The sequence below is a fragment of the Collimonas sp. OK242 genome, from assembly GCF_900107095.1.
Taxonomy (GTDB): domain Bacteria; phylum Pseudomonadota; class Gammaproteobacteria; order Burkholderiales; family Burkholderiaceae_D; genus Collimonas.
Window position 1 is genome coordinate 228,165 of the sequence record NZ_FNOR01000003.1, and the last position, 57,671, is coordinate 285,835.

The 57,671-nt window shown below is 58.3% G+C and carries 46 protein-coding genes (2 of these 46 cut by a window edge); 20 read left to right on the plus strand and 26 right to left on the minus strand.

All coding sequences use genetic code 11. The features are described from left to right. The 8 genes from BLV81_RS04160 to BLV81_RS04195 all read right to left on the minus strand — a co-directional run. A protein-coding gene (locus tag BLV81_RS04160) for an SDR family NAD(P)-dependent oxidoreductase (RefSeq protein WP_255364937.1) crosses the window boundary here: on the minus strand, nucleotides 1-30 show its start. 762 nt of this gene lie to the left of the window's left edge; the window shows 30 of its 792 coding nt (coding positions 1-30); the start codon lies at nucleotides 28-30; its stop codon lies off the left edge, out of view. A 66-nt stretch (nucleotides 31-96) separates the two neighbouring features. Continuing rightward, nucleotides 97-1,677 (minus strand): aldehyde dehydrogenase (NADP(+)), encoded by a 1,581-nt coding sequence (locus BLV81_RS04165; RefSeq protein ID WP_092352714.1) that lies wholly within the window; start codon nucleotides 1,675-1,677, stop codon nucleotides 97-99. Between the two features lie 43 nt (nucleotides 1,678-1,720). Continuing rightward, nucleotides 1,721-2,716 carry an AraD1 family protein gene (araD1, locus tag BLV81_RS04170; RefSeq protein WP_092352716.1) on the minus strand — a complete coding sequence of 332 codons (996 nt, stop codon included), beginning with the start codon at nucleotides 2,714-2,716 and terminating at the stop codon, nucleotides 1,721-1,723. 38 nt (nucleotides 2,717-2,754) lie between these two features. After that, complete coding sequence (locus BLV81_RS04175) at nucleotides 2,755-4,518, minus strand: IlvD/Edd family dehydratase (protein ID WP_092352718.1); 1,764 nt, start codon at nucleotides 4,516-4,518, stop codon at nucleotides 2,755-2,757. Between the two features lie 125 nt (nucleotides 4,519-4,643). Then, nucleotides 4,644-5,861: a multiple monosaccharide ABC transporter permease gene (mmsB, locus tag BLV81_RS04180; protein ID WP_092352720.1), complete on the minus strand. Its 1,218-nt coding sequence runs from the start codon at nucleotides 5,859-5,861 to the stop codon at nucleotides 4,644-4,646. 1 nt (nucleotide 5,862) lies between these two features. Further along, entirely contained in the window at nucleotides 5,863-7,401 is a 1,539-nt protein-coding gene (gene mmsA / locus BLV81_RS04185) for a multiple monosaccharide ABC transporter ATP-binding protein (protein ID WP_092352722.1), read from the minus strand. Nucleotides 7,402-7,531: 130 nt separating this feature from the next. Further along, nucleotides 7,532-8,590, minus strand: a complete 1,059-nt coding sequence (chvE, locus tag BLV81_RS04190) for a multiple monosaccharide ABC transporter substrate-binding protein (protein WP_092352724.1) — start codon at nucleotides 8,588-8,590, stop codon at nucleotides 7,532-7,534. Between the two features lie 437 nt (nucleotides 8,591-9,027). Next, nucleotides 9,028-9,918 carry a LysR family transcriptional regulator gene (locus BLV81_RS04195; protein ID WP_092352726.1) on the minus strand — a complete coding sequence of 297 codons (891 nt, stop codon included), beginning with the start codon at nucleotides 9,916-9,918 and terminating at the stop codon, nucleotides 9,028-9,030. 198 nt (nucleotides 9,919-10,116) lie between these two features. Here BLV81_RS04195 and BLV81_RS04200 point away from each other — a divergent pair, with 198 nt between their 5' ends. After that, on the plus strand, nucleotides 10,117-11,229 hold the full coding sequence (locus tag BLV81_RS04200) for a YeiH family protein (protein ID WP_092352728.1): 1,113 nt from the start codon (nucleotides 10,117-10,119) through the stop codon (nucleotides 11,227-11,229). A gap of 382 nt (nucleotides 11,230-11,611) precedes the next feature. Next, complete coding sequence (locus tag BLV81_RS04205; protein ID WP_092352730.1) at nucleotides 11,612-13,606, plus strand: methyl-accepting chemotaxis protein; 1,995 nt, start codon at nucleotides 11,612-11,614, stop codon at nucleotides 13,604-13,606. A gap of 86 nt (nucleotides 13,607-13,692) precedes the next feature. On the opposite strand, the gene rpiA is transcribed toward BLV81_RS04205, so the two are convergent. From rpiA to smc, 7 genes are all read right to left on the minus strand, one after another. Further along, the gene (gene rpiA, locus BLV81_RS04210) at nucleotides 13,693-14,364 is read right to left on the minus strand and encodes a ribose-5-phosphate isomerase RpiA (protein WP_092352909.1); all 672 of its coding nucleotides are present in this window, start codon (nucleotides 14,362-14,364) and stop codon (nucleotides 13,693-13,695) included. Between the two features lie 94 nt (nucleotides 14,365-14,458). Continuing rightward, entirely contained in the window at nucleotides 14,459-16,225 is a 1,767-nt protein-coding gene (locus tag BLV81_RS04215) for a cation:proton antiporter (RefSeq protein ID WP_092352732.1), read from the minus strand. A 199-nt stretch (nucleotides 16,226-16,424) separates the two neighbouring features. Continuing rightward, entirely contained in the window at nucleotides 16,425-16,961 is a 537-nt protein-coding gene (def, locus tag BLV81_RS04220) for a peptide deformylase (protein ID WP_092352736.1), read from the minus strand. Between the two features lie 19 nt (nucleotides 16,962-16,980). Next, nucleotides 16,981-17,856, minus strand: a complete 876-nt coding sequence (galU, locus tag BLV81_RS04225) for a UTP--glucose-1-phosphate uridylyltransferase GalU (RefSeq protein WP_092352738.1) — start codon at nucleotides 17,854-17,856, stop codon at nucleotides 16,981-16,983. Next, nucleotides 17,843-19,924, minus strand: coding sequence for an NAD-dependent DNA ligase LigA (ligA, locus tag BLV81_RS04230; protein WP_092352740.1), 2,082 nt, complete (start codon nucleotides 19,922-19,924; stop codon nucleotides 17,843-17,845). Before ligA ends, galU begins: the two co-directional genes overlap by 14 nt. A gap of 2 nt (nucleotides 19,925-19,926) precedes the next feature. Further along, on the minus strand, nucleotides 19,927-21,072 hold the full coding sequence (locus BLV81_RS04235) for a cell division protein ZipA C-terminal FtsZ-binding domain-containing protein (RefSeq protein ID WP_092352742.1): 1,146 nt from the start codon (nucleotides 21,070-21,072) through the stop codon (nucleotides 19,927-19,929). 294 nt (nucleotides 21,073-21,366) lie between these two features. Further along, nucleotides 21,367-24,897: a chromosome segregation protein SMC gene (smc, locus tag BLV81_RS04240; RefSeq protein ID WP_092352744.1), complete on the minus strand. Its 3,531-nt coding sequence runs from the start codon at nucleotides 24,895-24,897 to the stop codon at nucleotides 21,367-21,369. Between the two features lie 146 nt (nucleotides 24,898-25,043). On the opposite strand from smc, the gene BLV81_RS23490 reads away from it, so the two are divergent. The 11 genes from BLV81_RS23490 (at nucleotide 25,044) to BLV81_RS04295 (ending at nucleotide 36,324) form a co-directional block, all read left to right on the plus strand. Continuing rightward, entirely contained in the window at nucleotides 25,044-25,355 is a 312-nt protein-coding gene (locus BLV81_RS23490; protein ID WP_143036272.1) for a hypothetical protein, read from the plus strand. Further along, entirely contained in the window at nucleotides 25,352-26,566 is a 1,215-nt protein-coding gene (gene dapC / locus BLV81_RS04250) for a succinyldiaminopimelate transaminase (protein ID WP_092352748.1), read from the plus strand. Before BLV81_RS23490 ends, dapC begins: the two co-directional genes overlap by 4 nt. A 176-nt stretch (nucleotides 26,567-26,742) precedes the next feature. After that, nucleotides 26,743-27,570 carry a 2,3,4,5-tetrahydropyridine-2,6-dicarboxylate N-succinyltransferase gene (dapD, locus tag BLV81_RS04255; protein ID WP_092352911.1) on the plus strand — a complete coding sequence of 276 codons (828 nt, stop codon included), beginning with the start codon at nucleotides 26,743-26,745 and terminating at the stop codon, nucleotides 27,568-27,570. A gap of 119 nt (nucleotides 27,571-27,689) precedes the next feature. Next, nucleotides 27,690-28,835: a PilT/PilU family type 4a pilus ATPase gene (locus tag BLV81_RS04260; RefSeq protein WP_092352750.1), complete on the plus strand. Its 1,146-nt coding sequence runs from the start codon at nucleotides 27,690-27,692 to the stop codon at nucleotides 28,833-28,835. A gap of 44 nt (nucleotides 28,836-28,879) precedes the next feature. Then, on the plus strand, nucleotides 28,880-29,233 hold the full coding sequence (locus tag BLV81_RS04265; protein WP_092352752.1) for an ArsC family reductase: 354 nt from the start codon (nucleotides 28,880-28,882) through the stop codon (nucleotides 29,231-29,233). 86 nt (nucleotides 29,234-29,319) lie between these two features. Then, the gene (gene dapE, locus BLV81_RS04270) at nucleotides 29,320-30,474 is read left to right on the plus strand and encodes a succinyl-diaminopimelate desuccinylase (protein ID WP_092352754.1); all 1,155 of its coding nucleotides are present in this window, start codon (nucleotides 29,320-29,322) and stop codon (nucleotides 30,472-30,474) included. Nucleotides 30,475-30,700: 226 nt separating this feature from the next. Then, nucleotides 30,701-31,585: a 50S ribosomal protein L3 N(5)-glutamine methyltransferase gene (prmB, locus tag BLV81_RS04275; protein ID WP_092352756.1), complete on the plus strand. Its 885-nt coding sequence runs from the start codon at nucleotides 30,701-30,703 to the stop codon at nucleotides 31,583-31,585. A gap of 143 nt (nucleotides 31,586-31,728) precedes the next feature. Further along, nucleotides 31,729-33,732, plus strand: a complete 2,004-nt coding sequence (locus BLV81_RS04280) for an ATP-binding cassette domain-containing protein (protein ID WP_092352758.1) — start codon at nucleotides 31,729-31,731, stop codon at nucleotides 33,730-33,732. 5 nt (nucleotides 33,733-33,737) lie between these two features. Next, nucleotides 33,738-34,595, plus strand: coding sequence for a Rossmann-like and DUF2520 domain-containing protein (locus tag BLV81_RS04285; protein WP_255364941.1), 858 nt, complete (start codon nucleotides 33,738-33,740; stop codon nucleotides 34,593-34,595). Nucleotides 34,596-34,752: 157 nt separating this feature from the next. Beyond that, on the plus strand, nucleotides 34,753-35,556 hold the full coding sequence (locus tag BLV81_RS04290; RefSeq protein ID WP_092352762.1) for a transporter substrate-binding domain-containing protein: 804 nt from the start codon (nucleotides 34,753-34,755) through the stop codon (nucleotides 35,554-35,556). A gap of 105 nt (nucleotides 35,557-35,661) precedes the next feature. Continuing rightward, the gene (locus BLV81_RS04295) at nucleotides 35,662-36,324 is read left to right on the plus strand and encodes an amino acid ABC transporter permease (RefSeq protein WP_092352764.1); all 663 of its coding nucleotides are present in this window, start codon (nucleotides 35,662-35,664) and stop codon (nucleotides 36,322-36,324) included. Between the two features lie 9 nt (nucleotides 36,325-36,333). Here BLV81_RS04295 and ppk1 read toward each other — a convergent pair whose 3' ends face one another. The 3 genes from ppk1 to BLV81_RS04310 all read right to left on the minus strand — a co-directional run bounded on the left by ppk1 (nucleotide 36,334) and on the right by BLV81_RS04310 (nucleotide 40,662). Then, entirely contained in the window at nucleotides 36,334-38,388 is a 2,055-nt protein-coding gene (gene ppk1 / locus BLV81_RS04300) for a polyphosphate kinase 1 (protein WP_092352765.1), read from the minus strand. 177 nt (nucleotides 38,389-38,565) lie between these two features. Continuing rightward, the gene (locus tag BLV81_RS04305; protein WP_092352767.1) at nucleotides 38,566-39,252 is read right to left on the minus strand and encodes a VIT1/CCC1 transporter family protein; all 687 of its coding nucleotides are present in this window, start codon (nucleotides 39,250-39,252) and stop codon (nucleotides 38,566-38,568) included. 126 nt (nucleotides 39,253-39,378) lie between these two features. Then, nucleotides 39,379-40,662, minus strand: coding sequence for an NRAMP family divalent metal transporter (locus BLV81_RS04310; RefSeq protein ID WP_092352913.1), 1,284 nt, complete (start codon nucleotides 40,660-40,662; stop codon nucleotides 39,379-39,381). Nucleotides 40,663-41,075: 413 nt separating this feature from the next. On the opposite strand from BLV81_RS04310, the gene BLV81_RS04315 reads away from it, so the two are divergent. Beyond that, nucleotides 41,076-41,435, plus strand: coding sequence for a phasin family protein (locus BLV81_RS04315; RefSeq protein ID WP_092352769.1), 360 nt, complete (start codon nucleotides 41,076-41,078; stop codon nucleotides 41,433-41,435). A 193-nt stretch (nucleotides 41,436-41,628) separates the two neighbouring features. Here BLV81_RS04315 and BLV81_RS04320 read toward each other — a convergent pair whose 3' ends face one another. The 3 genes from BLV81_RS04320 to BLV81_RS04330 all read right to left on the minus strand — a co-directional run bounded on the left by BLV81_RS04320 (nucleotide 41,629) and on the right by BLV81_RS04330 (nucleotide 43,955). Continuing rightward, on the minus strand, nucleotides 41,629-41,934 hold the full coding sequence (locus BLV81_RS04320; protein WP_092352771.1) for a high-potential iron-sulfur protein: 306 nt from the start codon (nucleotides 41,932-41,934) through the stop codon (nucleotides 41,629-41,631). 62 nt (nucleotides 41,935-41,996) lie between these two features. After that, entirely contained in the window at nucleotides 41,997-42,710 is a 714-nt protein-coding gene (locus tag BLV81_RS04325; protein ID WP_092352773.1) for a c-type cytochrome, read from the minus strand. After that, nucleotides 42,711-43,955, minus strand: coding sequence for a cytochrome c family protein (locus BLV81_RS04330; RefSeq protein ID WP_255364944.1), 1,245 nt, complete (start codon nucleotides 43,953-43,955; stop codon nucleotides 42,711-42,713). A gap of 467 nt (nucleotides 43,956-44,422) precedes the next feature. Here BLV81_RS04330 and BLV81_RS04335 point away from each other — a divergent pair, with 467 nt between their 5' ends. Both BLV81_RS04335 and BLV81_RS04340 read left to right on the plus strand, forming a co-directional pair. Further along, the gene (locus BLV81_RS04335) at nucleotides 44,423-45,865 is read left to right on the plus strand and encodes a bifunctional enoyl-CoA hydratase/phosphate acetyltransferase (protein WP_092352775.1); all 1,443 of its coding nucleotides are present in this window, start codon (nucleotides 44,423-44,425) and stop codon (nucleotides 45,863-45,865) included. Beyond that, a complete protein-coding gene (locus BLV81_RS04340) occupies nucleotides 45,862-47,103 on the plus strand; it encodes an acetate/propionate family kinase (RefSeq protein WP_369823803.1) in 1,242 nt (413 codons plus the stop codon). The genes BLV81_RS04335 and BLV81_RS04340 overlap by 4 nt, the downstream gene beginning before the upstream one ends. Here BLV81_RS04340 and BLV81_RS04345 read toward each other — a convergent pair. Beyond that, on the minus strand, nucleotides 47,100-48,974 hold the full coding sequence (locus tag BLV81_RS04345; RefSeq protein ID WP_092352777.1) for an AMP-dependent synthetase/ligase: 1,875 nt from the start codon (nucleotides 48,972-48,974) through the stop codon (nucleotides 47,100-47,102). The two genes, BLV81_RS04340 and BLV81_RS04345, sit on opposite strands and share 4 nt — an antisense overlap. Nucleotides 48,975-49,148: 174 nt before the next feature. Between BLV81_RS04345 and BLV81_RS24405 the strand changes: the two genes are divergently transcribed. The 4 genes from BLV81_RS24405 to fnr all read left to right on the plus strand — a co-directional run bounded on the left by BLV81_RS24405 (nucleotide 49,149) and on the right by fnr (nucleotide 51,874). Then, nucleotides 49,149-49,535, plus strand: a complete 387-nt coding sequence (locus BLV81_RS24405) for a TraR/DksA family transcriptional regulator (RefSeq protein WP_176992739.1) — start codon at nucleotides 49,149-49,151, stop codon at nucleotides 49,533-49,535. Next, the gene (locus BLV81_RS04355) at nucleotides 49,418-49,951 is read left to right on the plus strand and encodes a translational machinery protein (RefSeq protein ID WP_255364945.1); all 534 of its coding nucleotides are present in this window, start codon (nucleotides 49,418-49,420) and stop codon (nucleotides 49,949-49,951) included. Before BLV81_RS24405 ends, BLV81_RS04355 begins: the two co-directional genes overlap by 118 nt. A gap of 19 nt (nucleotides 49,952-49,970) precedes the next feature. Continuing rightward, entirely contained in the window at nucleotides 49,971-50,819 is an 849-nt protein-coding gene (locus BLV81_RS04360; protein WP_092352783.1) for a universal stress protein, read from the plus strand. Nucleotides 50,820-51,064: 245 nt separating this feature from the next. Beyond that, on the plus strand, nucleotides 51,065-51,874 hold the full coding sequence (gene fnr, locus BLV81_RS04370) for a fumarate/nitrate reduction transcriptional regulator Fnr (protein WP_092352787.1): 810 nt from the start codon (nucleotides 51,065-51,067) through the stop codon (nucleotides 51,872-51,874). A gap of 10 nt (nucleotides 51,875-51,884) precedes the next feature. Here the strand turns inward: fnr and BLV81_RS04375 are convergent, their stop codons facing one another. The 4 genes from BLV81_RS04375 to BLV81_RS04390 form a co-directional block, all read right to left on the minus strand. Beyond that, nucleotides 51,885-54,314 (minus strand): bifunctional acetate--CoA ligase family protein/GNAT family N-acetyltransferase, encoded by a 2,430-nt coding sequence (locus BLV81_RS04375; protein ID WP_092352789.1) that lies wholly within the window; start codon nucleotides 54,312-54,314, stop codon nucleotides 51,885-51,887. A 33-nt stretch (nucleotides 54,315-54,347) separates the two neighbouring features. After that, nucleotides 54,348-55,244, minus strand: coding sequence for a ribose-phosphate pyrophosphokinase (locus BLV81_RS04380; protein ID WP_092352791.1), 897 nt, complete (start codon nucleotides 55,242-55,244; stop codon nucleotides 54,348-54,350). Next, nucleotides 55,244-56,725 carry a thymidine phosphorylase family protein gene (locus BLV81_RS04385; protein WP_255364956.1) on the minus strand — a complete coding sequence of 494 codons (1,482 nt, stop codon included), beginning with the start codon at nucleotides 56,723-56,725 and terminating at the stop codon, nucleotides 55,244-55,246. The genes BLV81_RS04380 and BLV81_RS04385 overlap by 1 nt, the downstream gene beginning before the upstream one ends. A gap of 98 nt (nucleotides 56,726-56,823) precedes the next feature. Next, on the minus strand, nucleotides 56,824-57,671 hold the 3' portion of the coding sequence (locus BLV81_RS04390; RefSeq protein ID WP_092352795.1) for an MBL fold metallo-hydrolase RNA specificity domain-containing protein. It continues 514 nt past the right edge of the window; only the last 848 of its 1,362 coding nucleotides appear in the window; its start codon lies beyond the right edge, outside the window; it ends in the stop codon at nucleotides 56,824-56,826.

Here is a 57,671-nt window from a genome sequence, read left to right on the forward strand (position 1 = left end):
TGCTTCTGCCATATCGTTTACTGCCGGCATATCAACTCCTGTTCAATGTGCTACGTAGAAAACTCGCTTACCTTACTTACAACCTTACTTACAACCTTATTTGCTGCCGAGCCGGCCATTGATACGCTGCGTGATCGCCAGCGGATTGCTGTCCTGAATCGCTGCCGGCAACAGGTCCTGCGGTATGTTTTGATACGAAACAGGCCGTAAAAAGCGCTGGATGGCAGCCGTGCCCACCGACGTCGCGCGGCTGTCCGATGTGGCCGGGAACGGTCCGCCGTGAACCATGGAATATGACACCTCGACCCCGGTCGGAAAGCCGTTCGCCAAAATCCGCCCGACCTTGCGCTCCAGGATAGGCAGCAGTCCGCGCACGGCCCGGTGATCGCCATCGGCCATCTGCAAAGTTGCGGTCAGCTGCCCTTCCAGCCGCTCCGCCACCGCGAGCATCTCGGCCATATCGCGGCATGCGACCAGCAGCGACGCCGGTCCGAATATTTCTTCCGACAACTGCGGATCGCTCAGGAAATCCTGGGCGCTGGTGCTGAACAATGCCGGCACGCCGCTGCCTGCCGCACCGCTGGCGACGCCCTGGCTGAGTTGGCGCACTCGGGAGTTGGCGGCAAGCCGGCCGACGCCTTTTTGATACGCATGATGAATGCCAGCCGTCAGCATGGTCGCGGCATTGCGCTGCGCCAGTTGCGCGGCGGCGCCGGCACTGAAACGCTCCAGATCCGGACCTTGCAACGCCAGCACCAGCCCAGGATTGGTGCAGAACTGGCCGACGCCCAGCACCAGCGAATCGACGAAAGCGGCGGCCAGCGTATCGGCCTGGTCGGCCAGCGCCTGCGGCATCAGGAATACCGGATTGATGCTGCTCATTTCGGCATACACCGGGATCGGCTGAGGACGCGCGGCAGCCGCCGCCATCAATGCCAGCCCACCCTGGCGCGAGCCGGTGAAGCCGACTGCCTGTATCGCCGGATGTTGCACCAGTTCGATGCCGAGATCGTTGCCGATACCGGTCAACAGCGAAAATACGCCTTCCGGCAAACCTGCTGCCGATACTGCTTTCTGCAGCGCCCGCCCGACCAGCTCGGAGGTGCCGGGATGGGCTGGATGGGCTTTCACCACCACCGGGCATCCCGCCGCCAGCGCTGCTGCGGTATCACCGCCAGCCACTGAAAACGCCAAGGGAAAATTGCTGGCGCCGAACACCGCAACCGGCCCCAAGGCGATCATGCGCAGGCGCAAATCGACGCGCGGCAAAGGCTTGCGGTCCGGCAGCGCCGGGTCGATCCGCGCATCCTGCCATGAACCTTCGCGCAGCACTTCAGCAAATAACTTGAGCTGGCCCACGGTGCGGCCGCGTTCGCCTTCCAGCCTGGCGCGCGGCAAGCCGCTTTCACTCATCGCACGCTCTATCAGCTGATCGCCGAGAGCCAGGATATTTTCAGCGATGCTTTCCAGGAAGCGGGCGCGCGTCTCCGGATCGGTATTCCGGTATGGATCAAAAGCGATCCGGGCCAACTCGCAAGCGATGTCGACCTCGGCTTTGCCGGCGGTATGGAATGCCGGTTGAAGTTCGCTGTTTGTGGCGGGATTGAAGGCAAAAAAAGCAGTTCCTCCGCCTTTGATATGAGAAGCGCCGATCAGCGATTCGCCTGTAATGTCCATGCTTTTCCTAACAATAAAATAGCGGTAACGCGGAGCGGCCGAGTTACAGCTGGCGTATCTGCGGCGGCGCCAAAGTCTCGACCGCCAGCCGATTGCGCAACGGCGGTCCGAAGGCAGCCACGTCGATCTCGAATGTTTCCCCGGGCGCGACCTGGATGCCGTCCGAGCAACTCAAGGTCGCCGTGCCGAAGAAATGGATATGCACGTCGCCGGGGCGGCGGAACAAGGGGTACTTGAAATGGTGGTGCTCCAGGTTGGCAACCGTATGCGACATATTCTGTTCGCCGCTGACAAACGGTTTTTCCCAACGCACCTGGCCGTTGACGCCGCGAATACGCGACATGCCTTCTACATGCGGCGGCAAATCGCCTAGCAGCAGGGCCGGGCCGACAGCACAGACCCGCAACTTGGAATGTGCCAGATACAGGTAGTTCTGACGTTCGGTGACATGATCGGAAAACTCATTGCCGATCGCAAAGCCGAGCCGGCATGGCGTACCGTCCGCAGCAATCACATACAGCGCCGCAATCTCGGGTTCTTCACCGCCGTCCAGCGCAAATTGCGGCATCGTCAACGGCTGCTCGCCGGCGCAGACGATGCTGCCGTCGCCTTTGTAAAACCATTCCGGCTGCACTCCGGTCTGGCCGGGCAGCGGCTTGCCGCCTTCCAGCCCCATGCGGAACATTTTCATGCTGTCGGTCAGGGTATCGACATCGCTGATTTTCTTGTGCATGGCGTCGCGGCCGTCGGCGCTGCCCAGATGGGTAAGGCCGGTACCGGTGACGTAGCAATGGGCGCTGTCGCTGTGATCCAGCGGCGGCAGCAGGCGGCCGGCCTGTGCGACTTCAGCGTAATCCAGAACGACAGCTCCCAGCCCGGCGCTGGCCAGGCTTTGCAAGGAACTGTTGCCGGCGATCGCTGCTTGCGCCAGCTCATAGCTTGAGGCATAGCCTTCCACCACATGGATTTTCCGGCCTTCATCTTCCAGTACTCCGATCCGACGCTGGCCGTCGGCTTGCTTGAATTGAACCAACAACATGTGCTTCTCCAGTTTACCGGCTTGCTTACAGAAGCAGCCTAGTGGGAATGTTTAGGTACGGCCGACCCGCGGCAGCCGACCAGGAAATCGAAATCGCAGCCTTCGTCGGCTTGCAATACCCGGTCGATATACAAGCGCTGGTAACCGCTGTGTGCAGTCACGGTTTCTGCGTTCACTATTGCTCTTGCAGTCTGGCGCTGCGCCATTTCGGCATCGCTGATGTCCAGGTGCAAACGCCCTGCTTCGCAATCCAGTTCTATCCAGTCGCCATCTTGCACAATTCCCAGCGGTCCGCCGGCAGCCGCTTCCGGCGCCACGTGCAGGACCACGGTGCCGTAAGCCGTGCCGCTCATGCGGGCATCGGAAATCCGCACCATGTCTTTGATGCCTTGTGCCAGCAACTTCGGCGGCAAGCCCATGTTGCCGACTTCGGCCATGCCGGGATAGCCTTTCGGTCCGCAATTCTTCATCACCAGCACCGAGCTGGCATCGACATCCAGTTCCGGATCGTTGATGCGCGCCTTGTAATGTGCAAAATCTTCGAACACCACCGCCTTGCCGCGATGTTTCATCAGTTCCGGCGAGGCAGCGGATGGTTTGAGCACCGCACCGCGCGGCGCCAGGTTGCCGCGCAAGATGCAGATGCCGCCGTCGGCGATCAGGGGCTTGTCGATGACACGGATCACTTCGTCGTTGTAGATAGGTGCGTCCTGGTTGTTCTCCCAAAGCGACTTGCCGTTCACCGTCAAGGCGTCCTTGTGCGGCAACAACCCGGCTTCGCCCAGGCGGCGCAGTACGCCGGGCAAACCGCCGGCATAGTAAAATTCTTCCATCAGGAAACGGCCGGACGGCTGCAAATCAACCAGCGTCGGCGTGCCGCGGCCAATTTTTGTCCAGTCTTCCAATTCAAGCGGCACGCCGATACGGGCGGCGATCGCCTTCAAATGAATCACGGCATTGGTCGACCCCCCGATCGCGGCATTGACCCGGATCGCATTTTCGAATGCAGCACGGGTCAGGATTTTCGACAGCCGCAAGTCTTCCCACACCATGTCGACAATCCGCATGCCCGACATGTGCGCCAATACATAGCGACGCGCATCGACTGCCGGGATCGCGGCATTGTGCGGCAGGGAAGTTCCCAGCGCCTCCGCCATGCAAGCCATGGTCGAGGCCGTGCCCATGGTGTTGCAGGTGCCGGCCGAGCGCGACATGCCGGATTCAGCCGCCAGGAATTGATGCATGCTGATCTGGCCGCCCTTGACGGCCTCGCTCAGTTGCCAGACCGCGGTGCCGGAACCGAGATCCTTGCCTTCGTGCTTGCCGTTCAGCATAGGTCCGCCGGTGACCACAATCGCCGGGATATCGCAGCTGGCGGCGCCCATCAGCAAGGCCGGCGTGGTCTTGTCGCAGCCGACCAGCAGCACTACCGCGTCCATCGGATTGCCGCGTATCGATTCTTCCACATCCATGCTGGCCAGATTGCGGGTCAGCATGGCGGTCGGGCGCAGATTCGACTCGCCGTTGGAGAACACCGGGAACTCCACCGGGAATCCGCCCGCTTCCGAAATGCCGCGTTTGACATGCTCGGCGATCTTGCGGAAATGCGCATTGCATGGCGTCAGTTCGGACCAGGTATTGCAGATGCCGATGATAGGTTTGCCCTGGAACTCATGATCGGGAATCCCCTGGTTCTTCATCCAGCTGCGGTACATCATGCCGTTCTTGTCGTTGCTGCCAAACCATTCGGCCGAGCGCAGCGGACGGTTATTTTGCAGCGGGCCTTTTTTATCGACAGTCATCTTTGGCTTCCTTTTGAAATGATCAGGGCGGCATCCCTCCGCACCGGGACGGATGCCAGCTATAAAACGGAATCTGGAACGTCGCCAGCTGCGTATCAATCATCCGCAGCGGCATTGCAGTTGTTCTATTTGTTCTTGTTGTAGACGTCGACAAATACGGCGGCCAGCAATACCAGGCCCTTGATCACCTGTTGATAATCGATGCCGATACCCATGATCGACATGCCGTTGTTCATCACGCCCATCACGAAAGCGCCGATCACAGCTCCCATGACCTTGCCGACGCCGCCGGACGCCGAGGCGCCGCCGATGAAGCAGGCTGCAATCACGTCCAGTTCAAAACCGGTGCCGGCTTTAGGCGTGGCTGTGTTGAGGCGGGCTGCAAAAATCAAACCCGCCAGCGCCGCCAGCATGCCCATGTTGATGAAGGTGTAAAACGATACGCGCGCGGTCTTGATACCGGACAGCTTGGCGGCCTTCTCATTACCGCCGACTGCATAAATGCGGCGTCCGATGGTGGTGCGGTTGGCGATAAAGGTGTACACCACCATCAGCAGGAACATGATGATCAGTACATTCGGCATGCCTTTATAAGAAGCCAGCAGGTAACTGAAGAAAATGATGACGGCCGCAAACACGGCATTCTTCAAGATGAAGAACACATAAGGTTCGTCCTCCATCCCATGCTTGGCCTGCTTGTTGCGGGCGCGGACTTTGACGAAAATCATGATGGCGGCGACCACGACGCCCACCAGCAAGGAAGTAATGCGCAAATCTGCAGCGCTGAAGAGATCGGGGATGAAGCCCGAACTCAGCATCTGGAAATCGTCAGGGAAGGGCCCTATCGATTGACCTTGCAGCAGCGCCAGCGTCAGCCCCTTGAACACCAGCATGCCGGCCAGGGTGACGATGAATGAAGGAATCTTGAAAAACGCCACCCAATAACCCTGGGCCGCGCCGATCACGCCGCCGGCCAGGATGCAAAGGATACTGGCCAGTACAAAGTTCATGTGCAGGTTGACGATCAGCACTGCCGCCAGCGCACCGATGAAACCGACCACCGACCCCACCGACAAGTCGATATGGCCGGCCACGATGACCATCAGCATGCCCAGCGCCATGATGACGATGTAGCTGTTCTGCAGCACCAGGTTGGTCAGGTTCAGCGGCTGCATCAGGGTGCCGTTGGTCATGTACTGGAAAAACGCCATGATCGCGATCAAGGACATGAGCATGCCGTACTCACGCATGTTGTGCTTCAGGAAGCCGCTGTATTCCTTCTTTTCGGCTGCGGGCTGGGGCCGGTTTTCACTGGCTGCCGGCGTCAGAATATCTTGGTTCATTTCAATTGTCTCCGTTCTTCACATTCCGCACTATCGCGCGCATGATTTTTTCCTGGGATGCTTCCGCCGCCGTCAGTTCGCCGACAAATTTCCCCTCGTTCATGACATAGATGCGGTCGCACATGCCCAGCAGCTCCGGCATTTCCGATGAAATCATGATGATGCATTTTCCTTCCCTGGCCAGCTGGTCGATGATGGTATAGATCTCGTACTTGGCGCCGACGTCGATGCCGCGCGTCGGTTCGTCCAGGATCAGCACATCGGGGTTGGAAAACAGCCATTTGCTGAGCACCACTTTCTGCTGGTTGCCGCCGGACAGGTTCAACACTTTCTGGAACACGTTCGAGCAGCGTATCTTCAGCTGGCGCCGGTAATCGGCGGCGACCGAATACTCGCGCCCTTCGTCGATCACGGTCTTGTCGGCCACGCCGTCGAGGTTGGCCAGCGTAATATTCTTCTTGATGTCCTGGTCCAGGATCAGGCCGTAGCCTTTCCGGTCTTCGGTGACATAGGCGATGCCGTTGTCAATGGCTTTTTGCACCGTGCTGACGTCGATTTCCTTGCCGCGCAAAAACACCTTGCCGCTGATGCGCTGGCCGTAGGCGCGGCCGAAAATGCTCATCGCCAGTTCGGTGCGGCCGGCGCCCATCAAGCCGGCGATGCCGACGATCTCGCCTTTCCTGACATGGAAATCAACGCCCTTGATGACCTGCCGTTCCGGATGGATCGGGTGATGCACCTGCCATTGCCTGACTTCGAAAATGGTTTCGCCGATGTCCGGGCTGCGCTTGGGATAACGGTCCGCCATTTCGCGTCCGACCATGTTCTGGATGATGCGGTCTTCGCTGATCACTTCCTTGTGGCAGTCCAGGGTATCGACCGTGGAGCCGTCGCGCAGGATCGTGATCGAATCCGCGACTTTGGAAATTTCATTGAGCTTGTGCGAAATCAGGATAGAGGAAATGCCCTGAGCCTTAAGCTCCAGCAGCAAATCCAGCAAGGCGTCGCTGTCGCTTTCATTCAGGCTGGCGGTGGGTTCGTCGAGGATCAGCAGCTTGACCTGTTTCGACAGCGCCTTGGCGATTTCAATCAGCTGCTGCTTGCCGACGCCCAGGTTGGTGATCAGCGTGCTGGGCGATTCCTTGAGGCCGACCTTGGCCAGCAGCTCCTTGGTCTTGGCATACGAAACTTCCCAGTCGATCACGCCGTTCACGGCTTGCTCGTTGCCGAGGAAAATATTCTCTGTAATCGACAGCAGCGGCACCAGCGCAAGTTCCTGGTGGATGATGATGATGCCGATTTCTTCACTGTCGGCGATGCCGTCGAACTGCCGCTCCTGCCCTTCGAAATGGATCTCGCCGGTGTAGGAACCGTGCGGATAGACCCCGCTCAGCACTTTCATCAAGGTGGATTTTCCGGCGCCGTTTTCGCCGACCACGGCGTGGATTTCGCCGTTACGGACCGCCAGGTTGACATTGTCCAATGCTTTGACTCCCGGGAATGTCTTCCCGATCCCGCGCATTTCCAGGATGGTTTCCATCTGTTATTACCTCGCTTACCTCAAACCTTCGCCAGCGCCTGACTCCGGGACCTTGCAGCGCGCGTGCGCATGCAAGGTCCGGCCAAACAAGACTCTTTATCGCTACGTATTGCTACGTCTTAGCCGACGCTTATTTGATCTGGGCTTCGGTGTAGTAGTTGCTGCCGACCAGCACTTGCTTCCAGTTGGCGGCATCGACGCTGACTGGCTTCAACAGATAGGAAGGCACCACCTTGACGCCGTTGTTATACGTCTTGGTATCGTTGATGGCAGGCGTTTTTCCGCTCAGCATGGCGTCGACCATGCCCACCGTCACCTTGGCCAGTTCGCGCGTGTCCTTGAATACCGTCTGGCGCTGTTCGCCGCGCACGATGGATTTCACTGAAGGGACTTCGGCGTCCTGGCCGGTCACCACCGGCATCGGCGACTTGGGTGTGCCGTAGCCTACTCCTTTGAGCGACGACAGGATGCCGATGCTGATGCCGTCATACGGCGACAGCACCGCATCCACATGGGCGTTGCCGTAGTAGGCGCTGAGCAGGTTATCCATGCGCGCCTGGGCTACCGCGCCGTCCCAGCGCAAGGTCGAAACCTTGTCCATGCCAGTCTGTTTGCTGCGTACCACCAGCTTGCCTTTATCGATATACGGCTGCAGTACCGACATCGCGCCGTTGTAGAAGAAGAAGGCATTGTTATCGTCAGCCGAACCGCCGAACAGTTCGATATTGAACGGACCCTTGCCGCCCTTCAGGTCCAGTGCTTTTTCGATATAGCTGGCTTGCAGGACGCCGACCTGGAAATTGTCGAAGGTAGCGTAGTAATCGACGTTCTTGGAGCCGCGGATCAGGCGATCGTAGGCAATGACCTTGACGCCTTTGTCGGCGGCTTTTTGCAGAGCGTTGGACAATGTCGTGCCGTCAATCGCGGCGATCACCAGCACCTTGACGCCTTTGGTAATCATGTTTTCGATCTGCGCCAGCTGATTCGGGATATCGTCTTCGGCATATTGCAGATCGGTCTTGTAACCTTTTTCCTTGAATACCTTGACCATGTTGTCGCCGTCGGCAATCCAGCGCGCGGACGATTTAGTCGGCATCGAAATGCCGATCGGCCCCTTCTCCTGCGCACCAGCCTGCGTCACCAGGCCGAACACGCCAATCATCAATCCAACAATCGTCGATTTAATCATTTTCACAGCTTGTCTCCTTTAGTTATTTTGATCTTGCGCCAGAACATTGTGAAACGCCTGCCTTAGTTAACTGATTAACTAACTACTACTCATGTGGCCCGTTGCCGGATGGCTGGTGACTGCAGATTTTTCATATTGCAGACGCGCAACCATCAATATAGACCTTTCCTGCTGAATCTCCTCGCCATCTTACGAACATAAGTGATATCAAACAAATGAATTTTTTCATAGTTTCGATATCTTTTTCAATATCAACATAGTGAAAGGAAAAATTCTACGAAAGGCTTTCCGCTATCCATCACAAGAGAATAAATACCGAAGCCAGTGTAAAAACACTTGGCTGGTCTTACTAATCACTTTTTTATCACGATTGATATCCATTTTGATATCAGTCGTATTGATGCGAGCGGCCGTTCAGGTTGAACATGGCGGATATTTCAGGTCCAGCTGCGGCAGTAAGCGAGAAACTGCATTAGCCGCAGCGACAGGATCTTGTGCTTGCTGTGGATCAGGTAGAAGTGCCTATGCAATCTCGGCAGCGATGTTCTCAGCTCAACCAGCCTGCCGCTTTGCAGGAAATCCGCCACCACCGCATGCGACAGGCAACTGACGCCAAGACCGGCGGCGGTGGCGTGTTTGATGGCTTCCGAATTGCCGAATTCATAGCTTTGCCGTAAATGGTGCAGATGGGGCAACAAAACCTGCTCGACCGCTTCCCGCGTGCCGGAGCCCGGTTCGCGCAGCAGCCATTCGGCCTCGCGCAACTGCGCCACGCCGACTTTCTTTTCGGCGCCGGCCAAAGGATGCTGCGGCGAGGCGACAATCAGCAACTCGTCGACCATCCATGGCTCCACTTGCAGATCCGCGGCATGGGTGGGGCCTTCGATCAGGCCGACATCGACTTCAAAATTGACCACCGCGGCGACGATGTCGGCCGTGTTGGCAATTGTCACCCGCACTTGCAGTTCACTGTGCTGCTGCCGGTAAGCGGCGATCATCGATGGCAGCAGATAACTGCCGATGGTGGTGCTGGAGCCGATTTGCAAGCCGCCGCCCTGCGCCATGCCCGGGCTCAGGAACTGCTGTTCTATGGTCTTGGCGGCATCCACCACCTGCCCCGCCTGCGGCAATAACAGGCGGCCGTTATCGTTGAGGATCAGGCGCTTGCCGACGCGATCGAATAAGCGGCAATCCAGCAGGTTTTCAAGCTCGTTCAAGGCGGCGCTGGTGGCCGATTGCGAGAGTGCGACTTGCTCTGCAGCGGCTGTCGTGCTGCCGGAATGGGCGACAGCCAGGAATATCTGCAATTGTCTGATGGTGAGACGCATCGTGGACCGGCCTCCGTATAGGATAGTAACAACAGCAACAACTACTGCGGACGGAAACGCATCTGGCCGCAGATTTATTTACAAATCTACCTGCATAATAGGTAGATTATACAAAATTAATCCGTTTTTCTTTTAGATATCAAATCGTTATAGTGACTTCCATAGCGGCATCGCGCCGCATCATGATGGGAAGTCTTTGTGAATACCTCGACGCTAACAAGCACAACAACCGCAGTTCGCCCCGCCACAGCCCGCCTGCCACGACTGGCTGGACTGGCCTTGAGCGCGCTGATTGCCGCCGCAGCAATTGCCGCCGCCAGGATAGACTGGCTGCAGGCGCACGGCTTCAGCGCGTTGACGCTGGCTATCGTGATCGGCATGCTGGTCGGTAACCTGGGTTATCAGCGGATCGCCCCTGCCTGTGCGCCCGGCGTCAATTTCTCCAAACAAAGCCTGCTTCGGCTGGGGATAATCTTGTACGGCTTCCGGCTGACATTCCAGGATATCGGCCATGTCGGACTGAGCGGCGTATTGATCGACGCCCTGGTCTTGTGCTCCACCTTTGGCATGGCGCTGCTGCTCGGCACGCGCGTATTCAAGCTGGATCGCGACACCGCCATGCTGATCGGCGCCGGCAGCTCCATCTGCGGCGCCGCCGCGGTGATGGCCACCGAACCGGTGCTGCGGGCGCAGCCGGCGCAAGTCACGGTAGCGGTGGCGACCGTAGTGGTATTCGGTTCGCTGGCGATATTTCTCTATCCGCTGCTGTACCAGCTCAATCTGCACTGGCATTTCCTGGCGGCCTCGCCGCTGGCCTTTGGCATCTATACCGGATCCACCGTGCATGAAGTCGCGCAAGTGGTGGCGGCAGCCCGCGCCATCAGTCCCGAAGCAGCCGATACCGCAGTGATTGCCAAGATGGTGAGAGTGATGATGCTGGCGCCATTCCTGATGCTTTTGTCGGCCTGTATCGCGAACAAGACAGCCGCTGCCAAGCATCAGAATAAGAAAGCAGACAGCACTGCCAAGCGCGGCGCCGGCGGCCTGGCCATTCCATGGTTTGCATTTGGTTTTGTCGCCGTGGTGGCGTTCAATTCGATGAAGCTGCTGCCCGGCACGCTGGTGTCGCATGTCAACGATGCCGACAATGTGCTGCTGGCAATGGCGATGGCGGCGCTAGGCATCTCCACCCATTTCTCTTCGCTGCGCACTGCAGGGATCAAACCATTGATGTTTGCGGCAGTATTGTTCGGCTGGCTGATCGTCGGCGGCGCCTTGATCAATACGCTGGTGTTGCGCCTGTTCGCCTGATAGCCGTCACCGGCATGGTGACTGACGGGGCGGGAAAACCCGACCGCCCCCAAGATTACGCTCTGAAATCCAGCTCGCTAGGCGACGCTGGATTTTTTTCATTGCGTCGAGAACCTGTGTAGCAAGACGCAATTCAAGACGCACCGGGTGGAATAAGGTGGCTAACGGGCTCACCGATAGCCCAATGAACGATCAAAAAACGGGCCTCTTCCCGCGATCGTCCGCATCCGATGTCGATATCCTGAGAACAAAAAATAATTGGCCGTTAGACCAGCCAGGGGCAGACATGTCCACCAGATGTTCAACCCTGAGATGACTGACGTTAATCCTTTCTCCTTCCTTGCTGCTAGCAGGCATATATTCCAAACAGGATTTTCCTATAATGTTTTCATCTCTTCGTACACGGCTTGTCGTCATTTGCGTCTCCATTGTGGTTCTCGCGCTGGTGATCCTGGCTTCAGCCAACTTCATCACAACCCGCAGCCACACGCTTGCATCGCTCAACGAGCAAATGCTGCAACTGGCCGGCGACCACTCATCCGGCATCGCGGAATGGGTGCACTCCAAGGCTGCCATCGTTTCCTCGATAAATATGGCGGCCGACCTTGCCGATCCTATCCCGTTTATCAAGGCAGCACAAAAGGCGGGGGAATTTGACGATGCCTATACGGCCTACCCGGACAAACGGATGCTGGCGCCCCATCCGATGCCGCCCGGTTACGATCCCACAGGCCGGCCCTGGTATCTCAAGGCGTCGCAAGCGGCAGCGCCGGTACTTACCGCCCCCTATGTGGATGCGAGCACCGGCAAGCTGGTGGTTACATTCGCCGAACCGGTGATCAGCAAAGGGCATGTCAAGGCAATCTCCGCCGCCGACGTGGTGCTGGATTCGGTGATCCGCAACGTCAACGCCATCAAGCCGACGCCCAACAGTTTTGCTTTCCTGACGGACAGCAGCGGCACCATCATCGCTCATCCCAATGCGGCGCTGGCCCTGAAGCCCGTATCGGCGCTTGAGAGCACCTTGTCTGCGCAAAAACTGGCGGCTCTCGACCATGCCAAGGACGGCAGCAGCATCCGTCTCAACGATCGCGACGACAGATTGTATGTGAGCAAAATCGCCGGCACGGACTGGATGCTGGTAGTGGTAATGGACTATGCCGAAGCGACTCAGGCGGTAAGCTCGATGCTGATCACATCGACCGTCACGGCGCTGTTGATCATTGCGCTGGCGGCCCTGGCGCTGACCTTGCTGGTGGTGCAGGCGCTCAAGCGCTTGGAACTGATCCGCGATGCGATGCAGGAAATCGCTTCCGGCGACGGCGACCTGACGCGACGTCTTGACGCTGCAGGCAAAGACGAGCTGGCGCAGATCGCCGGCGCGTTCAACCTGTTCGTCGACAAGATCGCCGAGGTTCTAGGGCAAATCCGCCGCAGCAGCGAATCGGTCAAGGTCGCGTCACACCAGATCGCCGCAGGCAATCTCGACCTGTCGTCGCGCACCGAACAGCAGGCCAGCTCGCTGGAACAGACCGCCGCATCGATGGAAGAAATTACCGGCACGGTCAAGCAGAGCGCCGACAATGCGCGCCAGGCAAATCAGCTCGCCGTATCCGCCTCCAGCGTGGCAGTCAAGGGCGGCACGGTAGTGTCGCAAGTGGTCGAAACCATGGACTCGATCAATGCCTCGTCCAAGAAAATCGTCGACATTATCGGCGTGATCGACGGCATTGCTTTCCAGACCAATATCCTGGCCTTGAATGCGGCGGTCGAAGCGGCGCGCGCCGGCGAACAGGGCAGAGGTTTTGCGGTGGTGGCAAGCGAGGTGCGCAATCTGGCCCAGCGCAGCGCCACAGCGGCCAAGGAAATCAAAGGCCTGATCGGCGATTCGGTGGACAAAGTGGGAATCGGCAGCAAGCTGGTGGCCGAAGCCGGGGTGACCATGGAGCAGATCGTCGACAGCGTGCAACGGGTTACCGACATCATGGCCGAGATTACCGCAGCCAGCCAGGAACAGAGCAGCGGCATCGAGCAGATCAACCAGGCGATCGGCCAGATGGATCAGGTCACTCAGCAAAACGCCGCACTGGTGGAAGAAGCCGCCGCTGCCGCCGCATCGCTGCAAGAGCACGCCGCCAATTTATCGCAGGTCGTCAGCATGTTCAAGCTCGATGCATCTCATGACGTGCCTGCCTTTAAAGCGGCAACCACTGCCAACAGCCCGCATATGCAAGCCGCCGCACAGCCCAAGAACGCCAAGGTCATGTTCTTGAGCAAAAAAGCGGGCACGGCCAGAACCATCGCCAACGCCCCGATGCAGAACAAACAAGCCGGCGGCGGCCAAACCGGCGCCGCGGAGGATTGGGAGCAGTTCTGATTTTCAGCGTAAAAAAATAGGCCCGGGGTTCAATTCAAACCCCGGGCCTATTTTCAATGCGGAAGCAACTACAGCCTTTGAGACAATCAGAAGGTCAGGGTCTTCACGCCGTCTGGCGTTCCCAGCAGACAAACGTCAGCGCCCTGAGCCGCAAACAACCCGACCGTCACCACGCCGGTGATCTGGTTGATTTGCCGTTCCAGCTCGACCGGATCGGTGATTCTCAGATCGAACATATCGATAATCACGCAACCGTTGTCGGTAATCAGCGGCTTGCCATCCTTGAATCGCAAACGCGGCTCGCCGCCCAGTTTGATCAGCTTGCGCGCCACCACCGCCTGCGCCATCGGGATCACTTCGACCGGCAACGGAAACTTGCCGAGTACCTTGACCAGCTTGGAGCCGTCGGCGATGCAGATGAATTTCTCGGCTACCGAAGCGACGATCTTTTCGCGCGTCAGGGCGGCGCCGCCGCCTTTGATCATCGCGCCCTGTTCCGTGATTTCGTCGGCGCCGTCGATGTAGACCGGCATGGTCGCGACCTGGTTCAGGTCGTAGACTTCGATGTCATGCGCCCGCAGGCGCGCGGCAGTCGCTTCCGATGAAGCCACGGCGCCCTTGATACGATGCTTGATCTTGGCTAGTTCATCGATGAAGAAATTGGCGGTAGAGCCGGTGCCGACGCCGACAATCTGGCCATCCACCACGTATTTAATTGCTTCGCGGGCAACAGCTTGTTTGAGTTCGTCCTGGGTCATGGCAGTCATGGCTTTGTCTTGAAAAAGAGGTAAAGACGCTATTTTAACCAAACCGCGAGGTGAATTTGAAAAACAAGGCCCTCGCCCGCTCATCTTAATGATTTTCGTCAGCTTGCTGTTCCATCGTTTCACGCAGCGCGATTTGCAATTTCGAATGCAATTTCACAAAACGTTGCCACAACACCAACACCAGTGCCGCCGCGCCAACCAGCACCAGGACCAGCAGATTGGTCGGCGGCAGAATCCGGCTGCTGAGCGCGGCGAGCATCAACATGATGCCGATGATGGAGACCACCGGAATCACCTCGGCGATCACGCGCCGCACCGCATGGCTGTAGGAACCAGCCCATTCCGGCTTGACGCCGATCTCTGCCAGCAACATGCTTAGCGCGTGCAGTTTGCGATAAGTTGCAATCAGGAAAGGCAATGAAAGCAGCAACGCCCCACCCCACACTACCGCATTCTGAATCTGCGCATCCGCCACCCACGCCGACATGCTGCCGCCAAGCGCCTGGGCAAAATAGCCGCCGATGATGAAAATCGCCGCCACCAGCGCCAGATTCACCACCACCTGCATCAGGATGCGGCGAATAATGCGCGACAACTGAGCGCGGTCGCCCTGCGGTTGCAAGCTGTCGAGCCAGGTGGAATACATGCCGAATAGCGCCGCCAGTTTCTCCGGCATGGCCTGCGCCAGGCGGGTTGAGAGCGGATCGGCCAGCTTGATCAGGTATGGCGTCAACAGGGTAGTCACGGCAGATACCGCCACCACGGTCGGGTACAGGAAATCGCTGGTGACGTTCAGGCTGAGACCGAGCGCTGCGATGATGAAGGAAAATTCACCGATCTGCGACAGCCCCATGCCGACCCGCATTGAAGTGCGGCCGTCATGGCCGGACAGAAAAGTCGCCAGGCCGCAGCTGACGACCTTGCCCAGCACCACCGCCAGCGTAATCACGGCAATCGGCAACCAGTATTGGGCCAGGATGGACGGATTGAACAACAGGCCGACGGCCACGAAAAAGATGGCGCTGAACATGTCGCGCACCGGTTCTATCAGGCGTTCGATCTGATGCAGGTGACGCGACTCGGCCATCACGGCGCCGATAATGAAGGCGCCCAATGCGACGCTGTACTGCATTTTCATGACCAGCAAACAGAAGCCGAAGCACAGGCCAAGCACCGTCACCAGCAGCATTTCCTTGCTCTTGAATTTGGCAACATAATCGAGCAGGCGCGGTATGATCAGGATACCCGCCACCAGCGAGACAATCATGAACAGCACCAGCTTGCCGATGGTAACCGCGGCATCGCCGGCATCCACCGAACCGCTGGTCGCCACGCCTGACAGCAAAGCGATCATGCCGATCGCCAGCACATCCTCGACAATCAGGATGCCGAAAATCAGTTGCGCGAATTTCTCGCGCTTCATGCCCAACTCGTTGAGCGCCTTGACGATGATAGTGGTGGACGATACCGACAGCATGGCGCCGAGGAATACCGCATCCATCTGCTTCCAGCCGAAATAAATGCCGATCTCGTAGCCGACCCACAGCATCAGCGTAATCTCCGCCAGGGCCGCCACAAGGGCAGTGGCGCCAACCTTGCCGAGTTTCTTCAGGCTGAATTCCAGGCCCAGCGAAAACAACAGGAAGATCACGCCCAGTTCCGCCAGGATCTGAATCGTGCGTGCATCCGTGATCAGCGAAAACGGCGGCGTATGCGGTCCGATGATGACCCCGGCGACAATATAACCAAGCACCACCGGCTGTTTGAAACGGTTGAACAGCACCGTGACGACACCGGCGATCAACATGATCACGGCCAGATCCTGGATAAACATTTCTACCGCATGGTGCATTGGCAAGTTTCCGAAGTAAGCAAATGGGAGAGACGACGCGCAGGAGCGGCGAACGGCGCGCCGCCATGCAAGGCAGCGATGCGCCAGGCATGGCTGGCAATCAAGCTGCCGCGCTTGGCTTTTTTACAATTATATATTGCCGGCGTATGCTGACTTCTTAATCAGCCCGTGGCGCGGGCACGATGGGCCCACCCTACATTCAATCGTCGTGATCGGGATCCAGCTCGGGGAACAGCACTTCGGTGTAACCAAAGCGGGTGAAATCCTTGATCCGCATCGGATACAGGATGCCATTCAGGTGATCGGTTTCATGCTGCACCACGCGCGCATGGAAATCATCGACGTCGCGGCTGATGCGCGCGCCAAACTGGTCGAAGCCCTCGTAATGCACACGGCTCCAGCGCGGCACCACGCCACGCATGCCGGGCACCGACAGGCAACCTTCCCAGCCATCTTCAATTTCTTCCGATAACGGCGTCAACACCGGATTGATCAGCACGGTCTCCGGCACCGCCGGCGCATCCGGGTAGCGCACGTTATCCTTGAAACCGAAGATCACCACCTGCAGGTTGACGCCGATCTGCGGCGCCGCCAGACCGGCGCCGTTGGCTGCATGCATCGTATCGAACATGTCAGCGATCAGCGCCTCCAGTTCCGGCGCGTTGAACGCGGTGACAGCTTCTGCTTGTCGCAACAGGCGGGGGTCGCCCATTTTCAGGATTTCACGAACGGTCATGGCGTCGGCTTTAGTGTGATTATTTAAATTGTTTCAGATACTCGGCAAATTCCGCACCGGTTTCCGGGTGTTTCAGGCCCATCGCCAGCGTCGCTTTCAGATAACCCAGCTTGGAACCGCAATCATAGCGCTGTCCGGCGTAACGATAGGCTAGCACGCGCTCGCTTTTCATCAAGGCGGCGATCCCGTCGGTCAGCTGGATTTCGCCGCCGGCGCCCTTGCCCAGGCCTTCCAGGCAGTCGAAAATACCGTTGGTCAATACATAACGTCCGACTACTGCGAGAGTTGAAGGCGCCTCGTCCGGATGCGGCTTTTCGACAATGCTGTTGACCTTTTCCAGATCGGTCTTGTACGGTTCGATGCTGACGATCCCGTATTGCTTGGTGTCGGCACGCGGTACATCATGCACTGCCAGCATGCTGGATTGCTCGGTGGCGAAGATATCGGTCATCTGCGCCAGCACCGGCTTGTGTCCGGCCGCAACATCCATGAAATCGTCGGCCAGCAGGACCGCAAAAGGATCATCGCCGACCACTGGACGCGCGCACAACACGGCATGTCCGAGACCGAGCATTTCGGATTGGCGGATAAAAATGCAGTTGATATGCTTCGGAATGACGTTTTGCACCAGCTCCAGCAAGCGATCCTTGCCGGCCGCCTCCAATTCGGTTTCCAGCTCATAGGCCTTGTCGAAGTGATCTTCAATCGCCCTCTTGTTGCGGCCGGTAATGAACACCATGTCGGTGATGCCGGCGGCGACCGCCTCTTCCACCGCATACTGGATCAACGGCTTGTCGACGATAGGCAGCATCTCTTTTGGCTGCGCCTTGGTGGCAGGTAAAAATCGGCTGCCCAGGCCGGCAACGGGGAATACGGCTTTTCTAATTTTGCTCATGTTCGCTTTCTAAAAGTGCGCGAAGTGCATCTTCATCCAGGATCGGGATGTTCAACTCTTCCGCTTTAATGAGTTTGCTGCCGGCCTCGGCGCCCGCGACCACATAGCTGGTCTTCTTGGAAACCGAGCCCGTCACTTTGCCGCCGGCCGCCTCAATCATGGCAGCGGCGGCATCGCGGGTCAGGGTCGGCAGGCTGCCGGTCAGCACGAAGGTCTTACCTGACAAGAACTTTGACGCCGTTTCGGCCGGCAAGTTCTCCGGCCAGTGAATCCCGGCTGCCCGCAATTGTTCAACCAGTTCTCGATTCAGCGGATCGGCAAAGAAATCCAGCAACGATCGTGCCACCACCGGGCCGATATCGGCGACTTCCAGCAGTTGCTCTTCAGAAGCCTGCATCAAGCCATCTATGCTGCCGAAATGCGTCGCCAGCTCTTTTGCTGTTGCCTCGCCGACATGGCGGATACCGAGCGCATAAATGAAACGGCCCAAGGTGGTCGATTTGGATTTTTCGAGCGCCGACAATACATTTTGGGCGGATTTGTCGGCCATGCGTTCCAGCGCGGCCAGTTTCACCAATCCCAATTTATACAGATCGGCCGCGGTGTAAATCAGTTGGCGATCGACCAGCTGTTCGATCAATTGATCGCCCAGGCCTTCAATGTCCATCGCCCGCCGCGATGCAAAATGCTGCAAGCCGCCCTTGCGTTGCGCAGCACACTTCACCCAGCCGCCAGAGCAGCGCGCGATAGCTTCGTCTTCCAGCTTGACGATGGCAGAGCCGCATATGGGACACTCGCCAGGCATGACAAACGGCTGCGCGTTCGCCGGCCGCAGTTCCGGCACAAACGAAACCACTTCCGGAATCACATCGCCGGCACGCCGCACTATCACCGTATCGCCGATATGTATATCCTTGCGCCGCACCTCATCCTCGTTGTGCAAGGTGGCATTGGTCACCGTAACCCCGCCGACAAACACCGGCGCCAGGCGCGCCACCGGAGTGACGGCGCCGGTGCGGCCGATTTGCACTTCGATATCCAGCACCTGGGTGGTGGCTTCTTCTGCCGGGAATTTATGCGCCAGCGCAAAGCGCGGCGCACGCGATACGAATCCCAAGGTCTGCTGTTGCAGCAGACGATTCACCTTATACACCACGCCATCGATTTCGTAAGGCAGTTGCGCGCGCTTGCCGCCGACGCCGCGGAAGAATTCCAGCAGGCCGGCAGCGCCTTTGACTACGCCGCGTTCCTTGCACACCGGCAGTCCGAGCTGGCGATACCAATCCAGCAGGGTCGAGTGCGATGGCGGCATGTCGGCGCCTTCCAGCGCACCGATGCCGTAGGCGAAAAAGCGCAAGCTGCGTTGTGCCGTAATCCGTGAATCGAGTTGCCGCAAACTGCCGGCCGCGGCATTGCGCGGATTGGCGAATTCCTTCATTTCCGCCTCGCGCTGGCGGGCGTTGAGCCTGGCGAAATCTTCCTTGAACATCAGCACTTCGCCACGTACGTCCAGCACCTTCGGCGGCCGGTCGGCATGCAGCCGCAACGGAATTGCGCGCACGGTGCGGATGTTGCTGGTCACGTTTTCGCCGGTAGTGCCGTCGCCACGCGTGGCGGCCTGCACCAGCACGCCATCCTCGTAGCGCAGATTGATGGCCAGCCCGTCAAACTTCAACTCGGCGGCGTATTCAATTTCAGTGTCGGTCTGGGTGTCGAGGCCATCCCTGACGCGGCGGTCGAACTCGACGATATCGTTGTCTTCAAAGCCGTTACCCAAGGACAGCATCGGTATCGAATGTGTAACCTGTTCAAATACCGGCAGCGGCGCGGCGCCGACCCGCTGGGTCGGCGAATCCGGCGTATTGAGTTCTGGATGCGCTTGTTCCAGCGCTTGCAATTCACGGAACAGCTGATCGTATTCAGCATCTGGAATCGACGGATTATCGAGTACGTAATAAGAATGGTTGTGGCGATTTAATTCAGCCGCCAGCCAGGCAGCGCGCAAGCGCCATTCGGCGGCATCGGGAGCAGCTCCCGGACCGCCTGCTTGAGATAAGGAAGAAGGCATAATTAACTGAATAGACGCAAAGCCCGAATCGAACCTGCTGGAATTTCAGCGGCATCCATTTCACGGTAAAAGGCATCGACCTGACCGGCGATCTCGGCCAGCTGCACATCGGCCAGAGGCTGGTTGCTGTCATCGACCAGCACCCCGCCAAGGCGCGCAGCCAGCGAGCGCGCGCAAGCCACCATCGCGCCATAACCGTCGCGCTCGGGAGCGACCCGCGGCACGTCGAGCAGCAAGGTCAGGCGGCTGGTGGTTTCCGCCACCGCGCTGGCATTCGTGGAGAGCGAGAACAGCAAACCGCCCTCGCCATCCGACATCACCATGCGGCCTTCCGGCCGGGCATCGAAACCTTGGCGGGTCAGCGCCGCCAGCAAGGTGCTGATCGCCCAAGGCGCGCCGTTGGACTGGATATTCACGCCCAGTTGCGCGTCATGCTCGATCACGAACTGATGCAGGCCGCGCGCCGTGTGCATGACTTCCGACATATCCGGCAGATCCGGTTCGGCGCCCAGGTCATCGGCGATCTGGCGCAAACGGGCTACCAGTTCGGAATATTCGATTTCATTCAGCGGGTTGCTGCGATTTGCCAGCTGCACGCCGGCCAGCAAGGTGGTATAGATGCCGCCATGCGCCACCGGCTCCCATTCGCCGTTGGCATCTGCGCCGATAAAGTGGATAGGCTTGTTGCCGACATGACGCAAGGTTTGCAGTGCCGGCAAGGCCTTGTCGCCGCGCACCGACGCTTCCAGCGCCAGCGCAATGGCGCAATCGATCAGCTCGTCGACCGGCAGATCCTTGCGCGCGGCCGGCGCTGCGGCAGATGCGGGCGCAGGATTGCCGAGTTGCGGTTCGATTGCCTGCTGTTCTGCGCTTTGCTCCAGATCGTCATGCGGCAACGCTGACATATCGTCCGCATCAAGCTCGGCCTCAAACAGCCTGGGCTCATGACGCATCGGCGCTTCGCCGCTGTCTTTGCCAGCTGCCTTGCCGGGAGCCTTACCGGGAGCCATCAAGACATCGTCATGCGATCCGGAAAACGCCCGCTCAACACTCTTCTTGGCTTTGTATTCCTGCCATTTGTTGTAGGAAATGACGCCGACAAGAAACGCGCCTCCAATGATAAACAGGCTGGTTTGTAGATCTGTCATTCTGCTGATGCCTTAATAAGGAAAAAACACTTCTGAATTTGCGTAGGGTGAGCAGCTGTGCCTCCCTACAACTGCACTTCCAAGTAATGCAGTTCTTTTTATAAAAACAATACCGATATCAGTATTACTGCACATGCGGCCAACGTAAAATTATTGAGACATTTTTTTACAATATATTGCATTAAAGCCGGAAATTCAGCTTAGTGTCAGCACAAAAAGTTGTCAAGCTGTCCAAGCTGCAATTGCTGCCGATTCCGCTACCGACCCTGCTGCCGCTTTGGCGCGGTGTTCACCTTAAGCCGGCACAGCGTCGGCGGCAAAACTTCTGGCCGCTTCCATATCGACCGCAACAATCCGCGATACGCCCTGCTCCTGCATCGTCACCCCGATCAACTGCTGCGCCATTTCCATCGCAATCTTGTTATGCGAAATGAACAGGAACTGGGTATGGGCCGACATCCGCTTCACCATATTGCAGAAACGTTCGGTATTGGCATCGTCGAGCGGCGCATCAACCTCGTCCAGCAAACAGAACGGCGCCGGATTCAGCTGGAACATCGAAAACACCAGGGCGGTCGCAGTGAGTGCTTTTTCGCCGCCCGACAGCAGGTGAATCGTGGCATTCTTCTTGCCCGGCGGTTGCGCCATGACTTGCACGCCGGAGTCGAGGATTTCGTCGCCGGTCATGATCAGTTTGGCCTGGCCGCCGCCGAACAGGATAGGGAACAGTTCGGCAAAATGCAGGTTGACCTTGTCGAAAGTGTCTTGCAACAGGTCGCGGGTTTCCTTGTCGATCTTGTGAATCGCATCCTGCAAGGTATTGATGGCCTCGGTCAGGTCGGCGTTTTGCGCATCCAGGAAATTCTTGCGTTCGGACGCTTGCGCCAGTTCATCCAGCGCCGCCAGATTGACTGCGCCCAGCGCGCCGATAGCGTTGGTCAGGCGCGTCACTTCGCCTTGCAGATAAGATGGCCGCATATCGGCGGTCAGCTTCTCGCTCAAGGCGGCCTCATCGGCCTGCGCTTCAAGCAGCTGCTGCACGTATTGTTCCTGGTTCAGGCGCGCCGCCTGCTCTTTCAGTTGCAACTCCATGATGCGGTCGCGCTGCGGTTGCAGGCTGCGTTCCGCTTGCAGGCGGGTTTCTTCGTGCTGGCGCAAATTCTGCGATACCTGGTCCAGTTCGTGACGGGTATCGGCCAGCGCACGCTCCTGCTCGCTGCGCTTGTCCAGCAAGTCCTGCAAACCGGCTTGCGCAGCCTGATCGTCCAGGCTCTCCAGTTCGAGATGGCCCTGCTGCATATTGGCGAACAGCTGTGCCGCCTGCTCCAGCGCGGTGGCGATGCTGCGCTTGAGTTCTTCTATCTTGTTGCGATGGGATTTCTCGGCAAATTCTGCTTCTTGCGCAGCGCGCTCCATCTCCCGCAGACGCTGGCGGGCATCGTTGAGCTGCTGTTCCTTGCCCAGGTAATCGGTTTGTCCGTCTTCGTGCTTCTCTTGCAGTTCGGCCAACTCCATGTCGAGTTGTTCGAACTTGGCTTCCGATTCCATCTTGACTTGCTGCTGCTCGCTTTCCTGCGCGGCGATTTCAGCCAGGTCGGAAGAAATTTGCGAACTGCGCTGATTGAAACGTTCCTGCAGCTCGGACAATTTCATGACGTCGATCTGCAAGCCATGCACCGCCTGCGTCAGGCCGGTGTGGCGCTGGCGCATCTCCTGCAGGCGCTGGGTTGCCTGCGACAGCGCCGCTTCGGCACGCACCGAACGCGAACGCGCTTCATCAGCCAGCATCTGCTGGGCGCGCAACTGCTTGGTGATGTTTTCGATTTCCTGCTGGCGCGCCAGCATGCCGTCCTGCTCCGAATCGGAAGCATAGAAACGTACGCCGCTCTTGCTGATCACATGGCCCTGGCGCGTGACAAAGCTGGCGCCCAGCGGCAGTTTGCTGCGCTCGGCAAATGCGGTCACGGTGTCATCGGCGGCATAGAAATTGTGCAGCCAATCCTGCATCAGCACGCGCAGACCAGGATCGTTCAGTTGCAATAAATTCAGGAACGGTTTGAGGCCGGCGGGCGTTTCACTGTTATCGACAGCTGCCGTGCCGCTAGGTGAAAACAGGGCCAGCTTGGCCGGCGGCGCATCGTTGAAGAAGGCCTTGGCCCAATCCAGGTTCGACATTTCCAAGGCCGACGTACGCTCGCGCAGCACTGATTCCAGCGCCGTTTCCCAGCCGCCGTCGATGTGCAGTTTCTGCCACAAGCGCGGCAATCCTGCCAGCTCGTGTTTTTGCAGCCAGGGCTGCACCTTGCCCTCGGTCTGTACGCTTTCCTGCAATTGCTTGAGCGCCGTCAGGCGGGCTTCCAGCTGGGTGTTGCTGGCGCTTTCGGTATTGACTTGCTGCTGCGCGTTACGCCGTTCTTCTTCCAGGCGCGGCTGTTGTTCCTGCGCCTCTTCCAATTGCATGCCGATCTCTTCCAGGCTGGCCTGCTTCTCTTCCAGTTGCATGCGCAAATTGGTGAGATGGGCGTTGTCCGGCAGGTTCAAGCCGTTCTTTTCCTGCGCCAGCCGTTCGCGCCGGCTGCTCAAGCCGTTCAGGATGTTCGAGGCATTGCGCTGGTGAGTCGATTCCAGTTCGATCTGCTGCTGGATCTGCATGATCTTGCCGCGCGACTCGGTGCTCTTCAACTGCGCTTCGCGCCAGCTCTGCTCGAGCGCCGGCAATTGGTCGTTGTGCTGTTGCGAGGCTACTTGCGATTGCTCGACCCGCGCCGCCAGTTCTTCCAGATGCATCTCGGCCTCGACCAGATCGTCCTGGAACTGAGTGCCCTGGCGTTGCCATTGATCGCGCTGCGCGGTCAATGAATTGAGTTGCGATTGCAGCCGGTTGCGCGATTCGATGACAAATTTGATTTGCGCTTCCAGGCTGCCGATTTCGGAATTGGTCTGGTACAGATGCCCTTGCGCCTGATGCATGCGGTCGCCGGCGGCATAATGCGCCTGGCGCATATGCTCCAACTCGGTCTCGACATGGCGCAGCTTGGCGGTTTGCTCTTCCAGATCGGTTTGCGCTTTTTCAATCTCGCGGAAATACTTTTCCTGTTCAGTCTTGGCTTCGTTCTTGCGCAACAGCCACAGCAGCTTCTGCTTTTCTTCCTGGTCGCCTTGCAATTCATGGAATTTTTGGGCGACCGCCGCCTGCGACTGCAGTTTTGCCAGGTTGGCGTTAAGTTCTCGCAAGATATCTTCAACCCGCACCAGGTTTTCGCGGGTGTCGTTCAGGCGATTCTCGGTTTCGCGGCGGCGCTCCTTGTACTTGGAAACGCCGGCGGCCTCTTCCAGGAAAACCCGCAGCTCCTCGGGACGCGCCTCGATGATGCGCGAAATCATGCCCTGGCCGATGATCGCGTAAGCGCGTGGACCAAGGCCGGTGCCCATGAAAATATCCTGGATGTCGCGCCGCCGTACTGCCTGGTTATTGATGTAATAAGTCGAGGTGCCGTCGCGCGTCAAAGTGCGCTTGACGGCGATTTCAGCATACTGGCTCCACTGCCCGGCAGCTTTGCCGAGACCGTTGTCGAACACCAGCTCGACCGATGAACGGCCGGCCGGCTTGCGATTGGAGGAGCCGTTGAAAATGACGTCCTGCATCGATTCTCCGCGCAGCTCGGAGGCCTTGGATTCACCCAAAACCCAGCGCACGGCGTCGATGATGTTGGATTTGCCGCAACCATTAGGCCCGACCACGCCGACCAGCTGGCCCGGGACCTGGAAATTGGTGGGATCAACGAAAGACTTGAATCCTGATAATTTAATGGAGGTTAAACGCACGTTATCGACAGTTCTTATCAAAGTCGGCGAAAAAGCGGCCGTCACACTTAACACTATAAAAACGAGGAAAAACCTCGCAGGAGGTCGACATCATAACATTCCGCCCTGCCATATATACGATCTGATGACCGTTACGAGCGGGAAATATGATTGTTACTTTCACGACCAAGCAGATGCCGATTAACATGGCACATATCTGTACCCGTACCAGAAAGATTGCCTTCCGGTTTGGGGCCAAAGCGTCAAGAAAGTTCAAGAAGACAGTGGAAAGCTGCAAAAATCACATCGAATCGGCATTTTTCACTCTCATTCGCCCTCACTCGCTCTCAAAACCGAGCATTGCCAGCGATCAAAGCCACGCTTCTGTATATAATGCAAACAGCGCAATCCGGGCTTTTACAGCCGCTTTTTCTTATTTCATCTTGTTATTCATTCGTCATCTATTATTAACCACGTGAATCCATTACTAGACCGGCTGCAGCCGTATCCGTTTGAAAAACTGCGCGCGTTATTCGCCGACGTCACACCCAACCCGGCATACAAGCCGATCAGCCTGGGAATCGGCGAGCCTAAGCATCCGACCCCGAAGTTTATCCAGCAAGCGCTGAGCGACAATCTGAGCGGCCTGGCCAGCTACCCCAGCACCATAGGCGCAGAAGCTCTGCGGGCAGCGATTGCCGGCTGGCTGGAGCGCCGCTACGGTTTGCCGCCGCTCGATCCGGCGACCCAGATCCTGCCGGTCAACGGCTCGCGCGAAGCGTTGTTTGCGCTGGCGCAGACGGTGGTCGATCCGGGCCAGGCGGATGCGCTGGTGATGTGTCCCAATCCGTTTTACCAAATTTATGAAGGCGCCGCCTATCTGGCCGGCGCCCAGCCATACTTCGTCAATTCCGACCCTGCCCGCAACTTCGCCCCGGATTACCGCAGCGTGCCGGACGATGTCTGGCCGCGCGTCAAGCTGCTATATCTGTGCTCGCCCGGCAATCCGACCGGCGCCGTATTGTCGCTGGAAGACTGGAAAGAATTGTTTGCACTGTCGGATCGCCACGGTTTCGTGATTGCGGCCGACGAATGCTATTCCGAGATTTACTTCAAGCCGGAAGCGCCTTTGGGCGGACTGCAAGCTGCACATATTCTGGGCCGTAGCGCGGGTTGTGGTGGTTACCCGCGCCTGATCGCCTTCTCCAGCTTGTCGAAGCGCTCCAATGTGCCGGGCATGCGCTCCGGTTTTGTGGCCGGCGATGCCGCCATCCTGAAGAAATTCCTGCTGTATCGTACCTATCACGGCGGCGCCATGAGCCCGCCTGTGCAAGCGGCTTCGGTCGCCGCCTGGAACGACGAAACCCACGTCGTCGAAAACCGCGCCAAATACATGGCTAAATTTCAACAGGTCACACCGGTGCTGCAAACCGTGCTGGATGTCGCGCTACCGGATGCCGGTTTTTATCTCTGGGCCAAGGTAGACAAACTGGCAAACATCTCCGATACCGACTTCGCCAAGCGGCTGTATGCCGAATATAATGTAACGGTACTGCCCGGCAGCTATCTGGCGCGCGACGCCCATGGCAGCAACCCGGGCCGGCAGCGCATACGGATGGCGCTGGTGGCAGAGGTGGGAGAGTGCCTCGAAGCAGCGCAACGAATTGCCGCTTTCTGCCGCGCATTGTAACTATTTGCGGGACAGAGTTTAAGAGTCGCCGAAGCGCGACGAATTACTCTGTCCCCAACTGACTAGATAAAACGGTTGGTTCCAAAGGAAAATATTCCGGGAAATTTTTAAGCCAACGCAGCATGGCGAGTTACTCCGCCCCATTGATTATTTTTAAACTTCAAACAAAGAAAATCATGACTCAATCTCTGCAAGCATTTATCGACCAGGCCTGGGAACAGCGCGCCGAATTCTCACCTAAGACCGCACCGGCCGATGTCCGCGAAGCGGTGGCCAAGGTCATCGCCGAACTCAACCAGGGCACCTTGCGCGTCGCCGAAAAAACCGACGGCAACTGGGTAGTCAATCAGTGGATCAAGAAGGCCGTGCTGCTGTCGTTCCGCCTGGAAGACAACCTGCCTATGCCGGCCGGCGACAACATGCAGTTCTACGACAAAGTTCCGACCAAGTTCGCCAACTACACCGCGGAAGATTTCGCCAAGGGCGGTTTCCGCGTGGTGCCGCCGGCAGTTGCCCGTCACGGCAGCTTCATCGGCAAGAACGTGGTCTTGATGCCGTCCTACGTCAACATCGGCGCCTATGTCGATGAAGGCAGCATGGTCGACACCTGGGCTACCGTCGGTTCCTGCGCGCAGATCGGCAAGAACGTTCACTTGTCCGGCGGCGTCGGCATCGGCGGCGTACTGGAACCGATGCAAGCCAACCCGACCATCATCGAAGACAATTGCTTCATCGGCGCCCGTTCGGAAATCGTCGAAGGCGTGATCGTTGAAGAAAACTCGGTGATTTCGATGGGCGTCTACATCGGCCAGTCGACCAAGATTTACGACCGCGCTACCGGCGAAGTAACTTACGGCCGCATCCCTTCGGGTTCGGTGGTGGTTTCCGGCAGCCTTCCTTCAGCCGATGGCAAATACAGCTTGTATTGCGCGGTCATCGTCAAGCGTGTCGATGCCAAGACCCGCGCCAAGACCGGCATCAACGAACTGCTGCGCGAAGCCTGATTGTTGCCTTGCCTTGCTTTGTGCCCGACACGCAGGGCCGGCAAGTTGTTTGCCCGTCCTGCGCCTGATCAGATAAAACAGTCAGACTGCAAAGAAAAATAATATTTAAGGAGTTTTTGATGGCAATGGATCGCTTGTTTCATCTGATGCAGGAAAAAAGTGCGTCGGACATGTTCCTGGCGCCTGGCTCGCCGATTCATCTGAAGATCAAGGGCCAGATGGTCCCGGTCAATCAGCAGAACATGGATGAACATACTATCCAGATGCTGTTGAATGAAGTGCTGTCTGCCGAGCGCTTGCAGGAACTGGAACGCAACAATGAATTGAATCTCGGTTTGCCGGTAGCCGGCGTCGGCAGCTTCCGGCTGTCGGCGTTCCGCCAGCGCGGCTGCATTTCCGCCGTGATCCGTTATATTCCCTACCAGATTCCGGCATTTGAAGAACTGCGCCTGCCGCCGGCGCTGGTCGAACTGATCGGCCGCAAGCGCGGTTTGCTGTTAGTGGTGGGCGCCACCGGCTCCGGCAAATCGACGACGATCGCCTCGATGCTGGACTATCGCAACAAAACCCAGGCAGGCCATATCCTGACCCTGGAAGATCCTATCGAATTCCTGTTCCATAATCACCGTTCCATCGTCAACCAGCGCGAAATCGGCAGCGACACCACCGATCTCGGCGGCGCCTTGAAGAACGCGTTGCGGCAAGCGCCGGATTGCATCCTGATCGGCGAAATCCGCGACAAGGAAACCATGTCGGCCGCGCTCGCCTACGCCCAGTCCGGCCATCTGGTGGTATCGACGCTGCACGCCAACAATACCTACCGCGCACTGAACCGCATCATCAGTTTTTATCCCATGGAAAATCGGCCGGCACTGCTGGAAGACCTGGCCTCGACCCTGGCGGCGATTGTTTCGCAGCGACTGGTCACCACGGTCGCTGGCGAACGCACCCCGGCGGTCGAAATCATGCTCAACACCCGCCACGTCTCTGAACTGATTGAAGAAGACAATATCAGCCAGATCAAGGAAGCGATGGAGAAGAGCCTGGCGCCCGGCTCGCAAACCTTCGAGCAGGCGCTGATGCAATTGATCGACGATGGCGTCATCACCCAGGACGAAGCGCTGGCGCATGCCGATTCCCCAAGCAATCTGTACTGGCTGATCAACAACCACACGCCGGGTTCCAAGAAGAATTCGACACCGGTGGCGCCGGAACCGGAACGCGTCGAAGGCGCGACCTTCACCGAATTCACATTGGATTTATAAGTCTTTACATATAAGCCACATCCACACAAGACCGCATTCAATCTATGGCAATTACTCTTTACGGCATCCCCAATTGCGACACAGTCAAGAAAGCCCGCAGCTGGCTTGAAGACCAGGAGATCGCATACACCTTCCACAATTTCAAGAAAGACGGCGTCACGGCGCAACTGATCACGACCTGGCTGGCGGATGTGCCCTGGGATACGCTGGTGAACCGCAAGGGCACTACCTGGCGCGGCTTGTCGGAACAACGCCGCAACGGCGTCACCGACGGCATCAGCGCTACGCCATTGATGATGGAGCTGCCATCCATCATCAAGCGCCCGGTGCTATTCACCGGCAAGAATACGTATGTCGGCTTTTCGGACGCACTGTACCAAGAGATATTCAGCCAATAAGTTTGGCTAATAAGCTGGCGAATAAGCTGGCGAATAAGCCGGCCAGCAATTCAACAAACCAATTTAACGAATAAGCAGCAAAGTTCATGACAAACCCAACCGAGAGCAAGACCCTGGCGCTGGCCGAAGAGTTGATTGCACTATCCTCCGTCACGCCGCAAGACAAAGGCTGCCAGGCGCTCCTGATCGAATTGCTGGCGCCGCTCGGCTTTGCCTGCGAAACCATCCAGTCCGGCGACGTCACCAATTTATGGGCGCGCAAGGGAACAACGCGGCCGCTGCTGGTGTTCGCCGGCCACACCGATGTGGTGCCGACCGGTCCGCGCGAACAATGGCAATCCGATCCATTCCTGCCCAGCCACCGCGACGGCAAGCTCTACGGCCGTGGCGCGGCAGACATGAAAACCTCGATTGCCGCGATGGTGGTGGCAGTAGAAGAATTCACACAAGCCCGTCCGGACCATTCCGGCTCTATCGGTTTCCTGATTACCAGCGATGAAGAAGGCCCGGCTACCGACGGCACCGTGGTGGTCTGCGAAAAACTGAAGACGCGCGGCGAGCAACTCGATTACTGCATCGTCGGCGAACCGACTTCCAGCTCGACCCTGGGCGACATGATCAAGAACGGCCGCCGCGGCACCATGTCCGGCAAGCTCACGGTCAAAGGCATACAGGGCCACATCGCTTATCCTCAGCTGGCAAAAAACCCTATCCACCTGGCGGCTCCGGCGCTGGCTGAACTGGCTGCCGAAAAGTGGGATGAGGCGAATGAATACTACTTGCCGACCTCCTGGCAGATGTCGAATATCCACGGCGGCACCGGCGCCTCCAACGTGATCCCGGGCGAAGTGGTGATCGATTTCAACTTCCGCTTTTCAACCGCCAGCACCGTCGAAGGTTTGCAGCAACGGGTGCACGCCATCCTGGACCGGCACGGCCTGGAATATACGCTAGACTGGACCGTAGGCGGCCGGCCATTCCTGACGCCGCGCGGCACGCTGAGCGAAGCCATTTCTTCTGCAATCAAGGCGGAAACCGGCATCAACACCGAATTATCGACTACCGGCGGCACCTCGGACGGGCGTTTCATCGCGCAGATCTGTCCGCAAGTGATCGAATTCGGGCCACCCAACGCCAGCATCCACAAGATCGACGAGCACGTGGAAGTCCAGTTTATCGATCCGCTGAAAAACATTTATCGCCGCACCCTGGAAAATTTGCTGCCGTCTTCTGCCGCTTAATGGTATGCAAACGGTGTGCAAACCGGTGCACAGCCACAGATGGCCGCACATGGTTGCGGCCTTATTTGCTCCAATTTGAACAAATAACAACAAAATCAAGGTCTTAGCGCGCTTCTTGGCGCGCCAAGACCCATTCGGCCTGGCATTTCCGATAAAATCCGCCTGACACTTTTGCGGCCTCAGCGGCCAAGTGCCGCACACCCGCTCTACCTTTATAATTTGCGCCATGACACCACAATCCTTTACCACCATCCGCGACTTGCTGCGCTATGCCGTAACCCGCTTCAATACCGCCGGCCTGTTCTTCGGCCACGGCAGCAGCAACGCGCTGGATGAGGCGGCCTACCTGATCTTGCATACGCTGCGGCTGCCGCTGGACAAGATCGAGCCGTTTTTTGACGCGCGCCTGCTGCCGCATGAAATCGACGCCGTATTGCAGGTGATTGAAAAACGCAGCACCGATCGTATCCCTGCCGCTTACATTACCAATGAAGCCTGGCTGGGCGAGTACCGTTTTTACGTCGACCAGCGCGTGATCGTGCCGCGCTCGTTCATCGCCGAACTGATTCCCGATCATTTCTCGCCATGGCTGCAAGACCCAGCGGCTGTCAGCAATATCCTGGAACTGTGCACCGGCTCCGGCTGCCTGCCTATCATGCTGGCCGATGCTTTCCCGCAGGCCCATGTCGATACCGCGGATATTTCGGCCGATGCGCTGGCCGTGGCGCGTCGCAACGTCGATGACTACGAATTGCAGGATCGCATCACGCTGATCGAGTCCGACCTGTACAGCAAGGTCCCGGCAAAAAAATACGACCTGATCGTCACCAACCCGCCGTATGTCAATTCCGGTTCGATGGACAAGTTGCCGCCGGAATATCTGCGTGAGCCGCACATCGCCCTGGCCGGCGGCAGCGACGGCATGGATCTGGTGCGCAAGATTGTTGCCGGCGCCAAGCAGCGCCTGACCGCCAACGGCGTACTCGTAGTCGAAATCGGCAACGAGCGCGCCTTCGCCGAAGCCGCATTCCCGGACCTGGAAATGACCTGGGTATCGACCAGCGCCGGCGACGACATGGTATTCCTGCTGACCGCAGACCAATTGCCTTGATTCGCAAGCTGCCAGCCATGGGCTCCATGCCCAGGCAACAGTAAAACAGTAAATAAGCAGCAAGCAAGACCATCACAACCTGCATGTTGCTTTAATCACATGCATGGCCATTCATTCAGCAAGATAGTTAGCAGATAGTAGACATGATACGTTTTCAACAAGTTTCCCTGATGCGCGGCGTCAAGCCTTTGCTCGACAATGTCGACGTCACCCTCAACCCGGGCGACAAGATCGGCCTGATCGGCGCCAACGGCGCCGGCAAGTCCAGCCTGTTCGGACTGCTGCGTGGGGAACTGCATGCCGACCTCGGCGAGATCGATTTCCCGACGAAATGGCGCATGGCCTACGTTGCCCAGGAAACCCCGGCGCTGGACCGTCCTGCAATTGAATACGCTATCGATGGCGACGTCACCCTGCGCCGCCTGGAAGAAGAACTGGCGTTCCTCGAAAGCGAACCGGAAACCACCTCTAACGGCATTTTGATCGGCGAACTGTATAGCGCCCTGGCCGACGCCGATGCCTACACGGTGCGTTCGCGCGCCGAACAATTGCTGACCGGCCTCGGCTTCTCGCTGGCGCAAATGGATCAGCCGGTAGCCAGCTTCTCCGGCGGCTGGCGCATGCGCCTGAACCTGGCGCAAGCGCTGATGTGTCCGTCCGACCTGCTGCTGCTGGATGAACCGACCAATCACTTGGACCTGGACGCCATCATCTGGCTGGAAGACTGGCTCAAGCGCTATCCAGGCACCCTGATCATCATTTCCCATGACCGCGACTTCCTTGACGGCGTGGTGAATGTCATCGTGCATATCGATGAGCGCAAGCTGAAGCGTTACTCTGGTAACTATTCCTCGTTCGAGCGGCAGCGTTCTGCGCAGCTGGAACTGGCTGCGGGTACTCTGGAAAAGCAGATGCGCCAGCGCGCGCATCTGGAATCGTTCATCAACCGCTTCAAGGCCCAGGCCAGCAAAGCGCGTCAGGCCCAAAGCCGGATGAAAGCCCTGGCCAAGATGGAAGAGCTGGCGCCGCTGCGCGCAGCGGCGGAATTCTCTTTTGAATTCCGGGTGCCGCTAAGCGCGCCCAATCCCTTGCTGGTGATGGAAGATGTGAGCGCCGGCTACCGCACCGAAAGCGAAACCAGCCATGACGTCAGCGAAAAGGTGATCATCTCCGGCATCAATTTCTCTTTGCAGATCGGCCAGCGTATCGGCCTGCTGGGCGTCAACGGCGCCGGTAAATCGACCTTCATCAAAACCATCGCCGAAGAACTCAAGCCATTGCACGGCGACGCCCAGTTCGGCAAGGGCCTGTCGATCGGCTACTTTGCCCAGCATCAAGTGGAAATGCTGCGCCATGACGAATCGCCGCTGTGGCATATGGGCAAGATCGCGCCAACCGTGCGCGAGCAAGAGTTGCGCAATTTCCTCGGCAGCTTCAATTTCAACGGCCCCATGGTGACCAGCTCGATCGCACCGTTTTCCGGCGGCGAAAAGGCGCGCCTGGCGCTGGCCCTGATTGTCTGGCAGCGCCCCAACCTGCTGCTGCTGGATGAACCGACCAACCATCTGGACCTGGAAACCCGCGAAGCGCTGACCATGGCGCTGGCGCAGTTCGAAGGCACGCTGGTGCTGGTGTCGCATGATCGCCATCTGTTGCGCGCCACTACCGATCAGTTCATCATCGTCGCCGACGGCAAGGTAGCGCCGTTCGACGGCGACCTGGACGATTACAAGGACTGGCTGTTCAAAACCAAGCTGGCGGCTAAAAACAGCGCGGCCGATGCGGCGCTGCCAAAAGCCGGCAGCAAGGCAAAAATCGCTAGCGCGGTCGCTCCGGCGGCTGCCGTGGTCGACACTGCCGACCGCCGCGAACAAAAACGCGCGGAAGCCGAAGCGCGGCAAAAGCTGGCGGCGCAGAAGAAACCGATCGAATCGCGTATCAAGCGCCTGGATGAACAGATCGCCAAACGCAGCGCGCAGAAGCATACTGTCGATACGCGCCTGGCCGATCCTGAAATCTACGATAAAGACAAGAAAAAGGAATTGGCGACGCTGCTGAGCGATCAGGCGTTTTACGCCAAGGAACTGACGCAACTGGAGGCGGAATGGCTGGAGCAGCAGGAAGCGCTGGAGTTACTGGGCAACTAAGCGCAATGCCGGACGGCGGCCAACGCCGTCGTCACACCCTGAGCATCATCGGTTGCGGCAAAGTCGGCCAGACTCTGGGCCGGCTTTGGCACGAGCGCCGGACTTTCGTCTTGCTCGACATCCTGAACCGTTCCGCCGCCAGCGCACAACAGGCCTGCGCTTTTATCGGCGCCGGCAACGTGGCGGCGTCCTATGCGGATCTGCGCAGCGCCGACGTCTACCTGATCGGCGCCGGCGACGACCAGATCGCCGCTTGTTGCAAGGCCCTTGCCGCTAGCGGCAAACTACAGCCGGGCAGCATCGTGTTTCATTGCAGCGGCGCGCTGTCGTCGCTTGAACTGGCTGCCGCCACCGCACAGGGCGCGGCCGTCGCCAGCGTCCACCCCATCCGCAGCTTTGCCGATCCACACCAGGTAGCCGCTCATTTCGACGGCACCTGGTGCGGCAGCGAGGGCGACGCCGCCGCCCTGGCGGTTCTCGGCCCCGCATTCAGCGCCATCGGCGCGCAATCGCTTGCGATCCGGCGCGAGCAAAAGACCCTGTACCACGCTGCCGCGGTATTCGCCTCCAACTATCAGGTGACGCTGATCGATGTCGCGCAACAGGCTTACGTTGCGGCCGGCATCGCGCCTGAACTTGCCCTGAAGCTGATCGAACCGCTGCTCTCTGAAAGCGCGGCCAACGCTTTTCGTCTCGGTCCGGCAGCCGCCCTCACCGGCCCGATCGCGCGCGGCGACCTGGCTACCGTCGCCAGGCAATATCAGGCGCTCCAGCAATGGCAGCCGCAGACCGCGGCGCTGTATCAGCAGTTTGCGGCATTGACTGCCGATCTGGCTCTACGCAAGAAAAACAGCAAGCCGTAAATTGCCTAGACCGGCAATAGCTGATATTTTCCTGAAATGCAAAGACAATAAATGCATATAAAGCCGCAAAACCATCATTTCACATTTGCAGGGAAAAACGCTTAACATAGTCGCTACAAATCGCTATCAAGCCTGCCCACCAACCAAAGGAAAAAAAATGGCCACCACACTGTCAAAACTGAGCAAGATTGCAGCCGCGATACTGATCACCGGCGTCACGCTCAACGCGTTCGCAGCGGACCTGCTGGATACCGTCAAAGCCCGTGGCACCTTGAAAGTGGCGATGGAAGGCAACTATCCTCCATTCAATTTCAAAGATCCGAAAAGCGGCCAGCTGGAGGGCTTTGAGGTTGACGTCGCTAAACTGCTGGCAGCCAAGCTTGGCGTGAAGCCGGAATTCACGACTACCGAATGGAGCGGCATCCTGGCCGGCCTCGGCGCCGGCAAATACGATGTCATCCTGAACCAGGTCGGGATTACCGAAGCGCGTCAAAAAGCCTTCGACTTTTCTCAGCCCTACACCCTGTCCACTGCGCAATTGATCATCCGGAAAGACGAGAAGCGCAGCTTCCCGACCCTGGAATCGCTGAAGGGCTACAAACTCGGCCTGGGCCAAGGCACCAATTTCGAACAAAAGGCCAAGGCAGTCCCGGGGATTGATGTCAAAACCTACCCCGGCTCGCCTGAATACCTGGCCGACCTGGCCAGCGGCCGTATCGATGCAGCCTTGAATGACCGGCTGCTGGTGGGCTATCTGCTGAAAAGCTCGAATCTGCCATTGAAAGCCGGCGCCACTTTCGGCGATATTGATAAAATCGGCATTCCTTTCCAAAAAGGCAATCCGAAATTCGAAGCGGCCCTGAACAAAGCGCTGGACGACATCCTGAAAGACGGCAGCTTCAAGCAAGTCTCGTTCAAGTGGTTCGGCTTCGATGTCAGCAAGGCGCCATCGGCGCAGTAACGGCGCAGTAGCCTGATTCGCGTTACACTTCAGTCAGACCAGACATCCCCGCCCCCCGCGGGGATGTTTTTTTGAGCAAGAAAATCTAGGTTTAACAAAGACAATATGGAATTGCTAGATTTGCTGCAGCAGGCGGGGCCGACCTTGTTTCGCGGCGTGGGCTATACACTGGTGTTTGCAGTGGCATCAATGCTGGGCGGATTGCTGCTCGGCTTTCCTTTGGCGATCGCCCGCATTTTACCGTCGCGCATGGCGCGCTGGCCGGCCAGCACCTATGTCAGCCTGATGCGCGGTACCCCGCTACTGGTGCAGATCTTCGTGATTTATTACGGCCTGCCCAGCATAGGCATCAGCTTTTCGCCGTTGACCGCGGGCGTCCTGGCCCTGAGCCTGAATGCCGGCGCCTATCTGTCGGAAAGCCTGCGCGGCGCCATTCTCGGCGTGCATACAGGGCAATGGTCCGCCAGTTACAGCATCGGCCTGAATTACTGGCAGACGCTGCGCTACATCGTGATTCCTCAGGCGATCCGGATTGCGGTGCCGTCCATGAGCAATACTCTGATCAGCCTGATCAAGGATACCTCGCTGGTGTCGGTCATCACCGTGACGGAGCTGATGTTGGCTACCAAGGAAATCATTGCGGTGACCTTCCGTCCGCTGCCGCTGTACCTGGCAGCAGCGGCGATTTACTGGTGCCTGAGCTTGTGCTTTGAACGCTTGCAAAGCCGCCTGGAAAGCAAGCTGGGGCAAGCCCACAAATCAAATTAAAAGCGCAGATTAAAAACGCGCCAGCAAATCGATCTGGCTGACCAAAGGCGTGGCATTGCCAGGATTGGCCCGTCGATAGCTGCCGTCGCTATCCATATCCCAGGCAGATGCGTTATCTTGCAGATGCACCAGCAAACTCTCTTCGATCACGCGCCGCTTGAGCTTGCCGTCCAGGATAGGGAACGCCGTTTCGATGCGGCGGAATAAATTGCGATCCATCCAGTCTGCGCTGGACAGCATCACATGCTCTTCGCCATCGGCAAAAAAATAAAATACCCGGTGATGCTCAAGAAAGCGTCCGATAATGGAACGCACCTTGATGTTTTCCGACAAGCCCGGCACCCCCGGCTGCAAGGCGCACACGCCGCGTATCAGCAGCTGGATCTTGACGCCCGCCTGGGACGCCAGATACAAGGCGTCAATCACTGTAGGCTCCAGCAAAGCGTTCATCTTGGCGATGATATAGCCCTGCTTGCCGGCCTTGGCAGCGTCGACCTCTTTCTGAATTGCGTTCAGCAGGTTCGCGTGCAAGGTAAACGGCGATTGCCACAGGCGCCTGAGCGGCACTTGCTTGCCAAAGCCGGTCAGCTGCTGGAACACGTTATGCACGTCTTCGCACATTTTGTCGTCGCTGGTCAGCAAGCCGAAGTCGGTATAAAGGCGCGCGGTTTTCGGATGATAGTTGCCGGTGCCCAGATGCACATAACGCTTCAATTTGGTATGTTTGGCATGGCGCTTGCGGCGCACGATCAGCAGCATCTTGGCGTGTGTCTTGTAGCCGAACACGCCATACACCACATGGGCGCCAACCGCCTCCAGCTTGGCCGCCCAGCCGATATTGGTTTCTTCGTCAAAGCGCGCCATCAGTTCCAGCACCACCGTGACTTCCTTGCCGTTTTTGGCCGCCTGCATCAGCGCGCTCATCAGCGGCGAATCGTTGCCGGTACGGTAAATGGTTTGCTTGATGGCCAGCACGTCGGGATCGATCGCCGCCTGCTGCAGCAGCTCCAGCACCGGCTGGAAACTTTCATAGGGATGATGCAGCAACACATCGTTCTGATCGATAACATCGAATACCGAAGCGCCGGTAACGAAGGCTTTTGGCAGCACCGGCGTATGCGGCGTGAATTTCAAATCGGGCCGGTCGACCAGATCCGGCAATGGCATCAGGCGCACCAGGTTGACTGCACCATTGACGCGATAACAATCGGCAGGCGCGAGGCCATTCTGGTTCAGCAGACGCTGCACCAGCGATGCCGGCGTACCGTCCGCCACTTCCAGGCGCACCGCATTGCCCAGCTGGCGGGTCGGCAGCTCGCCCTGTAACGCCAAGCGCAGATCGGTGACTTCGTCTTCATCGACAAACAGGTCGCTGTTGCGCGTCACCCGGAATTGATAACAGCCGCCGATCGACAAACCCGGGAACAGTTCGCCGACAAAGCGCTGCATGAAACTGCTCAACAGCACAAAGCCATACGCGTGAGCCGACAAATGCTCCGGCATCCGGACCAGACGCGGCAAGACCCGCGGCGCTTGCACGATGGCCAGTTCGGTCTCGCGGCCGAACGCATCCTTGCCGCTTAATTTGACCGCGAAGTTCAAGCTCTTGTTAAGCACCCGCGGGAAAGGATGGGCTGGGTCGAGGCCGATAGGCGTCAGTACCGGCAGCAGTTCCGTCTTGAAAAATTCATGCGCCCAGGCGGTTTGCTCGTCGTTCCACTCGGATTCCTGATAGAAGGCGATGCCCTCCGCATTCAAGGCCGGCAGCAACACGTCGTTGAACAAGGCGTACTGACGCGCCACCAGCTTCTGCGCACGCTCGCTGATGGTGCTGTAAGCATGCTGCAAAGACATCCCGTCCGGCGTCACGCCATCGACAGCCACCCTGATCTGCTCTTGCAAGCCGGACATCCGGATCTCGGAAAACTCATCCAGATTGCTGCTGGTGATACAGACAAAACGCAGTCGTTCCAGCAAGGGCACCGCAGGATCTTCGGCCTGGGCCAGGACACGCTCGTTAAAGGCAAGCACACCGAGTTCGCGATTGAGCAATGGAAAAGTCATGATCCGGTCGGTAGAGTGATAGAGGGAATGGAGCGTTGCGATTTGAATATCTTGATGCTTACCAATATGACATGTTTGATTGTAGGCAAGCAATGTGACGCGAGGATGACAAACAATATACAGACGCCGCCACTCCCGGTTTGTTGGCGCCTGCGCGCGACGGCGGCACAGGACTGGCTATGCTGCGCCACCGAAGAACGCCCCGACCACTCCCGTGACTCCCATCGCAAGCAAGCCCAATATCAGAACGCGCGCTGCTCCGCGCAAGACGGGCGCACCGCCGGTACGTGCAGCGAACACGCCTAAGGCACCGAGGAAAATGAGGGAGACGACTGCAATCGTCGGAATCAGGCCGGCTGCCGGCGCAAGAACGGCCGCCAGCATCGGAACGACGCCGCCCACCATGAAGCTGAGAGACGACGATATGGCTGCCTGCAATGGTCGCGCCGTCAACGCTTCAGTGATACCGATGTCGTCCCGCGCATGCGCCCCGATGGCGTCATGCTCCATGAGCTGCTGCGCGACTTGCGAGGCCAGTTCGAGATCCAGGCCGCGCTGGATATAGATGTCGCGCAGCTCTATATGTTCTGCGTCATAGTCTTGCAACAATGCGCGTCGTTCGATGTCGAGATCGGCCCGTTCCGTATCTGCCTGCGAACTAACCGAGACAAATTCGCCGGCTCCCATCGACAGCGCACCGGCGGCAAGTCCTGCAAATCCGGTGATAAGGATGCCTTCCGGATTCATGTGCGCGGCTGCAACTCCGAGCAATAGGCTCGAAATCGACAACACGCCGTCATTTGCGCCAAGTACGCTCGCGCGTAGCCATCCGGATCGGTGGGTGCGATGAATATGTGCAGTCATGGCTTATCGAAATGGTGATATCCGGCACTTGCCAAAATCATGGCGGCAGCGGCAGCATCCAGTGCTGGCTTGGCGCCGATTGCAGGTACATCGTATCATGCAGCCAGGCAATACAGGCACGGCAACCTATCCGGGAATGAACATGCGCACGGCGGCAGCCCCCATCACTGCCGTTGCAATCCAGCCGAGAGCGGTAATCAGCCGGCTTGCCGTGAACTCCCCCATCACGGATTTCATTGAAGCCAATATGATAATCACCACCATCAAGGGCACGGCAACGACGCCGTTGATGACTGCACTCCAGAACAAAGCCTTCATCGGGCTAATCGGCGAATACTGGATGACAAGTCCGGCAAGCACGCTGACGGCGATGACGCCATAGAACCCGCGTGCATCGCTTGCTTTTCGTTCCAGGCCGGATTTCCAGCCCATTGCCTCCGACAGGGCATAACCCGCAGAGCCGGCCAGCACCGGCACGCCGATCAGGCCGACACCCAGAATGCCGAGGGCAAAAATGGTATACGCAAAATCGCCGGCCAGCGGCCGCAATGCGCTGGCTGCCTGCGCCGCGCTATCGATATCCCTGACGCCGGCTACGTTAAGCGTGACTGCAGTCGCCAGGATAATGAAATAGGCGGTGATGTCGGAATAGAACATGCCGCTCCAGGTATCCCACTGGATGCGCCGCAGTTCGCCGACGGCAGCATGGCCGTCAAGCACCAGCGGCACGGCGCCGGGTCGCGCCTGCATATCCTCGACTTCTTCGGACGCCTGCCAGAAGAACAGATAGGGGCTGATAGTGGTGCCGAAGACCCCGACAATCACCGCGGCCGCGGTGCCATTGAACTGGAATCTTGGCCAGACCGTGCGCGCCGCCACCTCTGCCCAGGGAACATGGACTGTGAACAAGACTGCGGCGTAGGCAAGCAGAGAGAAGGTCAGCCACTTCAAGAAGAAGACATAGCGATGATATGGAATGAACACCTGCAGCAGCAGCGTTCCGAATACAAAAAATGCGGTCATCAGATGACGGTTGAAGCCGATCACCAGTTCGGCCACTTCGCCCATGGCAGCCACGTCCGCAGCGATATTGAGAATATTCGCTACCAGCAGCAGCAACACGACGACCAGCAGTACAGCGGGCGGAAACGTGGTCTTGATATTGGCGGCCAGGCCTTTTCCGGTGACGCGGCCGATACGCCCGCACATGGATTGAATCGCCGCCATCAATGGATAAGCCAGCGGCATGGTCCACAGCATGTTGAGACCGAACTGGGCGCCGGCCTGGGAGTAGGTAGCGATGCCGCTAGGATCGTCGTCGGCGACGCCGGTGATCAGCCCCGGTCCGATCCGCGCCAAGGGATGTTCCTTCAAACGCTCCCACAAGACGCGGAAACCGTATCCGCGAATCGGAACCTTGAAGTTATCGTTATCGTTTGTCAATTTCACGCACAGACCTTATTGGCGGCACGGACAGCAGCCGGAAAAAAAACGGGGTTTCATTGCGCATGCGGGTCATCTGATCACCGTCTCGAATTACGCATCGAATGGTATCGGGCAGCGCCCTGATCGATTTGACCTGCATCAAAATTACCTTAACTTGCAGGTACTCCGGCATGACGCCAGCCGCGACGATCAATCTGCTATCGAAGGCGAAATGATCGTTCCATGGCGTAGAACGTCGCGAATTCCTTGAACAAATTTGATGTGCATCAATACTGGCAGCCTGGAAAACGTCACACTGAAATCTGGATTGACGCTCGCCAATCAGCCTGCTGTCCCGTAATTTCCGTTTCCATTTTCATTTCCTGCAAGGACAAACCATGTTTCCGCTCTTGGAATCGATGTCGACAATGATGAAGGCTGGCTACGAAGCGCAACTCGCAGCGATGGCTCAGATCACCCGAACCGCAGTTGATGGCATGGAAAAGGCGATTAACCTGAACCTGAGTGCGGCTAAAACAACCCTGGAGGCATCGCTAAATTCGTCGCAACAAATGATGTCGGCGGCAACCCCGCAAGAATGGCTGTTGCTGAGATCGGCCCAGGTGCGGCCAGCCGTCGATGGCGCCCTCCATTATGGCCATCATATGGCCGATATCGTCTCTTGTACACAGGCTGAAATCGCCGGCGTCGCCGCCGCGCATGCTGCCAACGCCAGCCGCAAAATCACAGCGGCTTAAGGCGCAAAGTCCGGCAAGCAATCAAGGGGATTTGAATGACACGCCCGTCCAGCGGACGGATGCTGGGACATCTGAGCGATGGCGCCCAGGCTGAATATGTGTTGATTCCGCAAGCCGACGCGCCCGGCCGCGCCGGATTATTTTAAATTGCGGCATGCTGCCATTGCGTCTGGCCAGCCGACCTGGCCAGGTATCAGGACTTCTTGGTCCATGCGCTGCACCAGCCGTTGGCGGCGACTTGTTTGCCAGCGAACAGGGGACATCCGCCAGCGGCATCGCCCGGCTTGCCCAGGTACAGCGAGCAATTGCTGCAAAGCTGGCCAGCAGCATACTTGGGAAATTTCACCTTATCCGCTTTGCTGGCGTCGGCTTTGTAGCCTAGAGCTGCCGCCTGGGCGTCGCTCTCGGCGACCATGGCGCCTTGGGCCAGGCTATGGCCCGATGCCAGTGCAGCGCTTCCCAAACCAAGTTGAACAATAAATTCGCGACGGCTGACCATGATATTTCTCCAAAATTGTTAGAATCGGGACGCAGCCAACCATGGCCGTTCGCCAGAACACGCTATTGAGCGGGTGCCATCGCCTCCAGATAGGCCGCGACATTTTTCATGTTCTCTGGCGTGAGTTCGTGCGCAATACCTTTCATCATGACGCCCTCCGGTCTTTCATCCGTTCTTTGAAAAACCATCAGTTGCTTGACGATATAGTCGGCATGCTGGCCTGCCAAACGTGGAAACTGCTGAATGCCTTCGCCATGTGCGCCGTGGCAGCCGGAGCAGGCAGGCGTGTTGTTCGCGACAATGCCTTGTTCGAAAATCTTCTGGCCTTCCTTGAGCAAAGTCTGATTTCCAGATTTACCCGGGGGTGGCGATTGCGAAGAGAAATAGGCAGCCAGTCCGTCGATCTGGTCATCGGACAAGCGGGCACTGATGCCCCACATGTACTCGAACCCGGCTGGATCGGAACGGCCATGGCTTTTGAATGATTTGAGCTGTTCCACGAGATACGGTTGCGACTGCGCCGCCAGATTCGGGAAATTGGGCGACACGGAGACGCCCTGAACGCCATGGCAATTGGAGCAAACCTGCAGTGCGAGCGTCTTCGCCGCGACATTGGGATCGCCCAGTGAACGGGATCTTTCCGGTAAATTGCAAGCGGCAAGCCCTGCCGCGACGATTAAACTCAAAGAAAAATAAAGTCCCTTCCGTTTCACATGTTCGAATCGCGCTGCCGTAGTTACGCGGTGTGCGGGCTTACCGTCATCGTAGCTATTCATTTAGTACGCTCCCCACACATAGAGAAACAAGGTGTTGTTGTCTTTGGCATTGCGCCCTGAACCGTCGTAGTTGCTGGAGGCTCCGTGGAACTGGGTGTAGGCGTAGTATTGAACGCCAATTCGAAGGTATTGCACCGGCGTCCAGAATATTTCAGGAACCCAGCCGCGTGTGCCGGGATTGGCTGCGACATCCGGATACAAGGTCGGATCCGAGCTTCCTGTGGTGCTGAAATAGCTCAGGCTGGTACCGTATTTCGCCCGATAGACGTAGCTGGCTTTCAGCCTCAACTGATTAAGCGTATTGGAGGCATTGCTGGCAACGCCGGTCACGTCGCCATTGGTGATGGTTTCCCTGATATAGCTCACCTGCGCCGTCACGGTATGCGGATCCAGCAGATATTGATATTGCGCGTCTATCCCGCGGTCACGATAGCGTGTCGTCGGACCGACAGGATTCGTGTTGTCGGGATAGATTTGCGCATTCATGGCAAGTGCTCCAATCATCGCGCTATGCGGCCCCCAGTCGTGGCTGAGCGCTAGCCGTATGTAGGGATTGGTGCCCTTCAGGTTCGTCTGGTCCTGCGCTTTCGTGCCCTGGCTTAAGAACGACCATACGCCGTTGCTGGTCTGATATGCAGCCACCTCTGCGTACAGCGTCTTGTTCCAGAAAGCATAGGCTGTCAGCCCGGCGACCTGAGTGCCCAGTTGGCTAATGATGGGGCTGGCGTCAGGCGCGGTGACCCCGAATTGAGTCGGGACATATTGGATCCATGCAGGAGCTGTATTCCAGGGATCGGTGAGGGAAGGATTGTTGTTCAGGCTGAATCCGAAGATGAAGTCTTGGGTCGGGCCGATAAATCGATCGGCGTAGCGCAGGTCGAAATTATCGGAAGCCCACTTCCCTTGCCATTTGCCGGTGTTCTGATTTTGACTGTCGTAGTTATTGTAGGTCCACTGCCCGAACACACCGACATTGTCAGTAACTTTGCCTGCCAGGAAGACGCTGCCGGTTTGAAACAGGGCGACCGCATCCTTGGCGAACGCCACGTCGCTATCCGGATTCGCACTCTTGGTGAAACTGGCCACCCCCATCACCGATAGCGGAATGGTGCGCGTACCGATCGTATAACCGGTGAGCTTGAATAATCTCCCATAAGCAGTCAGCTCAGGAAATTGGCCGCCGGCGTGACAGGCAACGCAATTTTGCCCGGTTTGCCTTGCGAAAACCGGTAATGCATCCGCCACCAGCGGGCTCAGCAAACCTTGTAGTAAAAGAATAATGGCTAACAGCCGGGAATACCTCATTCCCCGATATAGGTATTTGAACGAATCCATTCCAAGCTGCCCCTTTCATAGTTTTTAAAACTACTGTTGCAAAGCCCGAACCACATTCGAATCAGTTGACAATAAGTATTTTTTTGGCTTTTGTCAATTAATCCGCATCTCTCCAACGGCGTGCCATCAGCGTAACCGTGCCGGCCAGCCAGGTTCTTGATGTGCATCAAATTTTCCCGCAACATCGGGGTTCTCGTCATGCCTCGGGCAAAAAACGGAAACACCTGCGATAACCCGGGCACGACTGTTTGCTTCGCTGTCCGGTATAGTTGATTTGTATCAAATTTTTTTTGTGCATCATTGTTACTCTTGGAATATGCCGCAGCGTCGCTGTCCGGTCTGCAACCGGGCTCCCGTTCACCCTACTCTTGACTAACATGACTGATACCGTCCGCTCCGCCTCCCACGAGAATTTACTGCACGATGAATTGCGGGTGATCCGCAACCTGACTTTCGATGAAATTTCCGTAGGCGACAGCGCCAGCATGGAACGCACATTGAGCACCGAAGATATCCAGCTGTTTGCCGTCATGTCTGGCGACGTCAATCCCCAGCACCTCGATCCCGAATTCGCCGCGTCTACCCAGTTCCATGGCGTGATCGCCCACGGCATGTGGGGAGCGGCGCTGATTTCGGCCGTGCTGGGCACGCGCCTGCCCGGGCCAGGTACGGTATATCTGGCCCAGACCTTGCGTTTCTTGCATCCGGTGCGGGTGGGCGACACCTTGACCATCAGCGTCACGGTGACTGCGCGCGAGCCTGACAAGAAGCAACTCAGCTTGCGCTGCTCGTGTATCAACCAGGATGGCAAGATCGCGATCGAAGGCGATGCCGAGGTGATCGCGCCCGGCGAAAAGATCGTGTACCCCAGGACGACCTTGCCGGAAGTCCGCATCAGTTCCGGCGACAAGGTGCAACGGCTGCTTGAGCACGTGCGCCCGCTCAGCGCCATTCGGGTCGCGGTGGTACACCCCTGCGACGAACTGAGTCTGTCGGCCGCGCTGGACGCGCGCCAGGCGCGTCTGATCGAACCGTTGCTGATAGCGCCGCGCGCCAGACTCGAAGCGGTGGCCGCTGCTGCCGGCCTGGACCTGGCCGGCATCGCCATTGAAGATGTCCCGCACAGCCATGCGGCAGCGGCACGCGCTGCCGAAATGGCAGGCAAAGGCGAAGTCGAAGCTTTGATGAAGGGCAGCCTGCATACCGATGAATTGATGGAAGCTGTGTTGGCGGTATCCGCCGGACTGCGCACCAAGCGCCGCATCAGTCATTGCTATCTCATGCAAACCGCTGCCTACCCGCGCCCTTTCATCATCACCGATGCAGCCATCAATATCGAGCCGACGCTGGACGATAAAGTCGACATCGTGCGCAATGCCATCGACCTGGCGCATGTAATCGGCGTCGCCTGTCCGCGCGTAGCGATCCTGGCGGCGGTGGAAACGGTGAATCCAAGCATGCGGGCGACACTCGATGCCGCCGTACTGTGCAAGATGGCCGACCGCGGCCAGATATCCGGCGCCATCCTGGATGGTCCTTTGGCTTTCGACAATGCGGTCTCGGTCGCCGCCGCGCGCATCAAAGGCATCGTGTCGGAAGTCGCCGGCCGCGCCGACATCCTGGTAGTGCCGGATCTGGAAAGCGGCAACATGCTGGCCAAACAACTCGAGTACCTGAGCGGCGCCGCCAGCGCCGGCATCGTACTCGGCGCCAAAGTGCCGATCATCCTCACCAGCCGGGCCGATTCGCGCGAAACCCGCATCGCCTCTTGCGCCATCGCGCTGATGCTGGCGCACCATTATCGCGACCATCCCCAATGAATATGCCAGCCCAGCCCGTAATGCCGGCCGCCAGCAGCGGGGATTTCATCCTGGTGCTGAATTGCGGTTCGTCCAGCATCAAGTTTGCGCTGTTCGACCTGACTCATGCTACCCATGCACCGCTGCCGCGGCAGGCTGAATGGAAAGGCAAAGTCGAAGGCATCGGCGGCGCCAAGCCCGATTGTATCGAGACGGGCGGCGAACCTGAAGCACTGGCGCTGGACGCAAAACAGCCTTATCACTCCGCGCTGATGCATATTCGCGAGCGGGTTGGCGCGCATCTTGGTACTCGCCGCTTGTGCGCGGTTGCGCATCGCGTGGTGCACGGCGGCAGCAAGTATTCCGCACCGACCCGTATCGATGCGGCAGTGCTGGCGGATTTGAAGAATTACATTCCACTGGCTCCTTTGCATCAGCCGTTTGCGCTGGAAGCCATCGAAGTGCTGCTGGCCAGCCAGCCCGGCCTGCTGCAGGTCGCCTGTTTCGATACCGCCTTCCATCACACGCTGCCACATGTCGAACAAATGCTGCCGCTGCCATACGCGCTGTGGGAGCGCGGCTTGCGCCGCTATGGATTTCATGGCTTGTCCTACGAGTACCTGTCGGTGGCGCTGGACGAGCGTTTCGGCGTCGCGGCGCACGGCCGCGTCATTGCTGCCCACCTGGGTAGCGGCGCCAGCCTGTGCGCAATGCACGATCTGCGCAGCGTCGCCACCACGATGGGCTTTTCCGCCTTGGATGGGTTAATGATGGGCACCCGCTGCGGCTCACTCGACCCGGGCGCGCTAATTTACCTGATGGAAATCGAAAAATTAAGCCTGGAACAAGTAGCTCACCTGCTGTACCACGAGTCAGGCTTGCTTGGCGTCTCCGGCGTTTCCGCCGATCCGCCGAAACTATTCGCGCAAGAGCAGCGGGGCGATGCGGTCGGTGACCAGGTGCGCGCCGCGCTAGCCTTGTACGTGCGTCGCATCGTCCGCGAGATCGGCGCATTGGCTGCAGTGTTGGGCGGACTCGACTTGCTGGTGTTTACTGCCGGCGTCGGTGAACACAGTGCGGAGATGCGCAGCCGCATTTGCCGCGACCTGGCATTCCTGGGAGTGCATCTGGAAAGCGCCGCCAATCAGCGCAACGCACCGTTGATATCCGCACGCGATAGCAGGGTCGCGGTCGCGGTCGAGGCCACCAATGAAGAATGGATCGCAGCCCGGCACGCGCTGGCCATGCTTGGCTCTTAGCTGACGACGGCCTCGTCACTTATCCGTGCTGGCGTACGTTGCGCGTAAACATCCTCAATTTCAGAATGAAAATGCGCAAGCAAGGCATTGCGTTTGAGTTTGAGTGTCGGCGTCATCAGTCCGTTCAGCAAGGACCATGGTTCCATCGTAACCCGGACCACGCGCGGCACCGCATAGCCGGGGAAATGTTTGCTTGCCGCTTGAATTCTCTGCAAAACGGCAGTTTGTATTAATGCAGAATCCAGATTGGCGCTATCGCTGGCGTCAAGCTTAAGTTGCTGCAACAGCGCGTCCAGACCGCTACGGCTAAGTACCACAAAAGCGGCGATGAACGGACGGTTGTCGCCGATCACGAAGGCTTGCTCGAACAGCGGATCGGCCGTGATCGCCAATTCCAGATCCGCCGGCGCAATTTTCTCGCCGGTTGAAGTGACGATGATCTCCTTGATCCTGCCGATGATGCGAATGCGCCCACCTTCCAGCGCCGCCTGATCACCGGTACGCAGCCAGCCGTCGTCGGTCATTGCGTTGGCAGTATCTTCCGGGCGCTTCCAATATCCTGCCATGACCCCGCCGCCGCGCACCTGCAACTCGCTATTCTCGCCGATACGCACCCTGACGCCTTCCAGCGGCTTGCCAACCGTGGCCGGCCAATTGTCGGAAGGCGTATTGCAGGACACTACCGGCGATGTTTCTGTCATGCCGTATCCTTGCACCAAGGGCAAACCCAGTGCAAGAAAACATTCCGCCACCGCCTGCGACAGAGGTGCGCCGCCGCATACAGCTACACGCAGGCGCCCGCCGAACTGCGCCAGCACCTTGCGCGCTACCAGCAAGCGCAAAACAGGATACAGCAACGGATCCAGCCAATCCAGGAAGGCGCCATTGCAAGGCAACTGCTGGCTGCGGCAGAAACGCCGCCAGCCTGTCGCTTGCGCCAACCTAAAAAGACGTTGCGTCAAATGGCCGGATTCAGCAAGCATTTCCTGCATTTTCATGTGGGATCGCTCATAGATTCTCGGCACCGAGACCAGTACCGTCGGCCGTATCGTCGCCAGATCTTCCGGAATCTGCGCCACCGACCGCGCGTAGGCGACGCAACTGCCGGCCGCAACCGGCAGGTAATATCCGACAGTCCGTTCGAAAGTATGTGAGAGCGGCAGGAATGACAGGAACACATCGGACGAGCGCACCCCGACCCTTGCCATCACCGCCCGGATATTCGACAGTACATTGTGGTGGGTCAGCATGACCCCCTTAGGTTTGCCGGTGGTTCCCGACGTATAGACGATCGCCGCCAGGGCGTCGCCCGCCACCGGCGGCCTGCGTGTATTGCTTGGCAAGGCGCCGCCGGCCAGCCAGCTGGCTAAAGCAACCACCACGCCATGAACAGGAGCCGACGCGTAGTTATTGGCGAAATTTCCATCGTCCACCACCAGTACCAGCTTCAACAACGGCATGGCTTCGCCGACTGCGGCAATCGCCTCCCATTGCGCACGGGTCGACAGTACCAGCATCGAGGCATCGCAGTCCTTGATGATGTAGGCGATGCTGGCCGGATTGTCGAGCGCGTGCATCGGCACCGGAACCAGGCCCAGCGCCAGGCTCGCCTGGTCGATGCAGACGGCATCCAGACCATTCGGCAGCAACACGGCTACCCTTGCCCCGGACGGCAGACGCGATGCCGCAAGCGCGCTGCGCCAGATCCTGACGCGCTCGCCGATTTGCGCCCAGGTATGGGAGTGCCAGCGCCCTGCCTCTGAATTGAAGTGGCGGTATGCCTCGTTCTCCGGCGTCTCCCCGACCCGCCAGTCAAACAAATCCCCAAGCGTCGCCATTTGTTCCAGGCTAGCTGCAATAGCGGTTTTCATGAGATTTCCCGATCTTTTTTGTTGCTGCGCCCATGCAATAAGTCTAATTGCAACTCTTTCCGCTTGAGTTGATGTGGATCAAATTTTTCCGGCTAGCCATTGTTATGCTGAAGGCAGTCATTCTTGGAGGATCGCGCCATGCATGGACGTTCGTTATTTCCTGACGGAGCAAAAATGATCTCTTTCAGTTTGGCAGGACAGCTCGAAACCCAGTTGCAGCGGCGACGGAAATATATAGCTGCCACAATCCGCTCGCAACGGCGCCAGGCAGACTGTCCGGATCAGCATATACCTATTCGCCGCGCCGAACCCGGCGCCGACGCGATGGCGGGTTTGCTCAGCGATGCCGAAATTGCTTTGCTCCGCAACAAGCCGGCAGAGCCCAACAAAATCCAGGCCGCGCTGCAACGTATCAAGACGCACACGTACGGCAATTGCCTCGCATGCGGCGCAGCTATCGCACCGCAACGGCTACGCATACATCCGACGGCAGAACGTTGCCAGTCATGCCAGGCTGCGCTGGAAAGCAGTCAACGACAGGGCTTGGCGCCCAACTCCTGAATTCACTTTTCCAATTTCAGAAAGAAACAATAATGTCATTCAATCACGTTGTCGTATGGCTGGATCATGCGGAAGCACACGTCATCCATTTCAGCCGGGATGCAGCAGAGCGTGAACTCATCAAGACGCATTCGCAGCATGCGAATCGACATGCCCCGACAGGAAAATCCGGATTGGCTGATCCGGTAGAGCAGCTGCCCTATTTCAACGACATTGCGAATGCACTGAAGCATTCTCTTGAAGTTTTGATTGTGGGGCCCGGCCTGGAAAAAATGGCCTTCGTCAAACATTTGCTGAGGCACGAACACGAACTGGCAGAAAAGATCGTCAGCGTGGAAACCGTCGACCATCCCAGCGACGCGCAATTGCTGGCGTTTGCCCGTAAATATTTTATCAAGGCAGACCTTCTGCATTGATCAACCGGAGGGGTATCACATGGAATATAGAACCATACTTGTGCACGTGGATGAGTCCAGGCGTGCACATGAACAAATCAGGATCGCCGCCTTGCTTGCGCAAAAATACGATGCGCATCTGATCGGCGCCGCAGCGACCGGCGTTGCGCCGCAATTCTTCATGCCGGGAGTAATAGGAGAAAGCAACCTGGCTCTGCTCGGCCCCGCATTAAGCGAACTGCGCGAGCATGCGGCAAGCCTGCTGACGGAATTTGAATCGGCCGCCTGGAAGATGGACGTCAAGTCTTTCGAAAAACGCCTGATCGACGACGACGCCGGCACCGGCTTGGTTCTGCAGGCACGCTACAGCGACCTGGTGGTGATCGGCCAGGTCAATCCGGCTGACTACTCGCCGCTGCTACGTGCCGACTTCCAAGAGTATGTGCTGATGAATTCAGGCAGGCCGCTGCTGATCGTTCCCTATGCCGGGCATTTCCCTCAGATCGGCAACAGAGTGCTGCTTGCCTGGGACGGCAGCATGGAGGCGACACGCGCCGTCAGCGCATCGATTCCCTTGCTGCAACGGGCTGAGCTGGTCCAGGTGCTGGTGCTTGACAGCGGCAGGCAGACTGACGTCCACGGCGAACAGCCGGGTGCCGACATCGCTATTTATCTGGCGCGCCACGGTGTCAAACTCGAGGTATCGGACCAAAAGATGCCGGCCGATATCGATGTCGGCAACGCGCTCTTGTCGCACGCCGCCGATTTCGGCGCCGATCTGATCGTCATGGGCGGCTATGGCCACACCCGCTTCCGCGAAATCCTGCTGGGAGGAGTGACGCGCACTGTCCTGGCTTCGATGACGGTGCCGGTGTTGATCTCCCATTGAAGAAAACGCGTTGCCGGCCGCGGATGACTGGCAACGCGCTGCATGACGACAGCGGATCGACAGGAACCGCCAACGAAAATCTTCCCGCAACGACCGCCATTTCATGGTTGGAACCGCTCGCATTTGTATATCTCTTGCATAAGGTGTACATTCAGCAACATCATAGCGATATTGCGCGCCCTCTCGCGGGCGTACGTGCGGAATCGATAGCCAGCCAACCATCATTGCGGAGTTAGCCCACAACCATGAACACACCGTTTGCCAGAGTGGCATCGCCACTTTTGAACATTCCGGTATTGAAAGCCAGCTGCGCGGGATGCAGCTTGCACCAGCTATGCCTGCCGATGGGCCTGGACAATGCCGACATGAATCGTCTCGACCAGATCATCGGACGCGGACAACGAATCTTGCGCGACCAGCGTTTGTACCGGATGGGAGATCCGTTCAAGAGTCTTTATGCAATCCGCTTCGGGCATTTCAAAACTTGCCATATGAACAATGGCGGCGAGCAGCAGATTACCGGTTTCCAGATGGCCGGCGAACTGCTTGGCATGGATGCCATCAGTTCCGATCACCACCACTGCGATGCCGTGGCGCTGGAAGACAGCGAAGTCTGCGAGATTCCCTTTACCCGGCTGGAAGAACTATTCAGCCATATCCCGAACCTGCTGCATCATTTCCATCGGATCATGAGCCAGGAAATCACGCGCGATCAAAATGTCATGCTGTTGCTAGGGAATATGCGCGCAGAGCAGCGATTTGCCGCTTTCCTGGTCAACCTTTCCTCGCGCTACATGGCGCGCGGCTATTCCTCGACCAGCTTCCAATTGCGTATGTCGCGCGAGGATATCGGCAACTACCTTGGACTGACCATCGAAAGCATCAGCCGGCTCTTGTCCCACTTCAGGGCTCGCGGCTGGATCGCGGTCGACAAACGGGATTTGCAGATCCTCGATTTGACGAAATTGAAGGAACTGGCGCTTGGCGGCGAGTCGGGACGGATGGTAAAAAAAGATTGCAAACCGCCTGCCGGCCCCACTAATACCGAAACCTGAGCCAAGATCGTCAGCGTTGCTGCGATGGCTGCAAATCCAGGTGCAGCCACATGGTGCCATCGCGCTCCAGCGGCTTTACATCAAAACCGAGCTTTCTTACCAAATGCAGGATGCGCGTATTGTGCGGCAAAGCCTCGCCGACGATTTCAACGGTACCGTGGCGGCGGCAATACGCAATCAATTTCGCCATCAGCACCTGGCCCAGTCCCAGCCCTTTCAAATCGGAACGCACGATAACCGAAAATTCCGCCTGGATGTTGTCCGGATCCGCTACCACCCTGGCCACTCCCAGCGTTTCCGCGCTGCCGTCCGGCTGCTTCCTGGTTGCTATGAAAGCCATCTCACGGTCATAGTCGATCTGCGTAAAACGCGCCAATTGCGATGGCTGCAATGCGCGCATGCCGACAAACATCCGGTAGCGCACGTCTTCGGGATCGAGTGCGTTGAAAAATGCAATGTGCGCCTGGCCGTCTTCCGGTTTGATCGGTCGCAGCAACAGCGTCTCGCCCTGCCAGGAGATGGTTTCTTCCAATTCTTCCGGATAGGGACAGATTGCCAGACGCTGCAGACCATCGCCAACGGCGCCCGGCTGCAGTCGCCCATGCGCCTGCAGCGCCACCATGCATTTTCCGTCCGGCAGCGAGAAATGGATTTCAAGTTCGACCAGCTCTGGAACATCCGTCAGCAAATGGGATATCTTGACCAGGTTCCGGCAAATCCCGTCGATCTCCGGTTCAAGCCGCCGCGGCGCGCCGTCATTCGCCTCGGCTGCGCCGGCATGCATTACCGCGTGCATGACCATATCGTGCGCCAGCACCATGTTCAACGGCGGCAAACCTGCCGCTATGGCAGGGAGGTCGAATTTCCCGCCCTGTCCGAGCACAATGGCCGGACCGAATATGGGATCGCTGACGATACCGATTTTCAATACCGGCGCCGCCAGTTGCGCGCCGTCTGCGGGATGCACATCATTCACCGCAATGCCATATGCTGCCAGCAATGCGCCGGCGTCGGCTGGCGCCAGCACCAGCCGGTCGCCGGCCAAGGCAGCTGCGACAATTCTACGCGCAGCCGGCCGATCCGCGCCAAGGTCGGGCGATATGGTCGGCGGTACTTGCATCAGCAGATGTTGATTGCGTCGAAAATCCGCCATCTGCATGAAGCCGCGCACAGCGGCTTCCGGCGTCCCGTAGGTGGCGATGCCCGCATCCGCGAAAATACGCCGTGCCGGCTCCAGCGCGGCGCCGCCCAGCCAGCAAACGAGAATATTGTGCGCTCCCTGCCTGGCCAGCGGCATGATGGCATTGGCAATGTCGACACATGATGCGCTGGCACTTGGCGCGTGAATGGCAAGCAAGGCGTCCGCCCCGGAGTCGGCTGCCACCTCCTCCAGCACCTGTCCGTACAGCGACGCAGATGCATTGGCCGGCAATGCGATCGGAGCGCTGCACGCCGCATGCATTGGCAGGAGCTGGTTGAGCTTGCCCAAGGTCTGGTCCGACAACGTCGCCGGCTTTCCCCCGCCCCGTAGCAAGGCGTCGCCTGCCATCAGCCCGGGTCCGCGGCCGTTGCCGATAATTGTCAGCCGGCCATTGCCAAACGGGCGGACTTGCGACAAGGTCTCCACCGCACTGAATAAATCCTCGGTAGAGAAGACCCGCAACATGCCTGCCCGCCGGATCGCCGCATCCAACACCGCATCCGGTAGGCCGCCGCCGCACTGGCCAGTCCTGAGTATCAGCGTCGGTTTGTTGCGTGCGGCTGCACGTGCGGCCGACATGAATTTACGGGCATGCGGAATATCTTCGATACATAACAATATTGCCCGCGTGTCGCTATCGCCGGCCAGGTAATCGAGCATGTCGCCGGCATCGACATCGGCGCCATCGCCCAGCGCAATCACTTTGGAAAAACCGATACCTTGCGATCTTGCCCAATCGAGCATGCCCGCGGCCAGCGTTCCGGATTGGGCGAGCAGCGCAATCCGTCCCTGCAGCGCCCCGGCTGCAACCAGGCTGGCATTGAGCCCAAGCCCAGGAAGCAAAATACCGGCCGAGCCGGGGCCGAGAATACGCAGCAAATGGGGGCGCGCCGTTTCCAGCACGGCTGCCTGCAATTTACCGCCGCCGGCTTCTTCGCTTAACACGATCGCCGCTTTGGTCCCCAAGCGGCCTAGCTGGGCGACGATCCTGGGTATGGTTGACGACGGCGTGCAAATGACCGCCAGTTCAGGCGCGGCCGGTAATTCAGCGAGATCGTGATAAGTCTTGAGCCCCTCCAGCAAGGCGTACTTCGGATTGACCGGAAAGATGCTTCCTTTAAAACCGCCTTGCACCAGGTGCCGAAGCACAAACGTCCCCATGCTTTGCGTCTTTTCAGATGCGCCGATGACCGCGATCGATCGCGGCGCGAAAAAAAACTGCAGGTTTCTTGCACTCATCGCTCGTTCTCAAGGTGATTCGCTGACACAATGTTAACTGCGTGCTCTCAGTAAATCGGCGACAGCAACAGCTGTCGGTTTGGCCATATCGATCCGGTTACTCGAATGGAGAATAGTGTTGCAGCTGACAATACGATCGACACCGGCCACCTGGAGCGCGATATAGCCGTCGCCGGCAAACAGAGGATGCACGGCAATGCATACCGGCGGCGCCATGCCCGCAGCGTTGATCTGCTTGACCGCGGCGACCATGGTGCGGGCGGTGGAAACAATATCGTCCATCAATACCGGTGTCCTGCCTTCCCAGTCCGCCACCAGCGGAACCGAGACTTCCACCTCGCGATCGCCGCGCCGTTTCTTTTGCAACACCGTATACGGACATCCGACCGCGTTGGCCACGGCGGCAACCCATTGTTCGCTTTCAGCATCGGGGCCGATAATGAAGGGAAGCTGTACATTTCCGGTAATCCATTTTGCCAGCTCAGGGGCCGCATGCACCACCCGGCTCGGGACCGAGTAGATTTCGGACAACTCGCGATGCCGGTGCAGATGCGGATCAACCGTCACCAGCCAGTCGCAGCAGCTGGAAATCAAGCGCGCGAAATGCGCTGAAGTTACCCCTTCCTCCTCCATGAAGCGCGCGTCCTGCCGCATGTAAGGCAAGTAAGGAATGACGAAACCGACGCTACGGGCTCCCAGCTCGCGGGCCACGCAACCGGCAAGATACAGCGCCATGATTTTTCCATCTGGCCGCTCCAGCGCGCAGGCCAGCACTACGTCGCGCCCCGCGACCGAAGTCATGAAGCGAGGGCAAGACTCGCCATCGGGAAAATGATGCATGTCCATGACACCGGTCTCGGCAGGCAAGTAACTGCGCAGCTGCGAGGCGAAGCCGTCGTTGCCCGGCATGGTAAAAAATACGGGTTTCATCAAACCTCCAGTAAAGAAACTAAATTTTCCTGCGCCTCGGCGTAGGCCCGTGCATAAGCCAGCTCTCCCGGCGACTCGGCATGAATGGTCAACAACGGTTGCCCGACCTCGACCCGCATGCCCAGCGGAGCCTGGAAAACAATTCCTGCGGCAGGCGCCTTCGGTGCGCCCGCAAGTTTGGCAATGCTGGCCAATCTTCGGTTATCGATCGCCACCACCCTGCCTCGATGCAGGGACAGGACGGGATGGGTGTATGTGGCCTGAGGCGGTATCCGCATGCCGCCCTGGGCTTCGCAGATCGCCTGGAATTTCCGCCAGGCGGCGCCGCTATCGAGTACATTGGCAGCCAGCGCCATGCCCTGGCCGGCTTCAGCCTTACCTCCCAGTTCAAGCACGCTGGCGGTCAGCACCAGGGCTCGCTCGCGCAGATCTTGCGGCGCATCGGCTGCGTTCTGCAAGATCGCGAGCACATCGCGCGCCTCCAGAGCCGGGCCGATGCCACGCCCTATCGGCTGCCTACCGTCGGTCATGACCGGCTTGACCGCAATGCCCAGTGCGGCGCCGACCTTGACCAGCCGTTCAGCCAATGCTTGCGCGGCTTCCGGCGACCTGACCTTGGCGGTTAGTCCGACTGGCAAGTCGATCACGACATGGGTCGATCCTGCGGCGATTTTCTTGGACAAAACGGAAGCGACCAGCAGGCCGTCGCTGTCCAGGTCTAGCGGATGTTCCACCCGTATCAGCAGGTCGTCGGCAGGACTCAGGCTGACGGCGCCACCCCAGGCGATGCAACCGTTTTCGCGCTCGACCACATGGCGCATGCCGGCAATATCCAGCGCTACCGGCGCCAGGGTTTCCATGGTATCGGCGGTACCGGCTGGCGAAGTGATGGCGCGCGAGGAGGTTTTAGGAATAGTCAAGCCGCAGGCGGCGACGATGGGCACGATCAATAAGGTGGTGCGGTTGCCAGGCAAGCCGCCGACGCAATGCTTGTCGACCACGATGTCGGCATCCCATTGCAGCCGCTGCCCTACCTTGACCATCGCATCGGTCAACGCTATCGTTTCGGTCAGGTCCAGGCGGCTGCCGGAACAGGCCGTGATCAAGGCCGCCATTTCGATATGCGAATAACGACCGGCAACGATATCGTGCACGATGGCATTGACGCCATCGGAAGTAAAAGGGCGGCCATAGATTTTCGCCCGCACCGATGAAAATGACTGCACTGGCGCCGGGTGTGCTATCCGCACCAGGTCGCCATCAGCGCCGCCGAGCGCGCGCCAGGCCGCTTCCGACAATCCGACCTCCTGCATGGCAATCATCGGGAAATGTACGACATTGAGAGTAGCGATGATATGCCGGTCGCCACGCCACACTTCGACCCGAGAGTGCGCTTCGAATCCCTCCGATTTGCAGATATCGCAATCGCTGCGCATGTATGCAACCAATTCCTGGTAAGTATCGATGCCGACGCGCCGCATCCGCAAACCGCCTGCCACAGGTCCGCAGCTTGCCTGCGCCGGCACGGGCTTGTGATAAATCGGCTTGTGATCGATCGACTTGCGATAATTGCGGTCGCTCATGGCAACTCCACGCTTTCCAGGTAATCAGGCACCCGGCAAGGCCAATGCAATTTTTCTTCGATCCGCCTGCGCAATGCATCCGCCGCCGCCGGCTCGCCATGCGTGATGAACGTTTGCTTGGGAGGCTTCGAAAAATGCGACAGCCAGTCGAGTATCTCGTCGGCGTCGGCATGCGCCGACATATTGTCGATCTGGCTTACCTGCGCACGCAGCCGCACATACTCGCCGTGGATCTTGATCGCATCGGCGCCGGCAATCATGGCGGCGCCGCGTGTGCCGCCTGCCTGGAAACCGACGAACAGGATGGTATTGCGCGGATCGGGGGCGAAAGCCTTCAAATGATGCAAAACCCGCCCTCCTGTCGCCATGCCGCTGGCCGCGATAATGACCATCGGCTGCTGCCTTTGATTCAAGGCAATCGACTCCTCTACACTGTTGACAATCTTGGCCGTGCTGAACATGGCCTCGCATTGCTGGTAATCGAGCCGGTGGTCTTGCCTGTGCTTGTGATAAATCTCGGTGGCATTGACCGCCATCGGACTGTTCAGGTAGATCGGCAGCGCTGCCGCAATATCGCCACTGGCCTTGAGCAGATGAATGGCATAGAGCAGGGCCTGGGCGCGCCCTACCGCAAAAGACGGAATGACGGTTACTCCGCCGCGAGCGGCGGTATCGCGTATCGTCTTGCCCAGCAAGATGGCGGGGTCGGCAGTATCGTGGCGGCGATCGCCGTAGGTCGATTCAAGCACCAGATAGTCGGTCTTTTCGATCAGAGACGGTGGCAACATGATCAAATCATTGGGCCGCCCCAGGTCTCCGGAAAACGTGATGGTCGTCTCTGCGC

Excerpts from the sequence above, each read along its gene's own strand:
- BLV81_RS04165 (WP_092352714.1), bottom strand. The coding sequence starts at position 1,677 with ATGGACATTACAGGCGAATCGCTGATCGGCGCTTCTCATATCAAAGGC.
- araD1 (WP_092352716.1), bottom strand. The coding sequence starts at position 2,716 with ATGTTGTTGGTTCAATTCAAGCAAGCCGACGGCCAGCGTCGGATCGGA.
- BLV81_RS04175 (WP_092352718.1), bottom strand. The coding sequence starts at position 4,518 with ATGACTGTCGATAAAAAAGGCCCGCTGCAAAATAACCGTCCGCTGCGC.
- mmsB (WP_092352720.1), bottom strand. The coding sequence starts at position 5,861 with ATGAACCAAGATATTCTGACGCCGGCAGCCAGTGAAAACCGGCCCCAG.
- mmsA (WP_092352722.1), bottom strand. The coding sequence starts at position 7,401 with ATGGAAACCATCCTGGAAATGCGCGGGATCGGGAAGACATTCCCGGGA.
- chvE (WP_092352724.1), bottom strand. The coding sequence starts at position 8,590 with ATGATTAAATCGACGATTGTTGGATTGATGATTGGCGTGTTCGGCCTG.
- BLV81_RS04195 (WP_092352726.1), bottom strand. The coding sequence starts at position 9,918 with ATGCGTCTCACCATCAGACAATTGCAGATATTCCTGGCTGTCGCCCAT.
- BLV81_RS04205 (WP_092352730.1), top strand. The coding sequence starts at position 11,612 with ATGTTTTCATCTCTTCGTACACGGCTTGTCGTCATTTGCGTCTCCATT.
- rpiA (WP_092352909.1), bottom strand. The coding sequence starts at position 14,364 with ATGACCCAGGACGAACTCAAACAAGCTGTTGCCCGCGAAGCAATTAAA.
- BLV81_RS04215 (WP_092352732.1), bottom strand. The coding sequence starts at position 16,225 with ATGCACCATGCGGTAGAAATGTTTATCCAGGATCTGGCCGTGATCATG.
- def (WP_092352736.1), bottom strand. The coding sequence starts at position 16,961 with ATGACCGTTCGTGAAATCCTGAAAATGGGCGACCCCCGCCTGTTGCGA.
- galU (WP_092352738.1), bottom strand. The coding sequence starts at position 17,856 with ATGAGCAAAATTAGAAAAGCCGTATTCCCCGTTGCCGGCCTGGGCAGC.
- ligA (WP_092352740.1), bottom strand. The coding sequence starts at position 19,924 with ATGCCTTCTTCCTTATCTCAAGCAGGCGGTCCGGGAGCTGCTCCCGAT.
- BLV81_RS04235 (WP_092352742.1), bottom strand. The coding sequence starts at position 21,072 with ATGACAGATCTACAAACCAGCCTGTTTATCATTGGAGGCGCGTTTCTT.
- BLV81_RS23490 (WP_143036272.1), top strand. The coding sequence starts at position 25,044 with ATGATTGTTACTTTCACGACCAAGCAGATGCCGATTAACATGGCACAT.
- dapD (WP_092352911.1), top strand. The coding sequence starts at position 26,743 with ATGACTCAATCTCTGCAAGCATTTATCGACCAGGCCTGGGAACAGCGC.
- BLV81_RS04260 (WP_092352750.1), top strand. The coding sequence starts at position 27,690 with ATGGCAATGGATCGCTTGTTTCATCTGATGCAGGAAAAAAGTGCGTCG.
- BLV81_RS04265 (WP_092352752.1), top strand. The coding sequence starts at position 28,880 with ATGGCAATTACTCTTTACGGCATCCCCAATTGCGACACAGTCAAGAAA.
- dapE (WP_092352754.1), top strand. The coding sequence starts at position 29,320 with ATGACAAACCCAACCGAGAGCAAGACCCTGGCGCTGGCCGAAGAGTTG.
- prmB (WP_092352756.1), top strand. The coding sequence starts at position 30,701 with ATGACACCACAATCCTTTACCACCATCCGCGACTTGCTGCGCTATGCC.
- BLV81_RS04280 (WP_092352758.1), top strand. The coding sequence starts at position 31,729 with ATGATACGTTTTCAACAAGTTTCCCTGATGCGCGGCGTCAAGCCTTTG.
- BLV81_RS04285 (WP_255364941.1), top strand. The coding sequence starts at position 33,738 with ATGCCGGACGGCGGCCAACGCCGTCGTCACACCCTGAGCATCATCGGT.
- BLV81_RS04290 (WP_092352762.1), top strand. The coding sequence starts at position 34,753 with ATGGCCACCACACTGTCAAAACTGAGCAAGATTGCAGCCGCGATACTG.
- BLV81_RS04295 (WP_092352764.1), top strand. The coding sequence starts at position 35,662 with ATGGAATTGCTAGATTTGCTGCAGCAGGCGGGGCCGACCTTGTTTCGC.
- ppk1 (WP_092352765.1), bottom strand. The coding sequence starts at position 38,388 with ATGACTTTTCCATTGCTCAATCGCGAACTCGGTGTGCTTGCCTTTAAC.
- BLV81_RS04305 (WP_092352767.1), bottom strand. The coding sequence starts at position 39,252 with ATGACTGCACATATTCATCGCACCCACCGATCCGGATGGCTACGCGCG.
- BLV81_RS04315 (WP_092352769.1), top strand. The coding sequence starts at position 41,076 with ATGTTTCCGCTCTTGGAATCGATGTCGACAATGATGAAGGCTGGCTAC.
- BLV81_RS04320 (WP_092352771.1), bottom strand. The coding sequence starts at position 41,934 with ATGGTCAGCCGTCGCGAATTTATTGTTCAACTTGGTTTGGGAAGCGCT.
- BLV81_RS04325 (WP_092352773.1), bottom strand. The coding sequence starts at position 42,710 with ATGAATAGCTACGATGACGGTAAGCCCGCACACCGCGTAACTACGGCA.
- BLV81_RS04335 (WP_092352775.1), top strand. The coding sequence starts at position 44,423 with ATGACTGATACCGTCCGCTCCGCCTCCCACGAGAATTTACTGCACGAT.
- BLV81_RS04340 (WP_369823803.1), top strand. The coding sequence starts at position 45,862 with ATGAATATGCCAGCCCAGCCCGTAATGCCGGCCGCCAGCAGCGGGGAT.
- BLV81_RS04345 (WP_092352777.1), bottom strand. The coding sequence starts at position 48,974 with ATGAAAACCGCTATTGCAGCTAGCCTGGAACAAATGGCGACGCTTGGG.
- BLV81_RS24405 (WP_176992739.1), top strand. The coding sequence starts at position 49,149 with ATGATCTCTTTCAGTTTGGCAGGACAGCTCGAAACCCAGTTGCAGCGG.
- BLV81_RS04355 (WP_255364945.1), top strand. The coding sequence starts at position 49,418 with ATGCGGCGCAGCTATCGCACCGCAACGGCTACGCATACATCCGACGGC.
- BLV81_RS04360 (WP_092352783.1), top strand. The coding sequence starts at position 49,971 with ATGGAATATAGAACCATACTTGTGCACGTGGATGAGTCCAGGCGTGCA.
- fnr (WP_092352787.1), top strand. The coding sequence starts at position 51,065 with ATGAACACACCGTTTGCCAGAGTGGCATCGCCACTTTTGAACATTCCG.
- BLV81_RS04375 (WP_092352789.1), bottom strand. The coding sequence starts at position 54,314 with ATGAGTGCAAGAAACCTGCAGTTTTTTTTCGCGCCGCGATCGATCGCG.
- BLV81_RS04380 (WP_092352791.1), bottom strand. The coding sequence starts at position 55,244 with ATGAAACCCGTATTTTTTACCATGCCGGGCAACGACGGCTTCGCCTCG.
- BLV81_RS04385 (WP_255364956.1), bottom strand. The coding sequence starts at position 56,725 with ATGCGGCGCGTCGGCATCGATACTTACCAGGAATTGGTTGCATACATG.